49 protein-coding genes are annotated in these 51029 nt (G+C 53.7%); 22 read left to right on the top strand and 27 right to left on the bottom strand.

Going from position 1 to position 51029, the window contains the following annotated elements; translation table 11 throughout:
- The coding region (locus tag AC27K1_RS20320) for a glutaminase (protein ID WP_487152621.1) at positions 1-1310 on the top strand (1310 nt) is incomplete at its 5' end.
- A gap of 511 nt (positions 1311-1821) precedes the next feature.
- Here the strand turns inward: AC27K1_RS20320 and AC27K1_RS20325 are convergent.
- Positions 1822-2655, bottom strand: a complete 834-nt coding sequence (locus tag AC27K1_RS20325) for a S1 family peptidase (protein ID WP_487152622.1) — start codon at positions 2653-2655, stop codon at positions 1822-1824.
- Positions 2656-2879: 224 nt separating this feature from the next.
- Between AC27K1_RS20325 and AC27K1_RS20330 the strand changes: the two genes are divergently transcribed.
- The 7 genes from AC27K1_RS20330 to AC27K1_RS20360 all read left to right on the top strand — a co-directional run bounded on the left by AC27K1_RS20330 (position 2880) and on the right by AC27K1_RS20360 (position 8173).
- Positions 2880-3410 (top strand): chorismate--pyruvate lyase family protein, encoded by a 531-nt coding sequence (locus AC27K1_RS20330; protein WP_487152623.1) that lies wholly within the window; start codon positions 2880-2882, stop codon positions 3408-3410.
- A 66-nt stretch (positions 3411-3476) separates the two neighbouring features.
- Positions 3477-4358 (top strand): 4-hydroxybenzoate octaprenyltransferase, encoded by an 882-nt coding sequence (gene ubiA / locus AC27K1_RS20335; RefSeq protein WP_487152624.1) that lies wholly within the window; start codon positions 3477-3479, stop codon positions 4356-4358.
- Positions 4359-4485: 127 nt separating this feature from the next.
- Entirely contained in the window at positions 4486-5172 is a 687-nt protein-coding gene (gene phoB / locus AC27K1_RS20340; protein WP_487152625.1) for a phosphate regulon transcriptional regulator PhoB, read from the top strand.
- An 81-nt stretch (positions 5173-5253) separates the two neighbouring features.
- The gene (gene phoR, locus AC27K1_RS20345) at positions 5254-6567 is read left to right on the top strand and encodes a phosphate regulon sensor histidine kinase PhoR (RefSeq protein WP_487152626.1); all 1314 of its coding nucleotides are present in this window, start codon (positions 5254-5256) and stop codon (positions 6565-6567) included.
- Positions 6568-6869: 302 nt separating this feature from the next.
- Positions 6870-7067 carry a rubredoxin gene (locus tag AC27K1_RS20350; RefSeq protein ID WP_487152665.1) on the top strand — a complete coding sequence of 66 codons (198 nt, stop codon included), beginning with the start codon at positions 6870-6872 and terminating at the stop codon, positions 7065-7067.
- Positions 7068-7202: 135 nt separating this feature from the next.
- A complete protein-coding gene (locus tag AC27K1_RS20355; protein ID WP_487152627.1) occupies positions 7203-7613 on the top strand; it encodes an HU family DNA-binding protein in 411 nt (136 codons plus the stop codon).
- 155 nt (positions 7614-7768) lie between these two features.
- Positions 7769-8173 carry a helicase gene (locus tag AC27K1_RS20360; RefSeq protein WP_487152628.1) on the top strand — a complete coding sequence of 135 codons (405 nt, stop codon included), beginning with the start codon at positions 7769-7771 and terminating at the stop codon, positions 8171-8173.
- Between the two features lie 225 nt (positions 8174-8398).
- On the opposite strand, the gene recG is transcribed toward AC27K1_RS20360, so the two are convergent.
- Together recG and AC27K1_RS20370 are read right to left on the bottom strand one after the other, a co-directional pair.
- Entirely contained in the window at positions 8399-10477 is a 2079-nt protein-coding gene (gene recG / locus AC27K1_RS20365; RefSeq protein WP_487152629.1) for an ATP-dependent DNA helicase RecG, read from the bottom strand.
- A 9-nt stretch (positions 10478-10486) separates the two neighbouring features.
- On the bottom strand, positions 10487-11428 hold the full coding sequence (locus AC27K1_RS20370; protein ID WP_487152630.1) for a LysR substrate-binding domain-containing protein: 942 nt from the start codon (positions 11426-11428) through the stop codon (positions 10487-10489).
- Between the two features lie 111 nt (positions 11429-11539).
- On the opposite strand from AC27K1_RS20370, the gene AC27K1_RS20375 reads away from it, so the two are divergent.
- Complete coding sequence (locus AC27K1_RS20375; RefSeq protein ID WP_487152631.1) at positions 11540-12397, top strand: SDR family oxidoreductase; 858 nt, start codon at positions 11540-11542, stop codon at positions 12395-12397.
- On the opposite strand, the gene AC27K1_RS20380 is transcribed toward AC27K1_RS20375, so the two are convergent.
- From AC27K1_RS20380 to AC27K1_RS20410, 7 genes are all read right to left on the bottom strand, one after another.
- On the bottom strand, positions 12390-12776 hold the full coding sequence (locus tag AC27K1_RS20380; protein WP_487152632.1) for a RidA family protein: 387 nt from the start codon (positions 12774-12776) through the stop codon (positions 12390-12392). The two genes, AC27K1_RS20375 and AC27K1_RS20380, sit on opposite strands and share 8 nt — an antisense overlap.
- A 397-nt stretch (positions 12777-13173) precedes the next feature.
- Positions 13174-13533: a NirD/YgiW/YdeI family stress tolerance protein gene (locus AC27K1_RS20385; RefSeq protein ID WP_487152633.1), complete on the bottom strand. Its 360-nt coding sequence runs from the start codon at positions 13531-13533 to the stop codon at positions 13174-13176.
- A gap of 114 nt (positions 13534-13647) precedes the next feature.
- Positions 13648-13866, bottom strand: coding sequence for a hypothetical protein (locus AC27K1_RS20390; RefSeq protein WP_487152634.1), 219 nt, complete (start codon positions 13864-13866; stop codon positions 13648-13650).
- 103 nt (positions 13867-13969) lie between these two features.
- The gene (gene spoT, locus AC27K1_RS20395) at positions 13970-16093 is read right to left on the bottom strand and encodes a bifunctional GTP diphosphokinase/guanosine-3',5'-bis pyrophosphate 3'-pyrophosphohydrolase (protein WP_487152635.1); all 2124 of its coding nucleotides are present in this window, start codon (positions 16091-16093) and stop codon (positions 13970-13972) included.
- Positions 16094-16335: 242 nt separating this feature from the next.
- Positions 16336-16581: a DNA-directed RNA polymerase subunit omega gene (gene rpoZ / locus AC27K1_RS20400; protein WP_345197798.1), complete on the bottom strand. Its 246-nt coding sequence runs from the start codon at positions 16579-16581 to the stop codon at positions 16336-16338.
- Positions 16582-16662: 81 nt separating this feature from the next.
- Positions 16663-17277, bottom strand: coding sequence for a guanylate kinase (gene gmk, locus AC27K1_RS20405; protein ID WP_487152636.1), 615 nt, complete (start codon positions 17275-17277; stop codon positions 16663-16665).
- Positions 17278-17499: 222 nt separating this feature from the next.
- Positions 17500-18366, bottom strand: a complete 867-nt coding sequence (locus AC27K1_RS20410; RefSeq protein WP_487152637.1) for a YicC/YloC family endoribonuclease — start codon at positions 18364-18366, stop codon at positions 17500-17502.
- Positions 18367-18622: 256 nt separating this feature from the next.
- Here AC27K1_RS20410 and rph point away from each other — a divergent pair, with 256 nt between their 5' ends.
- Positions 18623-19342, top strand: coding sequence for a ribonuclease PH (gene rph / locus AC27K1_RS20415; RefSeq protein WP_487152638.1), 720 nt, complete (start codon positions 18623-18625; stop codon positions 19340-19342).
- Between the two features lie 57 nt (positions 19343-19399).
- Here the strand turns inward: rph and AC27K1_RS20420 are convergent, their stop codons facing one another.
- Positions 19400-20182 carry an exodeoxyribonuclease III gene (locus AC27K1_RS20420; RefSeq protein ID WP_487152639.1) on the bottom strand — a complete coding sequence of 261 codons (783 nt, stop codon included), beginning with the start codon at positions 20180-20182 and terminating at the stop codon, positions 19400-19402.
- 366 nt (positions 20183-20548) lie between these two features.
- On the opposite strand from AC27K1_RS20420, the gene AC27K1_RS20425 reads away from it, so the two are divergent.
- Positions 20549-22465 carry a hypothetical protein gene (locus AC27K1_RS20425; RefSeq protein WP_487152640.1) on the top strand — a complete coding sequence of 639 codons (1917 nt, stop codon included), beginning with the start codon at positions 20549-20551 and terminating at the stop codon, positions 22463-22465.
- A gap of 249 nt (positions 22466-22714) precedes the next feature.
- On the opposite strand, the gene AC27K1_RS20430 is transcribed toward AC27K1_RS20425, so the two are convergent.
- On the bottom strand, positions 22715-24205 hold the full coding sequence (locus AC27K1_RS20430) for a hypothetical protein (protein WP_487152641.1): 1491 nt from the start codon (positions 24203-24205) through the stop codon (positions 22715-22717).
- A gap of 263 nt (positions 24206-24468) precedes the next feature.
- Here AC27K1_RS20430 and pyrE point away from each other — a divergent pair, with 263 nt between their 5' ends.
- Both pyrE and AC27K1_RS20440 read left to right on the top strand, forming a co-directional pair.
- Positions 24469-25116 (top strand): orotate phosphoribosyltransferase, encoded by a 648-nt coding sequence (gene pyrE / locus AC27K1_RS20435; RefSeq protein WP_487152642.1) that lies wholly within the window; start codon positions 24469-24471, stop codon positions 25114-25116.
- A gap of 44 nt (positions 25117-25160) precedes the next feature.
- A complete protein-coding gene (locus AC27K1_RS20440) occupies positions 25161-26156 on the top strand; it encodes a hypothetical protein (RefSeq protein ID WP_487152643.1) in 996 nt (331 codons plus the stop codon).
- A gap of 60 nt (positions 26157-26216) precedes the next feature.
- Here AC27K1_RS20440 and slmA read toward each other — a convergent pair whose 3' ends face one another.
- The 12 genes from slmA to AC27K1_RS20500 all read right to left on the bottom strand — a co-directional run bounded on the left by slmA (position 26217) and on the right by AC27K1_RS20500 (position 39633).
- Positions 26217-26831, bottom strand: a complete 615-nt coding sequence (gene slmA, locus AC27K1_RS20445) for a nucleoid occlusion factor SlmA (protein ID WP_487152644.1) — start codon at positions 26829-26831, stop codon at positions 26217-26219.
- Positions 26832-26851: 20 nt separating this feature from the next.
- Positions 26852-27805 carry an acetylglutamate kinase gene (argB, locus tag AC27K1_RS20450; protein ID WP_487152645.1) on the bottom strand — a complete coding sequence of 318 codons (954 nt, stop codon included), beginning with the start codon at positions 27803-27805 and terminating at the stop codon, positions 26852-26854.
- Positions 27806-27999: 194 nt separating this feature from the next.
- Positions 28000-30726 carry a phosphomannomutase/phosphoglucomutase gene (locus AC27K1_RS20455; RefSeq protein WP_487152646.1) on the bottom strand — a complete coding sequence of 909 codons (2727 nt, stop codon included), beginning with the start codon at positions 30724-30726 and terminating at the stop codon, positions 28000-28002.
- Positions 30727-30800: 74 nt separating this feature from the next.
- The gene (gene dut, locus AC27K1_RS20460) at positions 30801-31256 is read right to left on the bottom strand and encodes a dUTP diphosphatase (RefSeq protein ID WP_487152647.1); all 456 of its coding nucleotides are present in this window, start codon (positions 31254-31256) and stop codon (positions 30801-30803) included.
- Positions 31228-32493 carry a bifunctional phosphopantothenoylcysteine decarboxylase/phosphopantothenate--cysteine ligase CoaBC gene (gene coaBC, locus AC27K1_RS20465; protein ID WP_487152648.1) on the bottom strand — a complete coding sequence of 422 codons (1266 nt, stop codon included), beginning with the start codon at positions 32491-32493 and terminating at the stop codon, positions 31228-31230. The genes dut and coaBC overlap by 29 nt, the downstream gene beginning before the upstream one ends.
- An 83-nt stretch (positions 32494-32576) precedes the next feature.
- Positions 32577-32981, bottom strand: a complete 405-nt coding sequence (locus AC27K1_RS20470; RefSeq protein WP_487152649.1) for a type IV pilin protein — start codon at positions 32979-32981, stop codon at positions 32577-32579.
- Positions 32962-36759: a pilus assembly protein gene (locus AC27K1_RS20475; protein WP_487152650.1), complete on the bottom strand. Its 3798-nt coding sequence runs from the start codon at positions 36757-36759 to the stop codon at positions 32962-32964. Before AC27K1_RS20475 ends, AC27K1_RS20470 begins: the two co-directional genes overlap by 20 nt.
- A gap of 11 nt (positions 36760-36770) precedes the next feature.
- On the bottom strand, positions 36771-37259 hold the full coding sequence (locus AC27K1_RS20480; RefSeq protein WP_487152651.1) for a pilus assembly PilX family protein: 489 nt from the start codon (positions 37257-37259) through the stop codon (positions 36771-36773).
- On the bottom strand, positions 37256-37924 hold the full coding sequence (locus AC27K1_RS20485) for a PilW family protein (protein WP_487152652.1): 669 nt from the start codon (positions 37922-37924) through the stop codon (positions 37256-37258). Before AC27K1_RS20485 ends, AC27K1_RS20480 begins: the two co-directional genes overlap by 4 nt.
- On the bottom strand, positions 37921-38412 hold the full coding sequence (pilV, locus tag AC27K1_RS20490) for a type IV pilus modification protein PilV (protein WP_487152653.1): 492 nt from the start codon (positions 38410-38412) through the stop codon (positions 37921-37923). Before pilV ends, AC27K1_RS20485 begins: the two co-directional genes overlap by 4 nt.
- Before the next feature lie 15 nt (positions 38413-38427).
- Complete coding sequence (locus AC27K1_RS20495) at positions 38428-38859, bottom strand: GspH/FimT family pseudopilin (protein WP_487152654.1); 432 nt, start codon at positions 38857-38859, stop codon at positions 38428-38430.
- A gap of 396 nt (positions 38860-39255) precedes the next feature.
- The gene (locus tag AC27K1_RS20500) at positions 39256-39633 is read right to left on the bottom strand and encodes a hypothetical protein (protein WP_487152655.1); all 378 of its coding nucleotides are present in this window, start codon (positions 39631-39633) and stop codon (positions 39256-39258) included.
- 503 nt (positions 39634-40136) lie between these two features.
- On the opposite strand from AC27K1_RS20500, the gene rpmB reads away from it, so the two are divergent.
- The 3 genes from rpmB (at position 40137) to trhP (ending at position 42067) form a co-directional block, all read left to right on the top strand.
- Positions 40137-40373: a 50S ribosomal protein L28 gene (gene rpmB / locus AC27K1_RS20505; RefSeq protein WP_345194542.1), complete on the top strand. Its 237-nt coding sequence runs from the start codon at positions 40137-40139 to the stop codon at positions 40371-40373.
- A gap of 25 nt (positions 40374-40398) precedes the next feature.
- On the top strand, positions 40399-40566 hold the full coding sequence (rpmG, locus tag AC27K1_RS20510; protein WP_345194541.1) for a 50S ribosomal protein L33: 168 nt from the start codon (positions 40399-40401) through the stop codon (positions 40564-40566).
- Positions 40567-40717: 151 nt separating this feature from the next.
- Complete coding sequence (trhP, locus tag AC27K1_RS20515) at positions 40718-42067, top strand: prephenate-dependent tRNA uridine(34) hydroxylase TrhP (protein ID WP_487152656.1); 1350 nt, start codon at positions 40718-40720, stop codon at positions 42065-42067.
- A gap of 100 nt (positions 42068-42167) precedes the next feature.
- Here the strand turns inward: trhP and AC27K1_RS20520 are convergent, their stop codons facing one another.
- Positions 42168-42587 (bottom strand): H-NS histone family protein, encoded by a 420-nt coding sequence (locus tag AC27K1_RS20520; RefSeq protein ID WP_395176562.1) that lies wholly within the window; start codon positions 42585-42587, stop codon positions 42168-42170.
- A gap of 380 nt (positions 42588-42967) precedes the next feature.
- Positions 42968-43159 carry a hypothetical protein gene (locus AC27K1_RS20525; protein WP_487152657.1) on the bottom strand — a complete coding sequence of 64 codons (192 nt, stop codon included), beginning with the start codon at positions 43157-43159 and terminating at the stop codon, positions 42968-42970.
- A 733-nt stretch (positions 43160-43892) separates the two neighbouring features.
- On the opposite strand from AC27K1_RS20525, the gene AC27K1_RS20530 reads away from it, so the two are divergent.
- The 5 genes from AC27K1_RS20530 to AC27K1_RS20550 are packed head-to-tail and all read left to right on the top strand — an operon-like array spanning position 43893 to position 48394.
- The gene (locus AC27K1_RS20530; protein ID WP_487152658.1) at positions 43893-44492 is read left to right on the top strand and encodes a DedA family protein; all 600 of its coding nucleotides are present in this window, start codon (positions 43893-43895) and stop codon (positions 44490-44492) included.
- Positions 44470-45615: a D-alanine--D-alanine ligase gene (locus AC27K1_RS20535; protein ID WP_487152659.1), complete on the top strand. Its 1146-nt coding sequence runs from the start codon at positions 44470-44472 to the stop codon at positions 45613-45615. The genes AC27K1_RS20530 and AC27K1_RS20535 overlap by 23 nt, the downstream gene beginning before the upstream one ends.
- Before the next feature lie 27 nt (positions 45616-45642).
- Positions 45643-46098, top strand: a complete 456-nt coding sequence (locus AC27K1_RS20540; RefSeq protein ID WP_487152660.1) for a YHS domain-containing (seleno)protein — start codon at positions 45643-45645, stop codon at positions 46096-46098.
- A gap of 16 nt (positions 46099-46114) precedes the next feature.
- Positions 46115-46591: a DoxX family protein gene (locus AC27K1_RS20545; protein ID WP_487152661.1), complete on the top strand. Its 477-nt coding sequence runs from the start codon at positions 46115-46117 to the stop codon at positions 46589-46591.
- Between the two features lie 30 nt (positions 46592-46621).
- Entirely contained in the window at positions 46622-48394 is a 1773-nt protein-coding gene (locus AC27K1_RS20550) for a bifunctional lysophospholipid acyltransferase family protein/GNAT family N-acetyltransferase (RefSeq protein WP_487152662.1), read from the top strand.
- 21 nt (positions 48395-48415) lie between these two features.
- Here the strand turns inward: AC27K1_RS20550 and AC27K1_RS20555 are convergent, their stop codons facing one another.
- Entirely contained in the window at positions 48416-48934 is a 519-nt protein-coding gene (locus tag AC27K1_RS20555) for a DinB family protein (protein ID WP_487152663.1), read from the bottom strand.
- Between the two features lie 486 nt (positions 48935-49420).
- Between AC27K1_RS20555 and AC27K1_RS20560 the strand changes: the two genes are divergently transcribed.
- The gene (locus AC27K1_RS20560) at positions 49421-50632 is read left to right on the top strand and encodes an aromatic amino acid transport family protein (RefSeq protein WP_487152664.1); all 1212 of its coding nucleotides are present in this window, start codon (positions 49421-49423) and stop codon (positions 50630-50632) included.
- The last annotated feature ends 397 nt before the right edge of the window (positions 50633-51029 follow it).

Consider the following 51029-nt stretch of genomic DNA (forward strand, 5'->3'; position numbering starts at 1 on the left):
CTCATAACCCGATGATTAATGCTGGCGCTATCGTTGCTGCGTCACTTATCAGAACGATGGACGATAATGTCGACCGGTTCCATTACGTTATGGATGCCTGGAAAGCCATGTGCGGTGGACATCCTCCCCGTTTCAATCAGTCTATTTATGAATCGGAACGGGAGACAGCTGACCGCAATTTTGCGCTAGGCTATTACCTCAAGGAACATGATGCCTTTCCTGAAGGCGCCGATCTCGTCAAGACGCTGGAGTTTTACTTCCGCTGCTGCTCCATTGAACTTAGCGCTGAGAATATGGCAGTGTTTGCCGCGACAATGGCTAATGGCGGCATTTGTCCCGTCAATGGGGAAAGGGTTTTACAGACACAGCATGTTCAGCACTGCCTTTCGCTGATGTGTACATGCGGGATGTATGATTTCTCCGGTGAGTTTGCTTTTGAGGTCGGGTTGCCGGCCAAAAGTGGCGTGGGTGGAGGGATCATTGTGTCGATTCCCAATGTGATGGGATTATGCATATGGTCGCCACGCCTGGATGTTCATGGCAACAGTGTACGCGGTGTTGAGTTTTGTCGGCGTCTTATTCAGCAATTCAAGCTACATAATTTCGATAGCCTGACCGTAGGTACAGGCAGGGTGGATCCCCGATTAAGCCTTAACCAGATCAAGGCCAGCAGAGTGTCAGAGTTGGTCTGGTCGGCCAGCAAAGGTGATCTTGGCTCTATTCACCGGCTACTGGTGAGTGGTTATGATCAAAACGTCGCCGATTATGATGGGCGTAGCCCCCTGCACCTGGCAGCCGCCAATGGTCAGTTAGCCGTCGTCCAGTATTTTGTTGACAATGGCTCTGAGGTGAACCCGAGAGATCGTTGGGGATATACCCCTCTTGATGATGCACGGCGTTATGACTATCTGGATATCGTTGAGTTTCTTGAAACCCATGGAGGTATAGGGCAAGAGGCTGAGTTGATACACCGTCAAAAAGAGCACGTGTGCAATAGTGATGATGATAAAGATTTTAACAAGCATGCAGAGCATACAGTGGAGTTGATTTACGCTGCCAGCAACGGCAACCTGGCGGCCATCGAGCAGATGATGGCAAGGGGGCTGGATATAGTTAACGTGGCAGATTACGACATGCGAACGCCGTTGCATCTGGCAGCCTCTGAAGGTCACGACCTGGTGGTCAAGTACCTGGTAATGCATGGTGCATCACCGACTGTTAAGGATCGCTGGGGGAATACCCCTCTCGACGATGCACGGCGTCAATATCATGAGGGAATTGTCGTGTTTCTCGAGACCTGCAGGGAGTAGGCGATGGCCACCGGCGCATTATCGGTAGATCAGTATCCAGCCATAAATAATCATCCATTGTCGCAATGATAAAATGCACCAGAAGACTTCCCTTGTTTGCTTATGCTATGACCTTACAGGTATCAGCTCCGGTTGTGATGAAATTGATTAAGCCTGTCTCTGACGTTGAAAGAGCCAACCTTGATGAACTGTAAAAAAACCATCCGAAATACCATGTCAGAAGAAAGACTCATGCTATTCTGAGCAGCTTCGAAGGTTTTGCGGTTAATGATATCAGTCGCATCTTCAACGTTATTGGGAGTTGAAGGGAATACCCGGTCTTCTTCAGCGCCGCAGACCGGTCATGAATCAGACCCGTTGATTACGTATACATAACAATCCGTAGCAAGACTGTCAGCTACTCCCGCCCAGAGGAGCTACACGACAACGTCATTGGAGAGTTCATCGCCAGAATGTCGTATCAACCGGTTGGAAACATGACCGTATAAAACAATAATGCGACTAAACAATTTCAGTCGCTATTGTTATGGATCGTGTTCCGTAGCCACTCGGAAAACGAAGCGACCCGGGAATAGACGCCGTACTTGTAAGGTTGTCCACAGCCACTACCCCAGGAAACGATACCCGCCTGAACCGGGCGACCATGATGTTTGATAATCAACGGACCACCGCTGTCGCCGTAACAGGCATCGTTGCCGCCATCGATATAGCCAGCGCAGATTTCATTTTCAGAGAGATCGCCATTCTCACTGTTGAACATGGCGCAGAAGAACCATGGTGCGATGGGGACATTGACCGTATGAAGCAGGGAGGGGAGGCCGCCTTCTCCTTCATTTTCATTGGTGATGCCCCAGCCTGAAACTCTGGCCATGGCGCCTTCGTAGCCAGATTCCCGCATGATGCGTTCGTCAGCTGGTGGCAGGTAGGGGATGTCTGTGATGGGTTCTTTCAGTTTGATCAGGGCGATATCGCCATCGCCTTCCCACCAGGCCGGCGTCATGATGGCGACCGCTTCGGCATAAATACCTTGTGACGAATCCGAGATGTCCGTGACGCCAACCCGAATGTCCAACCCTTCAAGATCCCCATTGTCGTTGTCATAGTCTTCCACGCAATGTGCTGCTGTCAGCACCCACTGGGGCGCAACCAGGGAGCCGCCACAGAAATGCTGTCCGAAATCCTGCAGGGAGACTTGCCAGGGCTGGCTTTCATCGGCAACCGGCTGCCCACCGATGATGTTGAAAGCTTGGGCATCATTGATGCTACCTGATGAAACAAAGGGGGAAAAAAGCATGCTGAGTGAGAGCAGGGCTGATAATGAATAGCGCTGAATAAATGTGTCCATAGGGTTTATTGAGCTCCATCTCCTGAAAGAAAAGGCTGCCAGCTGATGTCAGACAGGGACTGACTTCAGCCATTCAGCCAGCTATGAACATAAGACCACAAGAAATGAAGGGGGTTCACTTTGATTGGGGCCGGTGGCCTGTACTTGTTCCCAGCCTCTTTCTGGCTTGCATGATCCGGGGTGATAGCGCATGCTCCGCGCTAACACTGGGAATGATAAATACCATGTCTTCATGTTGTATCTCAGGCCAGGACTGGCGTCCGGCGCAGGCATTGACCACGCCGGAGGAATGGCGTCCCTGGCTGCTGCACAGGGGGTCGCTGACCCTGAAACTCCAGCAGGAATTTCCCGGCACTTTCGCTGTTGAGGTGCTTCGGCATGACTGGGGGATTCCGAAGCCTGCAGAGCGTCTGGCCCTGGATCTCCAGGACCGTACCCGGGCCAGCATCCGTGAAGTGCTGCTGATCTGTAATGGCCAGCCCAAGGTGTTTGCCCGCAGTATTCTGCCGGTCACTTCGTTGCAGGGTCGTAACCGCTGCCTGCTCCAGTTGAAAGAGCGTCCGCTCGGTGAGGTCTTGTTTGCAGACCCCAATCTCAAGCGGGGTGAAATCGAAGTCTCGTCACTGGCTGCCCGGATCTTTAATCCTTGCCTGTCTTATGAGTATTCTGATCAGCTCGCCTGGGGGCGACGTTCAGTTTTTTATCTGTCAGATAAACCGTTGCTGGTTAGCGAGTTTTTCCTGCCCGATCCCTAAACGGTTGCAGCCCGCCGTGAGGACTTTTAGACTGCGGCGGAAATAATGCACGAATTCAGGGGACCTATGAAGGCGACGCTCACCCGCTATTTTCCTCGCCTCGATGACTTTTTCCGGCTCATGCGCCTGGATAAGCCCATAGGCACGTTACTGTTGCTGTGGCCGACACTTTGGTCGCTCTGGCTGTCGGCAGAAGGTGTGCCGAATCCGGGAGTGCTGGCGATTTTTGTTGCAGGTGTTGTGCTCATGCGCAGTGCCGGCTGTGTTATCAATGATTATGCCGATCGACGTTTTGACGGGCACGTGAAGCGTACCTGCATGCGGCCGATCGTTACCGGAAAAATAACCGGGAAAGAAGTCCTTACCCTGTTCGCCGGACTGGTGTTTGTTTCCTTTATTCTGGTTCTGATGACCAATCCGCTGACGATTGGTCTGTCATTCGCCGCGCTGGCGCTGGCCGTCATCTATCCCTTTATGAAGCGGCATACGCACCTTCCCCAGGTCGTTTTGGGCGCTGCTTTCGGGTGGTCGATCCCGATGGCGTGGGCGGCCCAGACCGGTGAGCTGACAGTGATTACCTGGTTGCTTTTTACGGCCAATCTCCTCTGGACGGTGGCTTACGATACCCAGTACGCCATGGTGGATCGGGATGATGATCTGCGTATCGGCATTAAATCAACGGCCATCCTTTTTGGTGAGCTGGATACGCGGATTAATGCGGTACTGCAGATACTTGCACTGGTGGGACTACTCTTTGTCGGGGCGAAACTGTCACTGGGTTGGTTCTATTATCTTGGTCTTGTAGGCGCTGCCGGGTTGTTTGTTTATCAGTACCGTCTGACGCGTACCCGTGATCGGGACGGCTGTTTCAAGGCATTCCTGAATAACCACTGGGTGGGTATGACCATCTTTGCCGGTATTTTCGGTAACTATCTGATCAGTGGGTAATAGTGCCTCGTTTGAACTGGTTTCTACGTTTTCAGCTGGCTGTCATTTGTCTGTAACATTCAGTCGGTGTAATCCCTACTAAATAACGGGTGGTTTGGAGCCGGAAACAGGGAGACGGGACAGGGTAATGACAGGCAATAATATTCTGATCGTGGACGATGAAGCGCCCATTCGCGAAATGATTATGGTGGCGCTCGAGATGGCTGGCTACCACTGTCTGGAAGCGGAAAACTGCACCGAGGCCCACGGCATTATTGTCGATCAGCGGCCTGACCTGATCCTGCTGGACTGGATGCTGCCTGGTGGCAGCGGCATTGAATTTGCCCGTCGCCTGAAGCGGGATGAACTGACCGCTGATATTCCGGTCATCATGCTGACCGCGAAGTGCGAGGAAGACAACAAAATCCAGGGGCTGGAGACGGCGGATGATTACATCACCAAACCCTTTTCTCCCCGCGAACTGGTGGCACGCCTGAAAGCGGTGCTGCGCCGCGCCGGAACCGCTGAACAGAATGATCCGATTGTGGTGGAAGGGGTGACGATGGATCCTGTCAGTCACCGGGTCACCATTGATGGCGCACCCTCCGACATGGGGCCGACCGAATATCGCCTGCTCCAGTTCTTCATGACCCACCAGGAACGGGCCTATACCCGGGGCCAGTTGCTTGATCATGTCTGGGGCGGTAATGTCTACGTGGAAGAACGCACGGTTGACGTTCATATCCGCCGGTTGCGTAAGGCGCTGGGCAGTGAGTATGAGCGTCTGGTGCAGACTGTCAGGGGTACCGGGTACCGGTTTTCCACACGGGCCTGATCGTCTGAATCATAAGTCGAATTCCTGCATCCTGACTGGGGATGACCTGCAGGAGTTGTCATCGTAAAGGGTTGATCCAACGTGAATCGTAACTGGCAGTCTGCTGTTATCCGGCGGCTGGTGCTATTGCTGGGTGCCTGCCTGTTGCTGGGGCTGGTCACCGACCAGATTACTTTATGTTTATTGCTCGGTGTTTCCGGCTACCTGGTCTGGACTTTGATCCAGATGTTTCGCCTGGGTCGCTGGCTGGAAGCCAGTGAATTCTCGGAGCAGGAACCCCCTACCAGCCAAGGCCTTTGGGGCGCAATCTTCGATAATATCTACCGTCTTCAGCGTCGGCAGCAGAAATCCCGACGCCGGTTGCAGGCGGTGATTGATCGGGTGCAGGCGTCCACCGGTGCGCTCAGTGATGCGATTGTCATGGTGAACAGCCATGGCTGCATTGAATGGTGGAACCCGGCCGCGGAACAATTACTGGGTTTCCGTTCTCCCGACGATCAGGGACAACACATTACCAACCTCATTCGTGATCCCCGGTTTATTCGTTACTTCGAACAAAAATCCTATAACGAACCGTTGGAGTTACCTTCTCCGGTTATTGAGAACATTCGGCTGCAATATTCCATTACGCTTTACGGGACGAATAACCGACTGGTTGTCGTGCGGAATATCACCCGCCTGCATCAGCTTGAGGTGATGCGGAAAGATTTCGTCGCCAATGTGTCCCATGAATTGCGTACGCCACTGACGGTCATTACCGGTTACCTGGAAACCATGCAGGACGGACTGGAATTGATGCCGGATAAGGCACCGCCTGTCTGGAAGCGTGCTCTGACACAGATGCTGACTCAGGCCGAGCGGATGCAGAATATCATCAGTGATCTGCTGACCCTGTCCAGGCTTGAAACCTCTGATAATCAGTTAGACCAGAGTTCCGTCAATATTCATGAACTGCTGGACACGGTTGTGCATGATGCAATGGCATACAGTCATGGAAAGCACCAGGTGAAGCTGGATTGTCCTGACAATGCCTGTTTGACCGGAAACCGGGATGAGTTACGCAGCGCCTTTTCCAACCTGGTTTACAACGCGGTGAAATACACGCCAGAAGGCGGCGATATCAAGGTTCGCTGGCTGGAGAACAGTTATGGCGCCACGCTGCAGGTGAAGGACAACGGCATCGGTATTGATCCACAGCACCTGCCCAGGTTGACGGAACGGTTTTACCGGGTGGACAAGGGGCGTCATTCACAAACCGGTGGGACGGGCCTGGGGCTGGCCATCGTCAAGCATGTGTTGTTGCGCCACAATGCGGTACTGGATGTCAGCAGCAAGCCGGGTAAGGGCAGTACGTTCTCCTGTCGTTTTCCTGCTGCGAGGCGGGAATGTTGTTGATAACGGCTATCTAGCGTTAACTGTTTCTTAATCGATCGACTTGCCATATGACGATTATGTGCCATCTTCTTCTGGCAAATGTCGTTTATCTTGCAGTACTTCGTTGTCAGCTGTTTCCATCCTCTGTAAGGCCTGCCTGGCAACGGGGATTTTCCCTGTTATACCGCCCAGCCTGATGAGTATTATCATGAAAACGGAATGTTTAACGGGTCTCCTGTTAGGTGCGGTCGCGTTGTCATTACCGGCCTTTGCCCGTGGTCCGTAATGCACTGATACGTGGGTGGTTTGTTATGTCATCAAGCTTGCAGGCTGGCAGCACGCCACAGGAGGGGTGGCGCAAGTGGCAGTGTGTCGTCTGTGGATTTATTTATGATGAGGCAGAAGGATGGCCGGAAGATGGCATCGCGCCGGGCACACGCTGGGAAGATGTACCAGAGGACTGGCTGTGCCCGGATTGTGGTACCGGCAAGCAGGATTTTGAGATGATGCGGGTTTCGTAAAGAAAAAGTCAAAATCCCATATATCGAGTTTTGGGTTTGACCGACAAACTATCTGTTGTGCTTTTTCTGCCAATGTTTCGATAATTTGACAGTTTTTCCGGAGAATAGAGGGCTTCAGGGTATTGCCCTGCAGTAGTGGACTGTTTTAAGGTTGAGTTCTGCACCACAACACACGGTGTAAGACCGCTTTCTCTCCGGGTACAGGAACTGGCCCGGTATGGAAAACCCAAAAGAAGAAAAAAATACTCCAAGGAGTCGAGAGGGAAAACTATGCGCAAACCAGACCTTGTTGATGCTATCGCTGATCGTGCCGATCTCACCAAAGACAAAGCCACTGACGCACTGAACATTCTCCTTGATGAAATCACCAAGGCGCTTGAGCGTAAGGAATCAGTGAACCTGATCGGCTTTGGTTCTTTCGAATCCCGTGAGCGTGGTGCGCGCATGGGTAAAAACCCCCAGACTGGCGAACCGATCCAGATCAAGGCCAGCACCACCGTTGGCTTCAAGCCCGGCAAGGCGCTCAAGGAAGCAGTAAACGACTGATACCGGTTATCTGGCCGGCCATCAGCCGGCCAGTATGTCGTCTTGTTACTGACCCTTAATATTGACCCTCATACTATCCCTGCCACTGTACATCTCGTTGTCACCCGCTAGAATGCCTCGGCTGAATCAGGAAACACCCACGGGGGAGTCTTAGAATGAAATTTCGCTTGCTGCTTTGGGCGCTGGGCTTGTTGATGGCACGCGCCAGCCGCACTAACCCGGATTTCCGGAAAAAGCTGGAAGACAAAGACCTGGTATTCCAGATTACCAGTGATGATGGCGTTGCCCGCCATTACATTGTGAAGGATGAGCGTGTCCGCGCACGCAGTGGCGCCGTGGATTCTCCGGCGTTTGGTATTAATTTCACGTCTGCTGAGAAAGGGCTGAAAGCGCTGACGGCCAAGAATGCGCAGGTCGCCTTTATGCAGGGCATTCAGGATCGGGATATCGTTATCCAGGGTAATCCTGCGTTGGTCATGTGGTTCCAGTCGCTGACCAAGTACCTGAAACCCGGGAAAAAGAAAAAATCAAAAAGCGCAGAATCTAAAAAAGCCGCTTGATGGTTTGTTGTCTGCTGCGGTGAAAACCGAGGGTTTTACGCCTCCATCGTCGACTGACGATGGGGGGCGGCAATGACATAACAATGTTTTAGTAGCATATAGTTGATGAGGCACGGGAATAGAGATTCGCAGCGGCTGAGCCCAATACTTCAAAGTCCATTTTCAATACCTGAACTGAAAAACTGGGTATTTGACAACTTCTCTGACGGTTAAGTTCCGTAGGCGTCACGCTTCGGCGTAACGATCACCCTGGGGTAACCAGCGACGGATCAGTGGTTCTATGTTGTCCGGATGTTCGGTCATTAACAGGCTGGCGGCTTGTTTAACGGTGTCGAGCAGTTGCTCATCACGTTGCAGGTCAGCAACCCGGAAATCAATCATGCCGGTCTGGCGGGTGCCGAGTACTTCGCCGGGGCCGCGTAATTCCAGGTCCTTTTCAGCAATGACAAAGCCGTCTGTGGAATCGCGCATTACCTGCAGACGTTCTTTCCCCTGTTGCGACAGCGGGCCGTGATACATCAGGACGCAATGGCTGGCGATTTTCCCTCGTCCGACCCGACCGCGCAGCTGATGGAGTTGAGCAAGACCCAGGCGTTCCGGATTTTCTATGATCATCAAGCTGGCGTTGGGGACATCTACGCCGACCTCAATCACTGTCGTAGCCACCAGAAGGTGCAGGTGGCCTTCCTTGAACGCCTCCATGACCTCGGCCTTTTCAGCCGCTTTCATACGACCATGGATTAACCCGATGGACAGTTCAGGCAACAATTCCCGTAATTGCTCCGCCGTGACTTCAGCGGCCTGGCATTGCAGTGCTTCGGACTCTTCAATCAATGTGCAGACCCAGTAGGCCTGACGACCTTCAAGGCAGGCACTGCGAACCCGCTCAATAATCTGGTCACGACGGTCATCGCTGATCACAATGGTGTTGACCGGGGTTCGTCCGGGGGGAAGCTCATCAATGACAGAGCAGTCCAGATCTGAGTAGACGCTCATGGCCAGCGTGCGCGGAATGGGGGTTGCCGTCATAATCAATTGATGAGGCGTGGCGCCGTGACCTTTTTCTTTCAGCGCCAGTCGCTGATGCACACCAAAGCGATGTTGTTCATCAATAATGGCCAGCCCAAGTCGGTTAAAGATGACGTCTTCCTGGAACAGGGCATGGGTACCGATAATGACAGCCGCTTCACCGGTGCGGATCAGCTCCAGTTGTTGTTCACGTTTTTTGCCTTTGGTTTTTCCGGTCAGCCACGCAACGGTGATACCAAGTGGCCTCAGCCATTGGCTGAAATTCGTGTAATGCTGTTCCGCCAGGATTTCGGTAGGCGCCATCAAGGCAGCCTGGAAATCATTTTCGACAGCCTGTAAAGCGGCCAATGCCGCGACAACCGTTTTGCCTGAGCCAACATCGCCCTGCACGAGGCGAAGCATCGGTGCCGACTGACCGAGGTCTTCATCAATCTCTTTTGCAACGCGCTGCTGGGCTCCCGTTGGTTTGAACGGCAACTGTTCGAGGAATTGTGTCGTCAACTTATGCCGTGGAGGCATGGGGTGACCTTCTTGTCGCCGAATACGGTAACGTATTTTCTGCAGGCTGAGGTGGTGGGCCAGCAGTTCTTCAAAGGCCAGACGTTGCTGGGCAGGATGCTGGCCTTCGAGCATGGTCTGTACATCCGCATCTGGCGGCGGGTTATGCAGGTACCGTATGGCTTCCACCAGGGGCCACTGGTGATAGGCGCTGAGCAGGGAGGCGGGTAGCCATTCCTGCAGTGCATCCGGATGGCGCATAAAGCCCAGTGCCTGACTGCAGAGTGTGCGCAGACGCTGTTGAGTCAGTCCTTCCGTGCTGGGGTAAACAGGCGTCAGGGTATCTTCGACGGTTGTCGTTTGATCATCCGAGATAATGCGGTATTCCGGGTGATACATCTCCAGTCCGCTGGCGCCCCGGCGAGGTTCGCCAAAGCAGCGTATGATGGCACCCCGTTTCATGGCATTACGCTGGGCGCCACTGAAGTGGTAAAAACGGAGGCTGATGGAGCCGGTACCGTCCTGAACCCGGCAGAGCAGGCTGCGTCGGCGACCATTAATAATATCGGCGGCGACAACGGTGCCCTGGACAACCGCATCCATTCCAAACTGGAGTGCTCCGAGTGGTGTGATGCGGGTACGATCCTGATAACGAAGCGGCAGGTGAAACAGCAGATCCTGCAGGGTATGAATTCCGATCTTCGCGAGTTTGTCAGCCAGCGCAGCGCCTACGCCTTTCAGGCTGGTGACCGGGATTTCATGCAGTTTGTCCGCCATCGTCGAGCCCTATCGTTTAGCAGGCTTGCCTTTAACAGGTTGGGTCGAGCACAGTCGGATAGCCTGTTCCAGCACGTCGATGGCCTTGGTGCGTGGGAAGCTTGCTCGCCAGGCAAGGGCAACGGTTCTGGATGGCGCAGGCGACTTGAATGGCCGGGTTGTCAGCAATCCCTCGGCGTAATGCCGGTCATCGGCTGCGGACATTGGCAGTACGGTGATACCCATACCCGAAGCGACCATGTGACGGATCGTTTCCAGCGAGCTGGCTTCAATATCCATACGACTATTGTTGCCCTGGGTACTATCTTTTTTGTTCGTCAGGGCGGGGCAGGCCGCGAGAACCTGGTCACGGAAACAGTGACCTTCACCCAGCATCAAAACATCTTCAGCCTGCAGGCTGAGAGGATCAATCGTCTTTTGTTTTGTCCAGGTGTGGCTGCCAGGCATTAGTACAGTAAACGGTTCATCGTAAAGAGGCTTGGTGACGACATCCGGTTCGGTAAACGGCAGGGCAATGATAATGGCATCCAGCTCACCCATGCGCAGCTTCTGTCGTAAGACTGCGGTGAAGTTTTCCTCAATATAGAGCGGCATGGTCGGTGCCGTCTTGGTGAGCTGGGGAATCAGGTGTGGAAACAGGTAGGGGCCAATTGTGTAAATTGCGCCAACGCGCAGCGGGCTGGACAACTGGTCCTTGCCCATACTGGCAATTTCCTTGATAGCGCTGGTCTCTTCCAGCACTTTCTGCGCCTGCTCAATGACTTTTTCACCGAGCGGGGTGACGCGCACGGCGGTTTTGCTGCGTTCGAAGATCGCAATGCCCAGTTCATCTTCCAGCTTTTTCACGCCAACACTGAGCGTCGGCTGACTGACAAAGCAGCGCTCGGCGGCTTTGCCAAAATGCCGCTCCTGGGCGAGGGCTACGATGTATCGGAGTTCTGTCAGTGTCATGGTCAGTATTGTACTGTGAAAATAAACAGTATTGCTACGGGGCGGACTGCAGCCCATTGAAAATTTCTATTACAATCTCCTGTCATGGTAAACGACTTTGGCAGCAGTGCAATGGCAGAAAAGATAAGGGTTTTCATCGCGGGTTGCGGGGATGTGGGAGGTCGCCTGGCGGAGCGCTTGTTGGCGTCAGGTCAGTATGACGTGTGGGGGCTTCGCCGCAATACCGCTCAACTGCCTGCGGGAGTGAGCCCGGTGGCAGGTGATCTGGCGGCCGATGAGGAGAACCTGGGGGATTGGCCGGCAGAAATCGATTACTTGGTCTATTGCGCGGCGGCTGGTAGTCGCGATGAGTCGGTGTATCGTGCGGTCTATCTGCAGGGTATACGGCATGTACTGTCTAAAGTCGCTTCGATGAAGACGCTGCCCAAGCGGATTTTCTTTACATCCAGTACGGCGGTTTATCACCAGAATGCAGGGGAATGGGTCGATGAATTGTCGGAGACCTCACCGGCTGGTTTTTCAGGGCAGGTGATGCTGGAAGCGGAAGCACTGCTTCAGCAGGCAGATATTCCCGGAACCAGTATTCGTTTCGGAGGCATTTACGGTCCGGGGCGGGATTATCTTTTGAGGCGGGTTAAAAGTGGCCAGGGATATCGTGAGACACCGGTTGTCTATGGTAATCGCATTCATGCCGATGACTGTGCAGGGATGCTGCACTATTTAATCGAGAAAGACCGTCAGGGCGGCAAGTTGGAAACATTATACGTTGGTGTTGATAATGATCCGGCACCCATGCATGAAGTGACTGACTGGTTGGGGAAGCAACTGGGTATTACGGTAAAACCCGGCGACGATGTCCCTTCCCGTGGTTGTAAACGTTGTTCCAATGCCCGGATAAAGAAAGCAGGTTACCACTTCCTTTATCCTTCTTTCAGGGAGGGTTACCGGGCATTATTAGGTCTCAGTTGAGCTCCAGAATCGCTTCAATTTCCACGGGAACGCCTTTGGGTAATTCCTTCACGCCGACAGCTGCCCGTGCTGGATAAGGCTGTTCGAAATATTGTGCCATGACTTCGTTGACCAGTTGGAAGTTGCCAAGATCCGTCAGGAATATAGTGATCTTGGCGGCATCCTGCAGACTGCCGCCAGCGGCTTCAGCGACGGCCTGCAGGTTACGGAAAACCTGGTGGGTCTGTGTGGTGAAATCACCTTCCACCACTTCCATGGTTTCCGGTACCAGTGGGATCTGGCCAGACAGATAGACAGTGGTGCCGACCTTGACGGCTTGTGAATAAGTGCCGATAGCGGCTGGCGCCTTGTCTGTGTGGATAATCTGCTTGTTGCTCATAAGTAGAATCCTGGTTCACTGGTCTCTGTTTCTTGTCCGTAGGAAGACTATACCAGAGTTGAGTGTTATGGCGCTGATCCTGACTGAAGGCTGTGCGTTTGGTGATGCTCCAGAGTGCTGGTGTGCGAATAGTTCAAATCGAAGGGGATGAACAAGATAAATAGGCTTGTTTGGTGTGGGAAGAGTGAACCATCGATTGGTTTGTTGAGTATCATGAGGCAAGCGTGTACGAGATGTGAGGATGGAGAATGGCATTACTGAAGCGCGTAGCATGAAGATGACGTGTAATACTTAATTCCAAACAGGCGCGTTTCCTTGAATTGAAATCAAATTAGCTGAAAACGGTCAGGCAATTCCCTTTGCCGTTTGCTACAGGGATTGAGTGATGTGTTTGTTCTTACGGTTTGAGTACACGGATTTCTTTCACGTCAATTTCAGGTGTTTCCATCACACCGGCATCAACCTCACCACGAATCTCTACCAGACTGTTTTCGTTGATATTCTGGGCAGGCATCAGGTGGTCATCAATTTCAACGGGAATGTCTCCGGTACCATCGCTGAAGATATAGGTTTCATGTTTCTTTTTTCTTACTAGCTTCCCCTCAAGGACGACGTACATATCGTCTTTTGGCGCTTTGTTGATTGCAGCTACGCTGGTAGGTTCACCTCCGGCGCCGGGACCTGTGTAGTCGGCAAAAGACATGCTGGAAATGCACAGGGCCAGTGCAATCGCCAGGCTGTGGATAACGGTTTTCATGATCTGTCTCCAACGGCATAAGACGTTGAAGACAGCGTAGGTCAGTTTATCAGGTTGTTCATGTCGAGAATGACGGGGAGAGAGGGTGAAAGGCGCCGGGCGTTCCGGAACGTTTCAGGAGTTGTGCCTCAGTTCACGTTCTTTGAGAAACTGCCAGAGCTTATATAAGCCATCAGCTTCCAGGAAGTCGGGCATATCAATACTGTAGAGAGAGGTTTGCGGGATTAACTGGAGTGTTTGCCAGCCGCCTTCTGTGGGCAGGGCAAATCCATTGTTCAGGATAAAACAGTCGATGACTGCTGCAGTCAGCTGATCCATTGAATCTGTGTTCATGTCACTCTCCTTTCAGTCAGTTATTACTGTATTGGAGCGCCCGGAACCATGAAGGTTCCGGAGAGTGACTATTTAGTTGGAGGCAGGGGGTTGATTGGGGAAATCAGGCTTCTCGTCGGCGTGAGATGGAAGTAACCCCACGAATTGTGCGTAATCGCCGGATGACCTGGGCCAGATGCACCCGGTCTTTCACCTTGATCAGTAGCTGTGCAAGACTCAGGCGAGCGTCTTTCTCCTCGACGCTGATTTTCTCAATACTGGCAGCAGCGGCGGTTACCGTGGTGGCGAGGGAGGCAATCATGCCCTGTAACTGCTCGAAGGCGACTTCCAGGTCGACATAGAACTCGCCATGGACATTCTTGTCCCAATCCACTTCCAGTATTTTTTCCGGGTTGTGGCGAATTTCAGTGATATTTCGACAGGAATCGGTGTGAATAACCAGACCACGCCCGGAGCTGACATGGCCCACAACCGGATCCCCGGGAATGGGATGGCAGCATTTGGCAAAGCTGATCACCATGCCTTCTGTACCGCGGATGGTCAGGGGTTTCTCCGGATTGGACAGGTCCACCTGGTGTGCGATGGATTCGTGGGTGTCAGCCAGATGGCGAGCCACCAGGTAAGCCATACGGTTACCCAGGCCAATGTCTTCCAGCAGATCCTCCAGTTTGTCGAATCCGGTATGCTCCAGAGTTCGGCTGATATCGGCTTTCTCCAGCTCCTCCAGCCGGATACCCATGGGCGTGAGCACCTTGCTGAGCAGGCGGCGGCCCAAGGCAATGGATTCCGTGCGTTTCTGGTTTTTCAGATAATGACGGATATTGGAGCGGGCCTTGCTGGTGGTAACGAAATTCAGCCAGGCTGCATTGGGGCGGGCGCCCGGAGCCGTGATGATCTCCACCGTCTGGCCGCTTTCCAGCGGCTGGCTCAGGGAGGCCAGTTTGCGGTCGATCCGGCAAGCCACACAGCCACTGCCGATATCGGTGTGGACGGCATAGGCAAAATCGACCGGCGTAGCTCCCCTTGGAAGTTCTAAAATGTCGCCTTGTGGAGAGAAAACGTAGGTATCATCCGGGAACAGGTCGACTTTGACGTTTTCGATGAATTCGAGAGAGTCACCCGCCTTCTGCTGCAGTTCCAGCAGGTTCTGTAACCAGACACGGGTACGGTCTCGGGAGCCTAGCAGTGCTTCATCGCCGGTCTTGTAAAGCCAGTGCGCCGCAATGCCGTTGTTGGCCATGTCTTCCATTTCCTGGGTGCGGATCTGGACTTCGACGGGAATACCGTGCAAACCAAACAGCGTGGTGTGGAGCGACTGGTAACCGTTGGCTTTGGGGATGGCGATGTAATCCTTGAACCGTCCCGGGATCGGCTTGAACAGATTGTGCACCAGGCCAAGGCAGCGATAACAGCTGTCAATGCTGTCCACGATAATGCGGATGCCGAAGACATCCATGATCTCGCTGAAGGACTTACGCTGTACTTTCATCTTCTTGTAGATGCTGTACAGATGCTTTTCACGACCCATGACGCGGCCGTTCAATCCCTGCTTTTCGAGCCTGTTAGTTATCGATTCGACGACTTTCGTAACAATTTCAGATCGATTTCCCCGCGCGTTACGCACCGCGTGGGTGAGCATGTTCGAGCGCATGGGGTGCATGGCGGCAAAGCCGAGATCCTCGAACTCAATACGCATCTGGTGCATACCAAGACGCTGTGAGATCGGTGCGTAGATATCGAGGGTTTCCTTGGCGATACGGCGACGCTTTTCGGGGCGCAGTACACCCAGGGTGCGCATGTTATGCAGGCGATCCGCCAGCTTGACCAGGATGACGCGGATATCCCGGGCCATGGCAAGCGCCATTTTCTGGAAGTTTTCTGCCTGCGCCAACGTCTTGTCTTCAAACTGCATGTGGGTCAGTTTGCTGACACCGTCGACGATCTCGGCGACAACGTCGCCGAACTGGTCGCGAATGGCGCCTTTTCCAATTCCCGTGTCTTCAATGACATCATGCAGCATGGCGGCCATCAGGCTCTGATGATCCATGTGCATGTCAGCAAGGATGCCGGCCACTTCCAGGGGGTGGGTGACGTAAGGTTCGCCGGAGCGGCGTTTCTGTCCGTCGTGGGCCTGTTCCGCGTAGTAGTAAGCGCGTTTGACCAGGTTGATCTGGTCTGTATTCAGATAGGCTTTGAGACGATGGGCAAGACTATCGATGGTCGGCAATGCCCGCCTCCTTTGGCTACAGGCTTCAGGTTCGCTGAACGGTATACGCGGTACCGGTGACGGTTGCAGCAGACAAAACGTCTGTCGGGTACGGCGGCTGCATGTATCGGGTCGTTGGAGCCTTCCGCTCCCCGGTATCGTGGTTACTGCATGTTCAGCTGCTGACGGCACAACAGGCCGCCGTCAGTTTGGTTCAGTAGAAGCCTGATCAGGGAGCGGGCGAAGCCTCTGGTCGGGAGTGTTTACTCGAGACCCAGGAACAGTGCGGCTTCGTCGTCGTCCTGCTCTTCCTTGTCGAGCGCCTTGGGATCGATGACACCTTCAGCGATTTCACGCAGGGCCATGACGGTGGGCTTGTCGTTTTCCCAGGGCAGTTTGGGATCCTTGCCGCCGATGGTCAGCTGGCGGGCGCGCTTGGAAGCGGCCATCACAAGCTCAAAGCGGTTGTCGACGTTTTCGAGGCAGTCTTCTACGGTTACTCGGGCCACGTTATGCTCCGGTCTATATCAGGCTGGAACTAACCAGCATTAATGAGTGTGTAAAGAGTGATTTTACTGAAACACAGCAGATTATGACAATAGCTCACGCAGTAGTGCTTGCCGATATGTCTGCTGGAACGGCATGTTCAGACGCTGTGCCCGGACAATGGCTTTCAGGTCAAACAGTGCATCGTCGAACTGGTCGTTGATGATCAGGTAATCAAACTCGCCGTAATGTGACATTTCATTGACGGCAAGGTTCATCCGTTTTTCGATCACGCTGGCGTCATCGGTCTTGCGGCCGACCAGGCGCTCGTGCAGAGCCTGCTTTGAAGGCGGGATGATAAACAGGCTGACGGCGTCTGGCATCAGGCGGCGAACCTGCTGGGCACCCTGCCAGTCGATTTCCAGAATGACATCCTTGCCCTGGTTCAGCTGTTCCTCGACCCAGGCTTGAGAGGTGCCATAGTAGTTGCCAAAGACTTCGGCATGTTCAAGAAAGGCATTCTGCTCGATCATGGCCTTGAATTCGTCGACAGAGGTAAAGTGGTAGTTAACACCGTCAACTTCGCCGGGGCGCATCGCACGGGTGGTATGGGAAACGGATACGCAGATATGCGAGGTCGATTCCACCAGTGCCGCTACCAGGCTGGTTTTTCCCGCGCCGGAAGGGGCTGCGATTATATAAAGCGTGCCTTTGCTCATGCCTGTACAAAAAACCTGTTTACTATCTGTTTAAGGTTAGCTCCGTGATGCCGGCTCTGCCGACATCACGGAATATTTCTTGTCTGGTCTGCCCTGTTGATAACATGTTCGTATTTTGGCCTGAAGTCTCGCGAGAAGACGTTTCAGGTCTGTTGATAAGTTATTGGCAAACCTGTGGGTAATGTGTGCAACACTATTTTTTGTTCTTATAACCAACTGTTTTTATTCAATATTCTGGACTTGTTCACGCATCTGCTCGATGAGAACTTTCAGGTTCACCGCAGACTGCGTAGTGCCCGCGTCAATCGCTTTTGATGACAGGGTGTTGGCTTCCCGGTTCAGTTCCTGCATCAGGAAGTCCAGGCGACGACCGATAGCGCCGTTGTCGTTGTTGAGCACCCGGCGAACTTCGGTGACATGGGTGGTCAGGCGATCCAGTTCCTCGTCCACATCGGCTTTCTGTGCCAGGAAGACGAGTTCCTGCTCCAGCCGGTTCGGGTCGGTTTCAACCCGCGCATCTTCAAGACGCTGAATGATTTTATCCCGTTGTGCCTGGAGTAGTGCGGGCATTTGCTGGCGGACTTTGCCTGCTTCTGCTTCCACGCTGTCGATGCGCTGCAGAATAAATTGTTTGAGTTCTGCTCCTTCACGAGCCCGGGTTTCGCGGACCTGATCCAGTGCCTGCTCGAAAGCCTGCAATGCGTTCAGCTGGATTTCCTTGATGTCGGTTTCGTTCTGCTTGAGCACGCCGGGCCAGCGCAGGACATCCATCGGATTGGTTTTGGCAACGCGATCGATATGCTGCTTGATTTGCTCCAGGGCGGTATTCAGGTCAATCAGAACAGCGGTGTTCAGGCTCAGTGACTGGGAATTCTCCAGTGGCATCACCCTCAGGCTGCATTCAACCTTGCCGCGGTTCAGGTTGCGGCGCAGCATTTCCCTGAGGCGTGACTCGATTTCCCGCATGGTTTCCGGCAGCCGGAAATGGGGCTCCAGATAACGATGATTCACGGAGCGAATTTCCCATACGAGACTGCCCCAATCATGGCTGGTTTCAACCCGGGCGAAGGCGGTCATGCTTGCGGTCATTGGCCTGTATCTCATGCTATCCAGGAGGGAGTGCCTGCCGGTTCCGGCGAAACCGGTCAATCTTCAGTCGTTCTGAAGAGCTGCGGCAGTCGATGCCTGGCGGTGAATAAAACCATTAATTCTAAACTGGATGGCGTAACGGTGATAGTTGGGACATGCCGTGGCGTCGTAATGAACGGATTCTGCTTCGGGGTGGATGTTCGTTATAATCCGTCCACTGTATTTTTCATACGCTGTTTAAGCAGGTAGACAAGTTATGCGTCCAAGTGGAAGAGCGGCAGATCAGTTGCGCGATATTCGGATTACCCGGGGCTATACCAAGCATGCCGAGGGTTCCGTGCTGGTGGAGTTTGGGGATACCAAGGTGATCTGCACCGCCAGTCTTGAACGCAGTGTGCCGCGCTGGCTGAAAGGCATGGGGCAGGGCTGGGTGACGGCAGAGTATGGCATGCTGCCCAGGGCGACCGGCGATCGGACCGGACGCGAAGCGGCCCGTGGCCGTCAGGGCGGACGTACCCTGGAAATTCAGCGTCTGATTGGTCGTTCACTGCGTGCTGCGGTTGATCTGAAGATGCTGGGTGATAACACAATCACCATCGATTGTGACGTAATTCAGGCGGATGGCGGCACCCGTACAGCCTCTATTACCGGTGGTTGTGTCGCCCTGGTCGACTGCATTCGTCATATGCAGCGCAACAAGTTGATTCGCAATGATCCGTTCAAACAGCTGATTGGTTCAATTTCTGTTGGTATGTACAACGGCAATCCGGTGCTGGATCTGGATTACCCGGAAGATTCCAATGCCGAAACTGACATGAATGTTGTCATGACCGAAAAAGGTGGATTTATCGAAATCCAGGGAACGGCCGAAGGTGAGCCATTCGATCAGGCGCAGATGGACGCCATGATGCAACTGGCAAAGCAGGGGATTGACCAGATTCTGGCAATCCAGCGTCAGGCGCTGGAAGCCCCCTGATTCGCTGAGATTTATCCCACAATAAAAAAGCCCGGTTTAACCGGGCTTTTTTATTTATCAGAACGAGAGTTCCCACTCATAGTCAATGATGACGGGGGCGTGCCGGGAAAATGCTTCCCCAGTATAAATACCGCCATTCAGAACACGGTGACGCATGCCGGAAGTGGCCATCTGGTAATCGAACCGCCAGCCCATATTTTTGTCGCGCAGTCTGTCATCTTCCCACCAGGTGAACTTGCCACTTTCGCGGTCGACTTCACGATAGGTATCCACATAACCCAGCGGGCCGGTGATTTCATCCATCCATGCCTGCTCGGGTGGCAGGAAACCGGATGTAGTCTGGAAGTCTCGCCAGTTGGCCACGTCTATCTTGCGGTGGGCAACCTGCCAGGTGCCGCAGATCAGGAACTCCCGGCGCTTACGCTGCTGTTTGTCGAGATAATGGAGGTAATCCCCCATGAACTTGAACTTTACATTCTGGGAATCGTCATCCGCATTACCTTCCGGTACCAGCAGGCTGGCAATGCTGATCTTGTCGAAGTCTGCCTGGATACAGAGTCCCTGGCTGTCGGCGACCGGGAAACCGAGTCCGGTGATGATCGCCTTGGGCGGAACACGGGAATAAAGTGCGACACCGCCTTTTTCCTTCTCAGGATCATAGCCTTCAAAGAAATAGCTGAAATACTCATCCGGTGTGTAAACCGGGTCGGCCAGTTCGGACTCGCTGGCTCTGATGTCCTGCAGACAGATAACATCTGCATCCTGGGCCAGCGCCCAGTCGAAAAAGCCATTCCCGGCTGCGTTTTTTATACCTTCACAATTGAAGCTGATGATTCTCATAGCGGACCCTTTATGCAAGCGGCGCTATGATACCGTCGCCGTTACCTCTAAACCAATATGTTACGCAAAGTAACTGTGTGTTGTGGTGTGTGAGGTGTGCCGTTTCATCCATCAAATCTGTACAAACCATTAGCATTTATCTCCCGCCATGAGTTTTTGTGTATGCATATCAGCATGGCGCTGTCATGTTTTCGCGGGCCGGTGCGCAGAACCAATGGGTTATGGAACTTTCAGTTGATGAATGCTGTCAATCGGGCAAAAGGTCAGTGCGCGGGACTCGCCTGGCATTCCCGTGACGCCATGTCAGGTGACAATTTTTACTGACTGAACGTTATCCGTATCCACCACACAGGAGTTAATGCAGCAATGGAATCAAACAGTTTAGCGACATCATTATCGACTGTGAGACACCGGGGAGCGCAGCGCCATTCGCCAGACAGTGATCGGGAAACCGCTTTCGGGTTAACCGTGGATTCTGACACCGGCAGCATACAGGCGCCTGCCGTGCATCCGGTGTCCCGCACGGCAGACGGGGTGCTTGGCAATCGGCATGTGGCCGAGCGCACTGAGCAGGATCGGTTATTCTACGGTTTCATAGGCACGCTGGTAAAAAGCGCGGTGTCCCAGATTTCTCCCTGGATCGGTTGGGGAATGACGCTGTTTTCTGTGCTGCCAGTGGCCCAGGGCAGGAAGTTCATCAAGCTTTTCAGTCCTGGGAACATCGCCCGGATCGGCAAAGAGAAGGGGTTTCCGCGCAATGGCGATTATCAGCTGATGGCTGACGTGGATGGTCACGATATCCTGTCCATTGGTACGCCGGATAAACCGTTCGATGGCCGCTTTGAAGGCATGAATCACACGATCCAGAACACCAGAGCCTGTCTGTTTGAATCAGCGAGTATTGGTGCTGAAGTCAGTGGGGTCAAACTTGTCGGCGCCAATATTACCGTAGACAGTGATAATGGAGATGCAGGTGTTTTGATCTGTCAAGCCCGGGGGCTGGAAAATATTCACCATAACGCAGTGATAGGCGCTCATATCTATGGCAATGGCAGGGAGTCCAGTTTGGGCGGATTAGTGGGCGCCTCCGCCACTGCTGGTTATGGCGGTCAGTACCATTCAAACCGGGTATGCGATACCCATCTGCTGATGAACGCTGATAGTGGGCACGCAGGGTTGCTGTTGGGCAATAACCATATGGACGGCGCCACCATCAGGGAAAATATCATTTGTGACAGCACGGTCACGGCCCGTGAGTCGTACTCCAGTGCCGGCGGCCTGCTGGGGAGAAATTCGGGTGCGAATATTCAGGTCAGCAAAAACAGGGTTGTGGGGAACCGGTTTCTGGTAAAGGGGACCAGTTCCGGTTCAGCAGGCATTGGCTTGAATGCTGATTTTTCGGACAACCTCAAAATGGATCACAATATCATCAGTGGCAACGATATCAGGGGGCAGGGTAATGGCGTCTCTGTGGGCGGGCTGGTCGGGGATGACTCATCCGGTAGCGGCCTTCAGCTGGATCAGAATTTGCTGGGCTGTAATCGCTATGAGGCAAAAGGGACAGGCTCGGTGGCAGGCATCGTGACAGGCGCTGTTTACAGCGATAACGCCCGTATCAACAATACCCGTGTTTTACGCTGTACATTGGACGTACAGGGTGATTATTCGAACGCAGGCATTGAAGGTGTGATCTTTGGCGAAGGCGCACAGGTTACGAATCTCGATTACGACAACTGCACCAGTGTCCGCCTGAACGGAAAGGAAATCATGATCGACAGGGCAACGGATGCAGGCACGGTGGGTATGGCGGGATGTGAATCTGTCGCGGAAGAATGCGCTGACATTGCACGGGAAACCTGTGCGCCCTGCCGGGAGATGGCCGCAGTCACCGTCACCACTCCGACAACTGTCATTAACCCCGGGGTTGCCACCGACCCGACAATCGCTGATCCGACAACAACCCGGAAAATCCTCGCCGATAAGGTGGATGTCTTTCCTTCCGGTGTCGTCAGCCGGTTGTTTATGGGGTTGGGGATTGTATTCCTGGCAGGGGTGTTGGCTGATTATCTGTTCCACGTTGCAAGACGGATTCGTAAGAGTGAGCCTGTTCGCAAGGTGGTCTGCGGAGCGGTAGCCAATCTCGCGGAGGATGTATGGTCCTGCTGGTCCTGCCGTAAGAGAATGGGATTAACGCAGGCCCGGGAGCGGACAGCGACTGTTGGCAACACGCCGGAGGATTCACCGTTGCAGTCGACACAGGAACAGCAGGACTCTCCTGTTTAGACCAGCGCCAAATTAACCGATGCCAGAAACAAATGGGCAGTGAATTTTTTATGCTTTCAGAGCAAAACACGAAGGCATCATACGCGGCGATCAGGCTATAGTTGGGAAAAAAGATCAGCGCCTTGTTGCCAATGCCGTCCACGGATGCCTATTGCAGACACAGTGGTGCGCAGGTGTCATTGGGTTCGTGTCGTTCGGGGGGGTAATGGGTATGGGTATAACCCTCCTCTGTTGATCAGGTACACTTTTTTACAACTCTGTTGTTTTTGTCACTGAAAGAAGTTCGACTGCTGATTGAGTTTCTTCTGCAGATTGTTCGCTTGCGGTTGGTGTTGGTGTTTTTATCCGGTTTTCAGCTTTCATGGAGAATGCACCGCCAATTTTTCGTAGGCTGGACGGGGCTTTGTCGGCAGCCAGCAGTACCAGGAAGAGGTTGGAGAATGCCAGCACCAGGTTGGCCCAGCCGGTAACATTTGCATATTGCCTGCAGGTTCTATAGTTCGGGTCATTGGTTCCGGTGAGTATGGTGATGTTTCTAGCCTCTTGGCCCAGTGTATATTGGTAGTTGCCTACACCGTAGAGAGCCAGTCCCAACAGTACGCTGACTCCGATTAATAACAGGAAGTTAACAGTCAGTTTTAATTGCTCTCCACATTGTTTGATGGCCTCCAGGTTTCTTCCTCTGCATGCTTGAACGGCATGTTTCGCCTGGCGTGCTTTTTCGTTAACGCCTTCTGTTTCCAGGGCCCATTGGGTTAAACCATGTGCGGTCATTGCGACTTGTTTCACTCCGTGATCAGCAAGGCAATTCTTTCGTATCCATAATACCCTGTTGGTCCATTGCTCGACTTCCATGGGGAAAAACCAGGCTGAGGGAATGGTGAATACGGAGGGTGCGACTAAGGCAAGTTTTTTTAAGTATGTGGGGGCCTGCAGGATTTGTGTGATCAGTTTTTTCATCGATTTATAGCCAGCGCAGCCGACGGCAAAAACGGAAATAAACTCAAAAACGGCCAGCGTTGCCCATCCTTTTCCAAGTTCATTGTATGCCTCGAAGCCGGTTCTCATGCTATCGCTGGTTGAGGCTGCAAGAAGAGAGAGAATATAGGTGGCGCTAAGAATGATGCCCGTGATCGATGAATGTTTAAAAAAATCACCAATCGCTTTCTGGCTTTCGGGTATGTCGGCAATAGCATCTATCGCCAGTGTTGAGTATGCCATTGCGCTGGCAACGGTGATGATGATGTCCCATATATCACCAGGGTCGACAGTGAAGGCCAGGTAGCGACCCAGTGTAGAAAGCAGTATGCAAAATATCATGATGCGATGGAAATCTGTTGCAGGTCTTTCCGTCGCCATCGAAATTCGAAGGTCTTCCGTGAGCTTTCTTACTGACCTGAACATTTGTATTTCTTTTTGATTATTGGACTTGTCTGACATTTGCCGAAGCAGGGTATCTATGTTCGTCGTAAGTCCTTCCAGCTGAGATTTGAGGTTTTCAGGGCTGGTTTCTGTTGCCATTATTTCTTTAATGGATGAGAGAAGCTCTTCTAGATTGTTTGATTTTCCGGGGTCAATTCTAATGCCCCGTTCCTCAAGTTGTTTTGTAAACCGGGAGATTGATAATTGTACGGTTTCAACGTTTATTGGAGCTGGATTTTTGTTCTGTGTAACGATTTCTTCCAGCTCAAAACCGTTATTGGCTTTTTGGGGGGGGCGAGTTGCAGCTCCGGGTATCATGACAGATTTCTCCTATATGAAATGAAATAGGTTCTGGCATTGTTTTAGGGCAGTAGGGCATTGATATAGTTCCTTTGGGATAGTGACTAAATTTGTTTGTTGATGATGTTGTATTTGGTTGTGAGTATTGATCATCTTTAATGACATTAATTTATTCAATGTGGTCGAAAAATAGCGCTCCTGGTTAAATAAGGGGAGATGCAAAAAGCCTGTTCCGGGTGGTAGAATGCGCCGAATTTCAAAGGTTGTTTTTGGGATAAAGTATGAAAGATTACCAGCGTGAATTTATTCGCTTCGCCATTGAGCACAATGTGTTGCGTTTTGGTGAGTTCACCCTGAAATCCGGTCGTCAATCCCCCTATTTTTTCAATGCTGGCTTGTTTAAGACCGGTCTGGCGCTGGCCAGGTTGGGCCGCTTTTATGCCCAGGCACTGGTGGATGCGGGTGTTGAATTTGATGTCCTGTTCGGTCCGGCCTACAAGGGCATACCCCTTGCTTCGACCACAGCGGTAGCGCTGGCGGATCATCACGATAGAGATGTGCCCTGGTGCTTTAACCGTAAAGAAGCCAAGGATCATGGCGAGGGAGGCAACCTGGTTGGCGCGCCGCTGGAAGGTCGTATTGCCATTATTGATGATGTCATTACAGCGGGTACGGCTATTCGCGAAGTGATGGCAATTATTGATCAGGCAGGTGCGAAACCCGGTGTGGTCCTGATTGCGCTGGATCGTCAGGAGCGTGGGCAGGGTGAGTTGTCTGCCATCCAGCAGGTAGAGCAGGATTTCAATGTGCCGGTGGCCAGTATTGTGACGTTGCGCCAGGTGCTGGAATTTATTAAAGAAGACGACAAATTGCAGCAATATGCCGATGCGATCGAAGCGTATCGTAGCCAATACGGCATTGATGACTGAGTAAAAGGCTGACTATGGACGCAGGCAGGCAAGCAACACGAAAAATGAAAGCACGCTCTCTGTCCGGTGGATACCGGGCTTTGGGCTTAGGCTGTATTTTGTGCCTTTTCGTGTCTGCAGGTTTGTCTGCGGATATCCGGTTGTATCGCTATAACGATGAAAATGGCCAGCTGGTGATATCAACCCAGGTGCCCTTACGTTACGCCCGTTCAGGGTATGAGGTTATTGATAGTAAGGGAAAAGTGCTTGAGGTTATTGAGCCAGAGCTGACCGGTGATGCCTTGCACGCAAAAGTGCAGCAGCAGTCCCGTGAGCAACAGGCAAAAGTGGCTCGGGAGCGCAGTGAGCAGGAAGGGCGTGAACTGCTCAAAATGTATGGCAGTGTCGACGGTGTTGATCGTGTCGAAACCAGGCAGCTGGCTGAAATGGATGCACAGATTGCTATCGAGCAGGGCAGCATCCAGCGTCTGCATGTTCAGCGTGAAGGTAAGGAAACCCGTGCGGCGGCTATAGAGCGATCAGGCCGAAGTGTGCCGGAAGGTTTGCTGCAGGAGCTGGCGGGGATTGATGCGCAGGTTGCGCGTCATCAGGACAAGATTGCCAAACTTGAGCAGGAAAAACGCTTGCTGGCTGGGCGCTACAGCGAAAAGCGCGAACTTGTCCGGCAAATGCTGGGAGCAATGAGTGAGGTTGAGCGTAACCGTGAATTGATCCTGACAACCGGTGATCTGGTCGGGCGCTGGCAACCGGTGAACACGGGAGAAGCCGGGGTTGGTTACTGGCATGCCAGGGATGACGGCGCCTTCCTGCTGATGAAAGACCGGCTGGATCAGGAAGAACAGTTGTTGGGGCGCTGGTCGCTGGATAGGACGAACCGTATCGTGGTGGTTTACCATCGCCGGGAACGGCGGTTAGATGACGGTACCCGTCAGTCCTCTCCGATAGGGAGAGAGGAGCGTTACCAGGTGCTGGATCGGCTGGAGAATGATGATTTGCTGGTCAGGCTGGACGATCAGGTGGTTCAGCTGAGTCGTCAGTAATGTTGTGATTTAACGAGAAGGGGCAGTCAGGCCTGGGAAGCCTGGCTGCCCTTTTTGGTATTAGCGAAAAATCACCAGGCTCAGGCATTCCCACTGGTCATTCCAGCTGTCGGTTGGCTTACGCTTGAAGCCGCTACGGACATACTGGCTGATTCTTCCTTCCGCTGTTGCCAGTAGCAGGTTGGCCGTCTCCTGCTGGGTCATGCGGGTACGAAGGCCTTGATGAATTTCAGCATCACGCAGTACCTGCCGGAGCTGGGTTTCCAGGCGGTCGAACAGCTGAATAACGCGCAGTCGTAACCGTTCCGTTTCACCGGCCAGGGCGTCACCGTTCAGGATACGGGTCAGGCCCGGGTTCTTCTCGCAGAATGCCAGCAGCAGGGTCAGGAACTTCCGGCAGCAATCCTGCGCCGATTGCTCTTCCTTGATGATCAGCGTGATGCGAGTAAAGATCGCTTCCTCGATAAACTCGATCAAACCCTCAAACATCTTGGCCTTGCTCGGAAAGTGACGGTAAAGCGCCGCTTCCGAGACACCGACTTCCTGCGCCAGGCGAGACGTGGTGATACGCTCACCCGGACTGGTTTCCAGCATATGGGCAAGGGCCTGGAGTATCTGCTCCTTGCGGGATTCCTTGCGAGGCTCTTTACGGGTGGTATTGCGTGCCTTTTCCATTGGGTATGCGATCTTGAGCGTTATTCGACAGATACACAGCACTCATCAGCAAGCCGTGATGATTGCGGTATCTCCTCGTGGTGGTTGGTAATCAGGCTGCCGACGCCGCGTTCGGTAAAGATTTCCAGCAGTACGGCATGTTTGACGCGGCCATCAATGATATGTGCGCTGCGGGCGCCATTGTTGACGGCATCCAGGGCGCAGCGAATCTTGGGCAGCATGCCGCCATGGATGGTGCCATCGGCAATCAGGCTGTTAACCCGGCTAACGGTCAGTCCGGTCAGCAGTTCGCCCTGTTGATCCAGTACGCCGGGGGTGTTGGTCAGGAGAACCAGCTTTTCCGCATTCAGGACTTCAGCCACTTTGCCAGCAACGAGATCGGCGTTGATGTTATAGGATTTCCCTTCCTGATCAACGCCAATCGGTGCAATAACCGGAATAAAGTCTGAATTTTCCAGCATCTGGATAATATCGGTATTGATGGCTTCCACTTCGCCAACAAGGCCGATATCAATGATTTCCCGTGCCTGCATTTCCGGCGTCTGCCGATGGATCTTCAGTTGTCGGGCTTGGATGAAATTCCCATCCTTGCCCGTCAGGCCGATGGCTTTACCGCCATTACGGTTAATCAGGCTGACGATTTCCTTGTTGACCAGGCCGCCGAGCACCATCTGGACGACATCCATGGTTTCGCTGTCAGTCACGCGCATGCCGTCAACAAAGCGGGACTGGATGTTGAGTCGCTTGAGCAGATCACCGATCTGGGGCCCGCCGCCATGCACCACGACCGGGTTAATGCCAATGGCTTTCAAAAGGACAATATCCCGGGCGAAACCGTTTTGAAGGGATTCGTTCTCCATGGCGTTACCGCCATACTTGATCACAAAGGTCTTGCCGGCAAAGCGCTGCAGGTAGGGCAGGGCTTCCGTCAGTACGCTGGCGATCTGGATAGTGTTGTCCTCGGTGTGGCTCATAAGGTCTTCCCGGTGGTCATGACTGTTAGTTGCGCGTTCAACGCGGCTGGCTGGCAGCTCCAGCGTGAACTATAGCGCTTGTTTTATGTGCATCCCTGCAGGTGCATCAGAAAACAGACCATGCCTGTAGTCGGCTATTTATAGCCTTTTTTGGCGCTGCTTTTGATACGGAATTGTCGCTCTCATAAAGCCGGTCAGAAATTGACCGGCAGGGTATTGTCCACGGCTTTCAGTTGTTCGCGGAACAGGGTTTTGATCTGCTCCAGGTGCTGGTTGTCATCGGCCTCGAACCGCAATACCAGCAGGGGCGTGGTATTGGAGGCGCGCACCAGCCCCCAGCCCCAGGGAAACTCGACCCGGACGCCGTCGATGGTAATCACATTACCTTCCCTGAACTGCCCCTTGCTGGCGAACTGCTCGATCAGTGAGAATTTGTTCTCGTCCGTCACCGGGATGCTGATCTCGGGTGTATTGACGCTGTCCGGGAACCGATTGAAAACGTCGTCGGCGCTCAGCTTCTGGGCTGACAGGATTTCGACCAGGCGTGCAGCACTGTAGATGCCGTCATCAAAACCATACCAGCGTTCTTTCAGGAAAATGTGGCCGCTCATTTCACCCGCCAGCAGGGCGCCGGTTTCCTTCATCTTGGCCTTGATCAGTGAGTGGCCGGTTTTCCACATCATGGGGCGGCCACCGTAGCTGCTGATCAGGCTGTTGAGCCGACGGGTGCATTTAACGTCGTAGATGACATCACAGCCCGGGTTGCGGGTCACAATATCTTTTGCCAGCAGCATCAGCAGGCGATCCGGGATAATGATACGGCCCTTATTGGTAACCAGTCCGACCCGATCGCCATCGCCATCGAAGGCCAGGCCGAGATCAGCGCCCGTTTCGGCGATTTTGGCGACAACATCCTGCAGGTTGTCCGGATTTCCCGGGTCAGGGTGATGGTTGGGAAAGTTTCCGTCAACATCGCAGTAGAGCGGAATCACTTCGCAGCCCAGTGCTTCAAAGAGCTCTGGTGCTATGACACCGGCTACACCGTTACCGCAGTCAATCACGACCTTCAGTGGCCGCTGGATGATGATGTCATCCAGAATGCGCTGGTGATAGTCGCCCAGGATGTCGCGTTCAGTGACCTGTCCTTCACCGCTATTCAGAGCCTGCCTGGTGATGCGCTGGTAAAGCCCCTGGATCGCTTCATTGGCCAGGGTTTCCCCGGCCAGAACAATCTTGAAGCCATTGTATTGGGGGGGATTATGGCTGCCGGTAATCATGACGCCGGAGCGAGCCCCCAGCTCATGGGTGGCGTAATAGAGAACCGGTGTTGGCACCGTGCCAATGGTAATGACATCGCAGCCACTCCCTGTGATACCGGCAACCAGTTGATCGCGCAGAGCTGGACTCGACAGGCGACCGTCCATGCCAACAATGAGGGTTGTTTCGCCCCGGGCCCGGGCTTCTGTGCCGATGGCGCGGCCCAGCAGTTCCACCGTATCGGGTGTCAACTCGTCGCCGACTACGCCACGAATGTCATAGGCGCGGAATATGGATGCAGGAACAGTGGCAGCAGGACGGGGTGTTGGAGCGGTCACGGTATCAGGTTGCTCAGTGTTGCTAACGGGAGAAGGTGCTTCGCCGGTTGTCATGCCATCGGTTGGAGTGGTGAGTGTATCCGGTGATTCATGCTCTGCAAGGCTCAGTTCCAGCAAATCATTGTCCTGAAACAGGGGCGCTGCAAACGGATCGTCAGATACATCGGTAATATCCTCTTTGGGCGGCAGTGGCTGCGTGCTGGCCGGTTGCTCGACAGTAACCGTTGTCTGGTATGCCTGAGGTTCAGCCAGCGGGTCATAGTAGACTTCAGGAGTGGGGGGCGATGCAAGCGGTGTTGTGGATGCCTGCCGGTATTGGTCGATTTTGGATGCTGTGGCTGTATTTAGTATGTTTTGTGCAATTTCGCGGAAAATCGCCACTTTATAGCCGCCAATTTGCGGATTTCTGCCGTCACTGATATCGCTGATCAGGGTTTTCAGAAGATGTTTGTCTCCCATCAGGCGGTGATTCTGGCTGCGCCAGAAGCGATCCAGCAACACGGGTACTGTGATAATGGCGCCTAGTGCGATCAGCAAGAAAACCAAAGAGGGCTGACGCGATGCTGTCCAGTGTGCCGATGGTTGAAAGGTCAGTTTCCAACCTGTTTGCGTCAGTGAATATTCAAGAATGGAACTATCTGACGCTGGTTCGGTGCCGGCTCGGACTAATTCCCGTGCCGGTCCGTCGACCGTTTGCAGCAGTCGCCACTGCCCCAGGGTTGCATCGCTGATCTTCAGAACGTTTTGCAGGCGTTGCAAGTCGTAGGCAACCAGCAGCGTACCAAGTCTTTCATTATTGACGATAACCGGACTGACGGTATTGATGACCCATTGCTGCTGGGTGCGGGCAGCCTCCGGTGTCGCTGTCTGTCCGCGCTGGGAGCGGCGAATCATCTCTCGGGCGGCAAAGCTGGTGTCTTGTCCGATAGGTTGATTGGCTGGATTCAATTGCAGGTCGATGGCATCAGGCAGGTTGCCGAGCAGCAGCTTGCCGAGATCGGCTAACCGGGCTGTATCCTGTGACGGCAGTGCTTTTGCAACGGGCGGCAGTGTGGCCAGGTGATCTGTACTGTTTTGCATCAACCGGAGTTCCCGGCTGAGGACATCGGCCATATGTTGCCCAAACTGGTTGGCGTGTTGTTCTGCTGTGGCACGTGATTCGACGTGCATTTGCCAGACGTAAAGCACTGAAAACAATCCAAGCAAGAGCAGGACGCCGATCGCCATCAGCGTGGAGGGATAGCTGAGCGGCTGGGATTCCGGTGTGTCGGAGGCGGAGTGAGAACGTCGATTGCTGGCGCGCGCTTTCCCAAAGAGGCCTTTCACTGCATTGTCCCGGTATCGGTTTTTATTATTGAAAATGCCCGCCCCCACCATCCAGATGGCGGGGGCGTTTGGCGTCAGTGGCGACCAGAGTGGCCGAAACCGCCTTCGCCGCGATCGCTTTCCTCGAAAGAGTCTACGATCTCAAAATCCGCTTGCACCACGGGAACCAGCACCAGCTGGGCAATCCGCTCGCCGGGTTGCACGGTGAAAGTGGTATTGCCGCGGTTCCAGCAGGAAACCATCAGCTGACCCTGGTAGTCAGAGTCAATCAGGCCGACCAGGTTACCCAGGACAATGCCGTGCTTATGGCCCAGGCCGGAGCGAGGCAGGATCATGGCTGCCAGGGTGGGATCGCCAATATGAATGGCCAGACCAGTGGGTAGCAATTCAGTTTGTCCGGGCTCCAGCGTCAGGGGCTCGTCCAGGCAGGCGCGCAGGTCGATGCCGGCGGAGCCGTCGGTCGCATAGGCCGGCAGCGGAAACTCACTGCCGAGGCGGGAATCAAGAATTCGGGCTTTCAGTCTGTGCATGGTGCTCTCGTGTGCTGTTGTTCTCTGACCAGTCGTGATAGCGCTGGGCCAGGATATCCAGAAGCTGTCGGGCGACCTGGCGCTTCGATGTCCGTGGTAGCGTATCCTCGAAGTCCGGACCGATGACGGTGACGGCGTTGTCATCGCTGTTGAAACCGATGCTGCTGTCGCTGACATCGTTGGCGACAATCAGGTCCAGCTTTTTCCGGTGCAGTTTGTCGGTAGCGTAACTGATCACGTCGCAGGTTTCTGCGGCAAAGCCCACAACAAAGGGTTTCTGTTCCAGGGCGGCGACAGAGGCGACGATGTCAGGATTACGAACCAGTGTCAGCTGCAGGGTTTCGTCTGCGGCGTCGGGGTCTTTCTTGATCTTGTTGTTGGCTTCGGTATCGGGCCGGTAATCGGCGACAGCTGCGGTACTGATGAAAATATCGCAACCCTCGATGGATTCATGGACCGTACGGTGCATATCGCGGGCGCTGGTGACATCAATCCGGGTGACGCGATCCGGTGTTTCCCGGTTAACGGGGCCGCTGATCAGTGTGACATCCGCACCGGCTTCCACGGCTGCTTCAGCCAGGGCGTACCCCATTTTTCCGGAACTGTGGTTGGAAATGTAGCGAACGGGGTCGATCGCCTCACGGGTTGGGCCGGCTGTGATGATGACGCGACGGCCAGTCAGTGTTTCCTGTTTGAACATCCCGGCAAGATGCTCAATCAATTCCATGGGTTCCAGCATCCGGCCGGGACCGGTTTCTCCACAGGCCTGTGAACCTTCGGCAGGACCAAACTGGATAATGCCCCGGTCTTCCAGAATCTGGCGGTTGTTGCGCGTGGCACTGTCATTCCACATACCCTGATTCATCGCCGGTGCAAGGCACAATGGTGCGTTGGTAGCCAGGCAAAGGGTGGTGAGCAGGTCGTCACCATGGCCATTGGCAAGACGCGCCATGAAATCGGCCGTAGCCGGGGCCACCAGGATGACATCTGCCCAGCGGGCCAGCTCGATGTGCCCCATGCCGGCTTCCGCTTTCGGGTCCAGCAGGTCGGTATGCACTGCATTGCCGGACAGCGCCTGCAGTGTCAGGGGAGTGATGAATTCACAGGCCGCGCGGGTCATGACCACGTGGACCTCGGCACCCAGCTTGCGCAGGTGTCTGACCAGTTCCGCCGTCTTGTAGGCGGCGATGCCGCCGGTGATACCGACGAGGATTCGCTTCTTGTTCAGCCGCTGCATTCGTGTAACTGCTTGGTTTGAGTCAAACGGCCATTATAAGCATGCCGGCTTCGTTAAACCATGCACGGTATGGGGGAAGGTGTTCAGTTCCAGTTGCCTGTTCGGGTACCGTTGCTGTCCAGGATCAGGTTTCCGTCGGCTACCTGGGCGCCTTGTGCCGTTGCCGTCAGCCTGACGCAGGCAGTGATGGCACCGCCGCCGGGGCAGGCGCCGGCCGCGACAATGTAAAAGCCATTTTCACTGGCTTGCTGGGCGGCATAACCAAGATTGGTAAGATCGTTGGTGTATGTTGCCTGATCAATGTAAAACCGCTCCTGTGCCTGGAGAATTTCCATCAACAGGGCCTGACCATCACCGCGTCGCCCCTGGCGCACCTGATCCTGGTAGCTGGGCCAGGCAACGGCCGCCAGAATGCCGATGATGGCGACAACGATCATCAGCTCAATCAGCGTGAAACCCCGCTGCCGGTCAGGGTGACTGGGTGCCATTGTCTGCTCCGGTTGTGTTGTCTGCGCCATTGTTTCCGGTGGTTTCGCCGGTTGTGTTTTCTTCCTCGGCCTTCCGGGCTTCTTCAACCGCTTTTTCTGCAGCCGTGATGGCACTCTTGACGGTTGACGTCCAGTTATCCCGCCAGAAGATGGTGCTGACGCCGCTGTCCAGCGGCGTTTGCGCCAGTTCGGTGCCATAGGGAACGACATTGCCTTGTGGCGTCCGGATTTCCGCGCCGGGTGTGGCGATGCCGCTGATATTGCTGTTAATGAAGCGCCTGTAACCGCCGTCAACAAGGGCGGCGGCCTGGCCATTTTTCTGGCTGACCATGTAAAGTCGTGAACGACCGGGGTCGGTACAGTCAAGCGTCTCATCAGGCGCCAGCCGGAATGTTGTGAAGAAAATCACCCCGCCTGCCGTGCGTGCGGGCGCCAGTACTTTTTCATGACTGCCGGTGTCGAGTCTCAGCATCCAGCCCTGTTTGGCGTTAAAGGCGCTCTGTTTGATCTGGCGGGGGGACTGGGTTTCTCCCTCGGCCACCACATCGGACGCGGTATAAAGCGTTTCATCCGTCACATCGTAGAGACTGGTTTCCGTGATCGTGCTCCATGACAGGGCGGCGTTGTTTTCATCATCCCACATGGCGGTACCGACATAGCCGTTGCGCACCATGTAGAAACGATCACTGATGGTCTTGCTTAACGGACGGGCGTGGTAACCGGAACCGATGGCGATGGTGTATTTCACTTCACCGGCGTGAATCTCCCGCGCCACGCTGGGGCCGTGGTAGAAGCGGCGGGTATCGTCGGTGTCGGAGGCGTCGGCGCCGGACAGGCGGGCAAGGTGTACGCCGGTGATCCGGGTTTCGCCGGCGTTGTCCGGTTTGTCACGCAGATCGATACGCCACAGGTTGCCGCCAATGTCAGAAGCAAACAGGGTTTCCACCAGGCCGTCGCCATTGCCGTCGGCGGTAAAAATATTGCCGGTGATGCTGTAGTCCATGCCGGTCAGGTTCAGGTCGCTGTCGGCATTGCTGGCCCACCAGAGGCGCTCGCCGGTCATGGCGTCGACAATGTAGATGGCGTTGCCGGTATCGTCTGTCACCCGGTTCGTTGCGGTGTCCTGGTCCCGGTCATAGCCGCCGCCAAAGATCAGGACATTGCGGTTTTGTCCGTTGAAACGAATGGTCGCCGGTTGCAGGCGCGACCAGGTCTGGCCGAGCTGTTCAAAATCCCCTTCGCCGCCCTTGATCACCCAGAGCAGTTCTGGCGCTTCGCGATCGGTGTAGTCAATGGCGTAGTAGTTGCCGTGGGCGGGCTGGCGGTCATCGACCAGTACACCGCCGCGACGCATGCCGACGAACAGGAGAACCCTGTCGTTTTCGTCGCTGGAGGTTTTCTGCAGCACATTGTTGCTGTCGTAGATCAGGCCGTCGTTGTTGTAGTCCATGACGGTGACGGTGATGGCGCCGTCCAGCCCGTAAGGACGCGGGACAATCCCCGGCGTGTCACGGTAATAGTCAAACAGGTTGGGCAGTAGTTCTTTCGGGATAAAGGCGGACAGTTCCCGACCGGTGGCGGCGTCAATGGCGTGGAGATAGCCGTCGTTGGTGCCGACGAAGACGACGCTGTCAGTCAACTGTTCGTTGTCCGCGTTGGTATAGGCCCGGTAGTTCACCACCACCGGCTGGCTGTGAATGGCGTCGCCGAACTGGTGGTGGGCATTGCCTTCGCTGTCCTGCCCCTTGATCCACTTGAAGAAGTTGCCGCGGTCGGCGTCGCTGATGTCGTCGGGCAGGTTGAACAGGCTGTTGTCAAAGCCGCTGTCGCGGGTAAACGTCGCTTCCTCGACAGCAGACATCGTGGCGGTTTCCCCGCCCAGGTCGGCGTAGTCCCCGGCGTAGGTGAAGACCTTGCGGTTAGTGCCCAGCTGTGCGGCGGCGCCGCCGAGTTCGACATTCTTGCCGTCATTCACGGCGGTATCCCTGATGACCTGGGGCCAGAAGCTGGCGGAATCTGCCTTGAAAAAGCCGGTGTCGGGATCAACCGCCGTTTTGCCGTTACGATCCATGATGGCCGGCTGGCCATTTTCATCGACCCCCAGGCGGTAACGCTTCAGGTTGCCGGCCCAGCGTCGGCTTTCCGAGGGGCGGAAGATGGCGTAATACAGCTCATCCCGGTGTTCCAGCCGGTTGAAGGCGTTGACCGCGACCGCCGGTGAGACAAAGGTGGACTCGTTCAGGTACACATCAATCAGGATGGATGAGAGGGCGTTTTGCAGTTCCTGGGCGCTCTCGACCGCGTAAAACCGACCGCCCCCGAAGCGTGCCGTGTCTTCCAGCAGTACCTTGCCGACAATGTTGCGGTAGCCGATGGTATGGGTCGTAACGCTTTGCCGTCCTGTCAGCAGGTCGTTCAGGTCCAGGTTGTTCATGGCGTAAGCCAGTGTGGGCATGCAGCTGCGACGGGCGCTGCCGGCCCGGTTGGTGCCGCAGCCATCCCGGAGTTCGTTGGGCACGCTGGCCTGGTCAAACGGCGGGTCCAGAAGTTTGTCGATGGCGCGGTCCTTGCCCGTGTCAAAGCTGGGCTCGCCATCACTGAACAGAACGGCGTAGTTTCTCTGGCATTGATCCGTGATGGGGCTTTCGTAGCGTGTGTCGGCGGGTAACCGGTTGGCGGCACCGGTGTTGTTGGCGAGGGCGTCCGTATCGCTCCTGTCGGCGGTTGACCACTTTGACTCGTCGAATACATCCAGGAAGTTGTCGGGCATCGTGTAATGGCCGCGGCCATACTCCACGGTGCTGCCCTTGTAATAAAGTTGCGCCTCCCAGAAGGCTTCCGTCAGTGAGGTGCCCTGCAGGAGATAGGCGTTGCTAATGTCCGCCACGCTGTTGTTCATTGCGTTCTTGTTATCGGTGTCGCTCAGGTCTTTTATGGCCTGCCTGACGTGTCCGCCGTCAGCCCAGCGGTTGGTGACAACCAGGCCGGCGTTGACGCTGTCGGTGCTGTTCACCAGGTTCGTGGTGGCGTCCCGCAGGATTTCCAGGCGGGATTGTCTTTCCGCGCTGGTGGTTTCACGAAAAAAGCGGTACCAGCGCATGTATTTGGCTGAATAAAAGCCGTAGGGCTGGGATATGGTGTCGTTCCAGTTCAGGGCATCGTCAGGATTGCTGGTGTAATTGTCGCAGAGACTCGGGATTTTTCCGCCGAAACGGCCACAGTTTATGTTGGCCCGGGGATAGGGGCGGGTGGTTGTGTTATCACTGTTGTGGCCGTGTTTGCCAGCGTCGCCCTTGCATTCAATCATGCCGGGCAGGCCGCCGGCGATGATGGTGCGGGTCCACATGCCGGTATCCTGGGACATCTGGTCGATGTAATAACCGGTTTTGTTAAAGGCGTCGCGGGCGGCCTGGCAGTGGTTCAGGCCGTTCCTGAGTCGTTCGGCCAGTGCGTCGTCAGGATCGCCGCCAAGGTCACCGGCTATGGAGAAGAAATACTCGTCGCTGTAATAGTTCTTGTTGGCGTTGGAAAGCCCCTCGGTATAGTTCTCAGCCGGATCAAAAGGATTTCGGACATTGTCTTCCAGCTCCTTCATGCTTGATGACAGGTCGTAAACCAGCAGCAGGTTGGAATTGACGTCAGCTGACCGTGGGGTGGTGACATAAATATCTGTGTCGTCCGCCAACACCGATGCAGGCAGCGCCATGAACAGCAAGCTGGCGATGGCTGCCAGCAAGCGGTAGAACGGGTTTGCGTTTTTTATTGTTCTTGTTTTCATCGCTGAGCCGCCTAGGGGGCAAAATTGGTCACGGCATTGTGATCAATCCGGTAAAAGATGCCCTGTGTCTGGTTGGAGGTAGCGCCGCTGGCAAGGGTTGCCGTGCTGTGGATACTGAAAAAATAACCGTTGCCGCCATTCGCTTCTTCACCGAGGGGAAGGGTGCCGGTTGCCTGGTGATCCACTGTGATCGCCTGGGTGATGGGCGGTGTCTGCCCATTCAGGGCCAGTGCAGCCGCCGACACGGCGCTGCCATTGGTGATGGCATTGTTGAAACTGCTATTGCTTTGTATGCCGGCGACCTGCGCGGACAGTTCGCTGCGCGCCCCCTGGAATACCAGCCCCTGGTGATGGCTGTGGCCGGCCATGGCGGTCATCAGGTTGGCGTTGTAGGCGGCGATCAGCGCGAGGATCGACAGCATCATCAGGATGACCAGCGCCACCATCAGGGTGATGCCCTGCTGGCGCTGTGGCGTCCGGTCAGTGTTCTGCTGCCTCATCGGGTATTCGCCAGGTAAATGGTGGTGGTGAAAATGCGTCGCAGGGTGGTGTCCGCATTATGGGTAAGGGTTGCGTCAAGCACGTTGTAACTGCGGTCCCGTGATGCCAGTGCTGCATTGGGGCCCGCGTTGGCCAGCAGGCCAAGGCGGATGCTCAGGGCGTTCCCTGCGGGCGCTGCCTGGTAGCTGTCTATGCGACCGTCACTGTCCAGGTCAACGCCGTATTGCACCTGAAGGCTCTCAATGCCGGTCGCCAGCGTCTCTGTGTTGCCATCGCCATCCCGACAGCGGAGTTCATTGTCTTGTACGAAAAAAATATTGGTTACGGCATCTGATGAGGTGCCGGTACAGTGCTGTTCGTCGACCGGTATAAACCTGATGGCGAGGGTGTCTGGTGCTGATGCCACCGCGTTATTGCTCAGGGCGTCATCAACCGGCGTCGATGACGGCTGGTCAGGATCAAATCCCGCCATACGGATATAACGTGCCATCAGGCTCAGGCCGAGGTCTCCTGCCTCCTGCGCCCGACCCATGGCAGCGGACAGGGTGTAGCCGGTGTGGTGGTTGAGGTACAGGGTCAGCAGGCCGGCCATCATCAACAGGCCGATGGCCATGGCGACCATCAGTTCAACCAGTGACAGACCTTGCTGTTTTCGTCCTGTCACGGCGTCACCTCGTAGCGCAGGCTGGAGCTTACCGCGGCGTCGCTGCCCACAGAAGAGTTGGCCTGGGCGGCAGTCCAGCTCAGGGTTACCTGGTGGCTTGCACCGGTGGCGCAGTTGACCAGGGCGTTGGCGCAGAGGCCGACGGTGAGCTGCCGGGCGGGCAGCGTATTGCCGTCGCCGCGGTCGGCGCACATGATGTTCTCAATATCCCAGGCTGCCATTTCCGCGGGAGTGCAGGTGTTGTTCAGACAGCTTTTTACCGGATTTTCGCAGTCTGCTGTGCCGCTGTAGGCGCTGGCTCCATCAGGGTTGGCGCGCATGCGTTCTACCAGGTCCTGGATCATCCAGCCGCCCACGGCCTTCTGGGCGGCCAGCTGGTTCGCCTGTAACGCACTGAGCTGCAGGGATACCAGGCCGATAATGCCGATGGCGGTGATCACTGTCGTAATCAGCACTTCTACCAGGGTGATACCCTGTTCCCGAATCATGGCGCGCTCCCGTCTTCACAAAACCAGAACCTGGCCGGCCAGGCTGACACTCACCTGCCGTGACTCGCCGTCAGAGGTGACTGTGAAGGTTTCGCCGCTGGTGGTGGTGCCGTCAGGCAGGAAGAAGAGAAACTGCGTGGTGGCATTGGTGGTAGACAGTTGCGTGCTGTTGTCAGGCACAAATTGTTTTAAAACCTGGCCGCCGGATAGCACCGCCCAGCCATTGTTCCAGTCGTTGTTGATCTGGGCGACAGATATCAGTGCGTTGCGCTTGATGGCTTCACTGCGGGCATACTGCAGTGAGTGCTGAAGCGAGGTGGAATGCGTGCGCACCCGGTTTTCTGCCATGAAATCCTGAAAACTGGGAATGCCGATGCCCAGCAGGATGCCTGCGATCGCCAGGGTGATCATCAGTTCAACGAGGGTGAAACCTTTATGGTATAGCATGGCGGCATTTTTTATTGTTGTTATGTTGCACTATCGTACAGCTTAATCGGTTTTGGTTTCAGCGTATTGGCTGGAATGCCATCGGCTCCTGGTGCTGAGGGTCAATCGGGGCTGTTGATAAAGGCTGGTAGGCGCAGGTGCATTCTTCAGAGCTTTGGTTTGTGAGCTTACGTTCATAATAAAGAGATGTTTAAGATCAAGATTGTCTGTCTTTATGTAGGGAGCATTCCGGCTCCCCTGTTGTGCACTGGAATCAATCAAGGAACAGCGAGTATTGAGTAGCACTTATATAAAGGCTTTATGTAGAGATATCTCTGCAGCGATTCTCATCAATACCTGCTGTGTCAGTTAAATAGCGTTTCAGGGATGATCTTTCATTTAGCCGGTCGGGCTGGGTTAGTGGGTTTGTTGGGTTGCTGCTGTTACAGGCTCGCTTTCTAATTCCATTGCAGGTGGTTTGCCATCGTAGACAGGGTTGCCCTGGCCCCTGGCCTTGCAATAGGTAGGCATGGTGTCCTGGGAGACATATTTGGCGTCATTGTCCCAGAGATGTGTATTCACGCCGCAATTGGAGCGTAGCTGGTACGTGCAATGCCAGTCTGGTCCGGGAGTGGAAGCCCAGATGGAATGCTCTGAAGCGCCGGGTTGGGAGCAGCAGAGATGATGGGAAGGCCAATCTTTAGCACTGCCACAGTTGGCATTTATAAACGCGGAGGCACCGGAGGACGCTCCGGCTACCAGTAGAGACAAGCCAAACAGTCGGTAAAACTTCATGTTGGAAACCTCTCTGCATCTGCGGTTGAATGATGCAGGGGCAGTATAGATAGGAAATCTGTAGCACGAGTGGCGGCTATTAGGCTGGCAGTATGATAGGTGCGATGCACCCTGATTAACTGTCAATGACGATTACTTTGCTCTCAGCAGTATCAGAATGCTGTTGAAAGGCTCAAGATGACTGGAATGCCGTATTGTCATTGCCTTGAGAGTCCATTAAAGTTCACCGCCAAAATGGGCAGCCTATTGCTGCTGTAACCCACTGCCTGAAACCCGAAACAGCGGGCGTTTTGTTCACGTTGTTCATCGTTCAGCGTTTGTGCAAGAAGTAATCAATTATTGTAAGCAGGATTACTTTCTGGTATAAAGCCCGGTCTTTGAGTACCGGCTCTCGGCTGAACGCATTTGGGCGGGCCGGCTACTGCCTGACCGGGTAGTTCCGGTATGTATGAATAAAGAATCCAGCTTTCGGGTTGGGTAAACGCTTAGAGAGAGGCTCAAATATGTCCAGAGTTTGCCAGGTGACCGGCAAGCGTCCCGCTGTCGGTAACAACGTATCTCACGCTAACAACAAGACTCGTCGTCGTTTCCTGCCGAACCTGCACCATCACCGTTTCTGGGTTGAGTCCGAGAAGCGTTTTGTGAGACTGCGTGTTTCTTCCAAGGGCATGCGCATCATCGACAAGAAGGGCATCGATGCCGTTCTGGCTGAGCTCCGCGCCCGCGGCGAGCGTTTCTAAGGTTCGATAAGAGAGGATTACGACGATGGCTAAGGCTGTTCGCGAGAAAATCAAGCTGGTATCCACTGCTGGTACCGGTTACTTCTACACCACCACCAAGAACAAGCGTAACACCCCGGACAAGTTCGTCTTCAAGAAGTACGATCCCAAAGTCCGCAAGCACGTTGAGTTCAAGGAAGCCAAGATCAAGTAAGATCGGCTTTCCGCAGCCCTGTTATCGGGGACTGTGGTGGACGTGTTAAAGAAACCCGCATTCCGCGGGTTTTTTTATAGCTGTAAGTGACTATTTTCTGAACAATTATAAAGCGCCTACAATGCGCCTTCGCCTGAGTCAGTGAGATGTTATGAGCAAACCGGAACTCCTGTCGCCCGCCGGCACCCTGAGAAACATGCGTTATGCCTTCGCCTACGGCGCGGATGCGGTCTATGCCGGCCAGCCCCGCTACAGCCTGCGGGTAAGGAATAACGACTTCAAGTTGGAAAACCTGGAAAACGGGATCAACGAGGCGCATGCCCGGGGCAAGCAGTTCTACCTGGCGAGTAACATTGCGCCCCATAACTCGAAGGTGAAGACCTATCTGCGGGATATGGAGCCGGTCATTGCCATGAAGCCGGACGCGTTGATTATGTCCGATCCCGGTTTGATCATGATGGTGCGTGACCGTTGGCCTGATATGCCGGTGCATATGTCGGTACAGGCAAACGTCGTTAATTTCGCCACAGTGAAGTTTTGGGCACGTCAGGGCGTCAGCCGGATTATTCTCTCCCGCGAACTGTCGCTGGATGAGATTGCCGAGATCCGTGAAGAATGCCCGGACATGGAGCTGGAAGTGTTTGTGCACGGCTCGCTCTGCATCGCCTATTCCGGTCGTTGCCTGCTGTCCGGCTATATCAACCACCGTGATCCTAACCAGGGCACCTGCACCAATGCCTGCCGCTGGAAATATCAGGCCCATGAGGCCACTGAAACGGCCAGTGGTGATGTCATCGCGACAACCTTTGATCCTTCAGAGGTCGCAAATGAGCCAACGCTGGGTAGCGGCGAACCGACAGACAAGATTTACCTGCTACAGGAAGAAAACCGTCCCGGACAATATATGCCCGCTTATGAAGATGAGCATGGCACCTATATTATGAATTCCCGCGATCTGCGTGCGGTTCAGCATGTCCATCGCCTGCACGGCATGGGGGTTCACTCGCTGAAGATCGAGGGGCGAACCAAGTCCCACTACTATGTGGCGCGTACTGCCCAGGTTTATCGTAAGGCCATTGATGATGCCGCCGCTGGCAAATCATTCGATATGGCGCTCATGGATACACTGGAGAATCTGGCCAGCCGTGGGTATACCGAAGGCTTCTACCGTCGCCATGTCCATGACGAATACCAGAATTACGAACAGGGTGCTTCCAAGGGCAGTCTGCAGCAGTTCGTCGGCGAGATTCTGGATGCCGGCACGGAATTCATCACTGTGGATGTCAAAAACCGGTTTGAGCAGGGCGATACACTGGAGCTGCTGACCCCTTCCGGCAACCATACATTCCGTCTGGATCACATGGAAAACCAGCGTGGCGAGAAAGTCTCTGTGGCACCGGGCTCCGGGCACAAGATTCGTCTGCCGGTGACTGAAGGCATGAAAGTCGATGAGTTCTCACTGCTGGTGAGACACCTGCCCCAGGCTGAAACAGCTGCCTGATCAGGCAAATTGCAGGTAAATAAAAAGGGAGGTATTGCCTCCCTTTTCTTTTTGATGGATGACCGGCTTATGCATTAACCGGTATTCGCATCAGAGCAGCTTAGTCTTCGATCACGCAGTCCAGGCGCTTCTTGCCGGTACGATCCAGGTAAGTCTGGAAGTCTTTCGGCAGACGGCCAGTGGTGGAACCGTGCCAGGTAACGGTGTCGCCGCTGGTGGTTTCATACTGAAAAGTGAACTTCTGAACATTGCGACGCTTTTTGGGCGCTGCTTCTTCGGCAGGGTCCAGGTCGTCCAGAGACAGGCCGCGCTCCGCCAGCAGGCGACGCACTTCATCAATGTTTTCCTGCTTGGCCTGACGCTTGGCTTCATCAGCGGCAACGGCGTCTTTCTTTTCTTCCAGAATGCCTTCCAGGCGGCTGATGATGCGCTCGATATCCTCAATGTGGACATCTTTGAACAGGGCGCGGATACGAGTCTTGCTTGCCAGACGATGCTGAATTTCGTCAAAAATATTCATTTAAATTAACCCCTAGGTTGTATGCGGAACGATTTTAAGTGAATAAAAAGCAATCAGCAATCTTAAAAGTTGATAATGCCCCGTGAAATTAACGGGCGGAACTTAATTATTAACAATATTTGCCTTTATTAATACCCGAAATGCCTTGTTGTTTCCAGAAGAATCCCATTTTGTCTTTCAAGGGGAAAGGAACGCATCATTTGGCTATAAGCACTGGCGCGACAGGAAAATGGGCGCGTCATGGCATGAAAGAGGGTGGTTTGATTCGAGAGAAGCAAGAATCTGAAACGCTGTATCAATAAGAACGGAGTCTGCCAGCAGGTTCCGGCCTAATGGGGTTTTGCACCATCAAAAGGCCGGCTCTTACATCATGCTGTTAATCAGTGCAGCCTTGTCTCTTCCGGTTGTGTTTCTGGCTGTGGTAGCTCCATGCAGGGAATCAGGTCTTTCTGCTGGTACTCACGGATTTCCCCCCAGGCCATCTTTACACGTATCCAGCCATTACTGAGGTATTCCTTGATGTGGCCTTCTTCGTAAGTGATGCGATCCTTGACGCGTGTAACGTTTTCCATTGTGCGCTCCTTCCCTAAGTCATGCACTGCTGATTTCTGCGGTTACAATAGCGAGTCGTCCGGTGCCTGTGATGGCTGTGAGTACTTGACGCAGGCACAAATCCCTGTGATTGCTCAGACTCCCCCTTCCTGATCATGCAGGTTGTATACCACCTGCCTGCAGGAATGGACGGTTGATCCTGTGATTACCGGGGGCTGGCTGCCGTCTGGGCTCACAGATCACCGTCACTGTCAGTGAGTCTGGCCGAACGTTCAGAAACAGTGTAGAAGAAATTCTGTGAAGTTACGTTGACATTCTTGTTGCATTTTTGCGTTGCATTGATTGCTGAAAAACATTCTGGATCACAACCAAAGACAGTCATTAATAATGAACCGCAATGCCTTGCTGGTACTGTGTTAAAGGGGCAAAACTTTACTCCATTTAATCGCTTTGTTTATATAGATGCATGAATCTTGAGGATAAGTTCCAGCGAGGTTGTTCTGTCGAAGTATTGGGAACTGTTGCTCAGCAGGGCAACAACTTGATATGTCCTGTTTCAACAGGATTCTCCGTTCAGGGAAAGCCGTTCCCTTTGAGAAGCATGATTGTCGGATGCAGAATTTGTTTCACCGGAAGTGGTTGAATCTAATCGGCGATGTCATGCGTAATAACAAGAAAACAGGGATCAGGATGTCATGATGATCCTTATTGCCTGGGCCATGGTTTTGACAGGCGATGCAGGAAGCAAATCAGATGATGGAACCGCTGTTGCTATTACTCTCGGATCATCCGCTTGGGGTGTTGGTTTCAATCGTTGTTGCCACCTATATCCTGGAAGATGCCGCGATTGTCGGAGCCGCTATTCTCGCTGCTGAAGGGGTGGTTCCGCCTGTCAGTGCCTTTGTCGCCTTATTTATTGGCATCTTTACCGGGGATTTATGGCTGTATGGTATGGGGGCCTTGACCCGGCGGTATCCGCGATTCCGGCGGTTCGCTGAAAAACCGACGTTGGAGCGAGCACGGAAATGGCTGGCCCGAAATATGATCATGACGGTTTTTGTTGTCAGGCTGATACCGGGCATGCGGTTACCCTGTTATCTGGCCTGTGGTGCCTTTGCCCTGTCACTGCGACGCTTTTTCGGCACCGTGCTGGTGGCATCGCTATTGTGGACAGGTGCGCTGTTCAGTGGTCTGTACCTGCTGGGTAATCAGTTCTGGATGGCATTGGGCGAATGGAAGTGGTTGTTGGTGCCAGGCCTGGTTGTACTGATCTACCTGGGGCAGGGATGGATGAGCCGGTCGCTGGGCCGTTATATGGATATTCAGAATAATGACAGAGAATACGTTAGTTGAGCAGGCGGTATTACCCACGTTTTCAGAGAAGCAAGCCCATGTTGGTATGCCGCCTCTGACATCTACCCGGCGTGCCATTGCGTTCTTTGAGTTCTGGCCCACGCCGTTGGTCTATCTGCCTGTGGCCATTCTGTGGTTGTTCCGGGCTATTCAGCATCGGAGCCTGACACTTCCCCTGTGTGCCAATCCCGGGTTTTACCTGGGGGGAATGGTGGGGGAATCGAAGGCCGCTAATTTCAATCGTGCCGGTGATAAGGCTCGTCAACACATTGCATGTTGGTGTCGTGTCCTGAATGATCAGTCCCAGTCTGAACAGACACTGAAAAGCGCGTTGGAAGCAATCAATGCATCCGATCTTCATTTTCCCTTGATTGCAAAGCCGGATATGGGCTGCCGTGGACAGGGGGTACGTATCGTGCGTGATGCCGTCGAAGTGGCGGCGTACTTACAGGTTTTTCCTGATGGTGGGCAGGTCCTGTTCCAGCAACTGGTGCCTTATGAGGCCGAAGCCGGTATTTTCTATATTCGGATGCCTGGTGAAGAGAAAGGACAGATCTTTTCCATAACCCTGAAATACCAGCCTTATGTCTACGGCAATGGTATTGATACCTTGAGAACTCTAATCCAACAGGATTCCAGGGCCGGGCAGCTCACGCATCTGTATTTCAAGCGCCACGAGGCCTTTCTGGACCAGGTGATTCCCGAAGGGCAGCCATTTAGACTGGCCTTTGCGGGAAGTCATAGCCGGGGCGCTATTTTCAGGGATGGACGCCATTTGATCACCGATACGCTCACGACAGCCTTTGATCAGATTTGTAAGGATATTGATGGGTTCTACTACGGGCGCTTTGATGTGCGCTTTCGCGATACCCGGTCTCTGCAGGAAGGAAAAGATTTCACTATTCTGGAAATAAACGGCGTCAGCAGTGAAGCGGCACATATCTGGGATGCTGATTCTTCCCTGCGTGAGGTTTATAGAACGCTGTTTCATCAGTACAACACGCTGTTTCGTATCGGAGCCATTAACCGGCGCCGGGGCTCAAGACCTGATGGGCTTCTTGAACTCATCAAGGGTTGGCAGAAGGAAAAGCGTCTTGGGCGACATTATCCGGATACCGAATAAAACTCGTCATGGAATGAGGACATAAAAATGCAACGTATCCTGTTTAGTCTTGCTGTGTTGATGCCATTGTTGCTGGGAGGTCCTGCTACTGTTTCGGCAGATACCATCTATACCGGCTACTTCAGTAACAAGGCGGTAGGCGGGTATGACACCGTGGCTTATTTTACCGAGGGGAAGCCTGTCGAAGGCAGCAGCAAATTCAAGCATCGCTGGCAGGGCGCAGACTGGTATTTCAGTAGCGCCGAAAACCTCGAAACCTTCAGGGAACTGCCTGAACGCTATGCACCGCAATACGGTGGACACTGTGCCTGGGCCGTGGCGGCGAGGAACGACCTTTACAAGGGAGACCCGGAGCACTGGAAAGTTGTGGATGGAAAGCTTTATCTTAATTATGACAAGTCAGTGCAGGATCGCTGGTTGAAGGATATTCCCGGGTTCATTACCAAGGGGGATGAAAACTGGCCTGCACTGAACAATAACTAAACGCCAGGGAGGCAACATGTCCCGGAAGATAAAGTGGATTCTGTCCGCATATATTGCATTTATCTTTGTCCAGTCACTGTTCTTCAAGTTTTCGGATGCACCTGAAACCCAGTTTATTTTCGGGACACTGGGGGAATGGTCAGGACTGGACTGGTTTGGACAGTATGGTGCCTACGGTGTAGGGATTGCTGAACTGATTGCCTCGATTCTGTTGTTTACACCCTTGAGGTTATACGGCGCAGCCATGGCATCGTGCATCATGATTGGCGCGATATTTTTTCATCTGTTTACGCCGCTGGGCATCCCTATGCCTGAGTTCAACGAGGCCGGTGAAATCATTGGGGATGATGGCGGGTTGTTGTTTATTAATGCCTGTATCGTTTGTGCCAGTGCTATTGCTGTTACGGTGATGGATCTGATCCAGACCAATCATCCGTTCAGGCATTTGTTTGCAAAGCGCAGTATTTTCCGGGAAGACGATATTCCGGACTGAATAAGAACATAAAAAAGTCAGGAAGACGCCATGCTTGCGATGTCACCATTTCGGCTGCCAATGCCATCACGGCTGAAATTTCTGCAACCGCTGCTGGAGCGGTTGCTCGGTCTCAGCTATCTGGATCGTCTTTACCGGCAGCGGGTACATACGGAAACACCTGGGGATTTTGTCAGGGTCGCATTAAGACTACTTGGGCTTCGCTATACCGTCACCAGCGATATTGTTGACAGCGTGCCTGCAGAGGGGCCGCTGGTGGTGGTCGCCAATCACCCGTTTGGTGGCGCGGAAGGCCTCGCAATCATTGATATGTTGCTGAAAGTCCGGCCGGATACGCGTGTGCTGGCAAACCAGGTCCTGAACGGCATACCGGAGCTGCGGGAACTCTTCATCGGCGTGGATATTCTGGGTGTGCAGAATCGTCGCCAGGCGAACCGTAAAGCCGTTGACCGTGCCCGTGAATGGGTCAGGGGTGGTGGTGTTTTACTGATTTTTCCGGCGGGTGAAGTGGCCAGCTGGAGCTGGAAAAAACGACGGGTGACAGAAGCGTCATGGCGTACAACTGCCGCCAGTATTATCCGGGATACCGGGGCCAACGCACTACCTGTTTATGTTGCCGGAAGTAATAGCCGGTTGTTTCACATACTAGGTGTCGTACATCCTGTACTGAGAACATTGCGACTGATCAGAGAGCTGATTAACAAACGAGACCAGGTGATCCAACTGTCGCCGGGTAAGCTGATCACACCGTCCGACAGACGTCAGCTGGATAATGACAAGGCTCTGACCAACTTTCTACGCCTTAATACCCTCCTGCTACGCGAGCATGCTACAGACTCTGGGTTCGACAATACGTCACCACAGGGTAGAACGTTCCAACCCTTGATTGAGCCAATGCCAAGGGAATTGCTGGTAGAAGATGTCAGCCAGCTGGCACCTGAGCGACGTTTGCTGGCAAAAAATGAGATGGAGATATGGTGCGCGCCGGCTGCCGAGTTGCCCCATGTCCTCCAGGAGATTGGCCGGTTGCGTGAGCTGACGTTCAGGGCTGTCGGAGAGGGAACCGGGTATGAAGTGGATGTTGATCAGTATGATCGTGACTACCTGCATCTGTTTCTATGGCACAAAAGTCGACAGGAAATTGTGGGAGCCTACCGTCTGGGGCTTGTTGACCGTCTTTATGAACAGCAGGGGCTTGAGGGCATTTATTCCCGCAGCCTGTTTCAATACGACAATACATTTCTGAAAAAACTGGGCGGCTGCCTTGAAATGGGGCGGTCTTTTGTACGGCCTGAGTACCAGAAAAGTATTACGGCATTGATGTTCCTGTGGAAAGGCATCGGTGCATTTGTGGTCAGGAACCCCCGTTACCGGATACTGTTTGGTCCGGTCAGTATCAGTAGTGATTACAGCCAGCTTTCACGACAGCTGATGGCCAATTGCCTGCAGGCGAATAATTACGACAAGACACTGGCAGACCTGGTGCGACCCACATCACCGCTGGCCGATGAGCCGACCGCATTGTGGGATCCCGATCATCTGGAAGGATTAAGCCATGTGGAGGGATTGTCGCTACTGATACAAACCATTGAAAAAGATAAAGGTGTTCCCATTCTTATCAAGCATTACCTGAAGCTGCAGGGTGAGTTTGCCGGTTTTAATGTCGACAAGAATTTCAACAATGCACTGGATGGCTTGATTGTTGTTGATCTGAAAAAAGTTGATGATCGTATGCTGGGGAAATACCTGGGCAATGACGGTGTGACGCAGTTTCGGGAACTGCATGGTTATGTGGCGGCATAAACCGCCACATACTGAGTGAGATTAGAGTGTCTGCCGATGACGTAATGTCGCAGGAGCCATGCCCAGCGAGAATTGAACGGGGATATCCAGGTAGTTCAACACTATCGAGATCATTGCGCTGTGGTGAATCGTATGGCTCTGGAGAAACAGCAGTTCACGAATCACTGTCGTGGTGGTAACAATCGGATCATCTGCATCATCATCTGAGGCAAACGCTGTGATGGACATAATATGGCATTCACAGCCTTTCTCCTGTAACCGTTTCAACCGGTGAACGATGCCATCGATACGAGTGATTGCAAGTTCTCGAATGGTTTCCAGTGAAGGATCCCTGGGGCGTTGATCATAGTTGACCTCCCGCTCACCAAGGCTGATAAAAAAACGCTCGTAATGTTCAAGTACATGACGGACATGCTGCCCGATGCTACTGACACTGATATCGGCTCTATAGGTGAACGTATCGTCACCAATCGCCTGAAGCTGATCGCGTAAATCCTTGAGGCACCGAATATTTGCCTCCACAGTCCTTTGCAACGGCATACTGATTTTCCTGTTGGTTCAACTAAGTCGCCTTAGATAGCTTAGTCATTGTTACGTATTTTGAAAGGGGTTGTGAATGGTTACTTGAGGCTATGCGTACACAGCGTGGAAGTCGATGCGTCACAGTGCCGTGAAAAGGAAAAATAAGGACTATGGTCTGAGTCGTATTTGTACGTATGTGTAAGAAAGGTGTAGCCTGTTACGGTAACCAGCAGTAAAGCAAATTCAGGTTTTTGGAACCACAACGACATGTTCCATACAGCGTATTACTACGCCGACTATCGCCAGCCTCAATGGCGTCGTTGAGCGTAACCGTTTAACTGCGTCATTGAGGCGTTTTGATCGACCGAACACGGGTTCGAAGGTCAAATCGCAAGTGGCGCAGTCGATGGAACCAACCCCGCCTGCCTCCTTCCGAGATTCCCCCCCAGAGCCCGAACCTGTTTATCACATCCATTAGGAATCATCTGTTTGCAAGGGGGCAGTATGCGAAACAGACTCATAGGCAGCGCGCTGATTATCGCGGGGACTTCACTTGGCGCCGGAATGATCGCCATGCCTTTGGCGACCGCCGTGATCGGCTTCTGGCCAGCATTAATCTTGATGTTATTGAACTGGGCTCTGGCAACCTATTCTGGTCTGCTGGTGGCGGAAACCTGTCGTGCCTGCCCGGGTACGACCTCCTTGTACGGTGTCGCCGGCCAGCTGCTTGGGCGACCCGGACAACTGGTTGCGTCGCTGGCCACCCTGTTTCTTCCTTATGCGTTGTGCGCCGCCTACATCACCGGAGCGGCAGGGCACCTTAATGGTAGCCTGAACCACTGGTTCAATATTGTTTTACCGGAAGGGGGCGCAGCTATCGGTGTGACAGTCCTGTTTGCCGGGATCATTGTCATCAGTACCAGCAGTGTGGATCTGGTGACACGCGGACTGTTCATGTTGAAGGTGATGATGCTGGTGTTGCTGATAGGTTTGCTGCTGCCGAAGGTCGAAACCTCATACCTGAATACAGTGCCAGTGTCTGATGGTGTAGTCTGGGCGGCACTGCCATTATTTTTTACGTCTTTTGGCTTTCAGGCGACAGTGCCCAGCATTGTTCGCTATCTGGAAGATAAACCGGCCAACATTCGTCCGGCAGTGGTTATCGGCAGCACTTTGCCTCTCATTGTCTACCTGCTCTGGGTCATTAGCACGAATGGCGTGTTGCCCCAGGGGCTTTTGGTTACCATGCAGAATGGACAGGATCCCGTCAGCGCACTGGTGATTGGATTGACCCGGCATGGCGACTCCCTTTGGATTTCAACAGCGGTCAATCTGTTTGCGATTCTTGCACTGGCAACATCGTTTCTGGGTGTCGCGCTTGGTTTATTCGATTACCTTTCCGAGGCATTCCAGCGTAACAGTACATTCGGTGGTCGTCTGCAGACGGCCGTGATCACATTTATACCACCGCTGCTGGTATCACTGTATTTCCCTGATAGCTTTATCACGGCGTTAGGTTTTGCTGCAATTGCGCTGGTAGTTCTTGCGATTGCCCTGCCTGTTGTTATGACATGGAAGTTGGCAGGAAGTCACCGTGAAGGGGGGGATCAGTTTTATGGTGGAAAGTGGGCGCTGGGTTTGATGATGTCTACAGGTGTGCTGATTATCCTGGCACAACTTGCTATAGCCTCAGGGGTGTTGCCCAGTATCGGTTAAATAAAATGCATGAAGGTGATGGACTACCTTCATGCATGCTTATAGCTTTATTCGGCACACTGTAAATTAATAGGCTTCTTTTGGCATTCTTTCTCAGTACATGAAAAAATAGTATGAATGTCGTTTTTATAAACGACATATGACACTAGCATGATTGCTATAAATAGAGTTAGTCGTCAATATCAGATGTCACCATAGGTCTTTTCATTAAAATTATTGCCAACGGGTTTCGTCGCCAATTATTTTTAGGGTAAAGGTTGGTGTCACTCTGATGCTTATTGCTATTATTTGTTTCAGGTTTTGTTGCATTGTTGTAATCCTTCCTTGCTCTGGGTCGGTTTTGGGTTGTATGGGGTCGTGTTGTTTTTAGGGCATATTTTTAATATGTATATTTCTT

The organism is Kistimonas ophiarachnellae, assembly GCF_057552235.1.

What these genes read in the sequence shown, in the direction of transcription:
- rpmB (WP_345194542.1), top strand. Translation starts at nt 40,137, where the DNA reads ATGTCCAGAGTTTGCCAGGTGACCGGCAAGCGTCCCGCTGTCGGTAAC.
- AC27K1_RS20495 (WP_487152654.1), bottom strand. Translation starts at nt 38,859, where the DNA reads ATGCTATACCATAAAGGTTTCACCCTCGTTGAACTGATGATCACCCTG.
- AC27K1_RS20555 (WP_487152663.1), bottom strand. Translation starts at nt 48,934, where the DNA reads ATGCCGTTGCAAAGGACTGTGGAGGCAAATATTCGGTGCCTCAAGGAT.
- AC27K1_RS20430 (WP_487152641.1), bottom strand. Translation starts at nt 24,205, where the DNA reads ATGATACCCGGAGCTGCAACTCGCCCCCCCCAAAAAGCCAATAACGGT.
- AC27K1_RS20425 (WP_487152640.1), top strand. Translation starts at nt 20,549, where the DNA reads ATGGAATCAAACAGTTTAGCGACATCATTATCGACTGTGAGACACCGG.
- AC27K1_RS20535 (WP_487152659.1), top strand. Translation starts at nt 44,470, where the DNA reads ATGACAGAGAATACGTTAGTTGAGCAGGCGGTATTACCCACGTTTTCA.
- AC27K1_RS20540 (WP_487152660.1), top strand. Translation starts at nt 45,643, where the DNA reads ATGCAACGTATCCTGTTTAGTCTTGCTGTGTTGATGCCATTGTTGCTG.
- AC27K1_RS20480 (WP_487152651.1), bottom strand. Translation starts at nt 37,259, where the DNA reads ATGAGGCAGCAGAACACTGACCGGACGCCACAGCGCCAGCAGGGCATC.
- rph (WP_487152638.1), top strand. Translation starts at nt 18,623, where the DNA reads ATGCGTCCAAGTGGAAGAGCGGCAGATCAGTTGCGCGATATTCGGATT.
- AC27K1_RS20330 (WP_487152623.1), top strand. Translation starts at nt 2,880, where the DNA reads ATGTCTTCATGTTGTATCTCAGGCCAGGACTGGCGTCCGGCGCAGGCA.
- AC27K1_RS20475 (WP_487152650.1), bottom strand. Translation starts at nt 36,759, where the DNA reads ATGAAAACAAGAACAATAAAAAACGCAAACCCGTTCTACCGCTTGCTG.
- AC27K1_RS20390 (WP_487152634.1), bottom strand. Translation starts at nt 13,866, where the DNA reads ATGAACACAGATTCAATGGATCAGCTGACTGCAGCAGTCATCGACTGT.
- phoB (WP_487152625.1), top strand. Translation starts at nt 4,486, where the DNA reads ATGACAGGCAATAATATTCTGATCGTGGACGATGAAGCGCCCATTCGC.
- AC27K1_RS20530 (WP_487152658.1), top strand. Translation starts at nt 43,893, where the DNA reads ATGATGGAACCGCTGTTGCTATTACTCTCGGATCATCCGCTTGGGGTG.
- AC27K1_RS20500 (WP_487152655.1), bottom strand. Translation starts at nt 39,633, where the DNA reads ATGAAGTTTTACCGACTGTTTGGCTTGTCTCTACTGGTAGCCGGAGCG.
- AC27K1_RS20420 (WP_487152639.1), bottom strand. Translation starts at nt 20,182, where the DNA reads ATGAGAATCATCAGCTTCAATTGTGAAGGTATAAAAAACGCAGCCGGG.
- AC27K1_RS20520 (WP_395176562.1), bottom strand. Translation starts at nt 42,587, where the DNA reads ATGAATATTTTTGACGAAATTCAGCATCGTCTGGCAAGCAAGACTCGT.
- AC27K1_RS20560 (WP_487152664.1), top strand. Translation starts at nt 49,421, where the DNA reads ATGCGAAACAGACTCATAGGCAGCGCGCTGATTATCGCGGGGACTTCA.
- recG (WP_487152629.1), bottom strand. Translation starts at nt 10,477, where the DNA reads ATGGCGGACAAACTGCATGAAATCCCGGTCACCAGCCTGAAAGGCGTA.
- AC27K1_RS20470 (WP_487152649.1), bottom strand. Translation starts at nt 32,981, where the DNA reads ATGGCACCCAGTCACCCTGACCGGCAGCGGGGTTTCACGCTGATTGAG.
- AC27K1_RS20550 (WP_487152662.1), top strand. Translation starts at nt 46,622, where the DNA reads ATGCTTGCGATGTCACCATTTCGGCTGCCAATGCCATCACGGCTGAAA.
- AC27K1_RS20380 (WP_487152632.1), bottom strand. Translation starts at nt 12,776, where the DNA reads ATGAGCAACAAGCAGATTATCCACACAGACAAGGCGCCAGCCGCTATC.
- AC27K1_RS20525 (WP_487152657.1), bottom strand. Translation starts at nt 43,159, where the DNA reads ATGGAAAACGTTACACGCGTCAAGGATCGCATCACTTACGAAGAAGGC.
- AC27K1_RS20545 (WP_487152661.1), top strand. Translation starts at nt 46,115, where the DNA reads ATGTCCCGGAAGATAAAGTGGATTCTGTCCGCATATATTGCATTTATC.
- argB (WP_487152645.1), bottom strand. Translation starts at nt 27,805, where the DNA reads ATGAGCCACACCGAGGACAACACTATCCAGATCGCCAGCGTACTGACG.
- AC27K1_RS20360 (WP_487152628.1), top strand. Translation starts at nt 7,769, where the DNA reads ATGAAATTTCGCTTGCTGCTTTGGGCGCTGGGCTTGTTGATGGCACGC.
- coaBC (WP_487152648.1), bottom strand. Translation starts at nt 32,493, where the DNA reads ATGCAGCGGCTGAACAAGAAGCGAATCCTCGTCGGTATCACCGGCGGC.
- rpmG (WP_345194541.1), top strand. Translation starts at nt 40,399, where the DNA reads ATGGCTAAGGCTGTTCGCGAGAAAATCAAGCTGGTATCCACTGCTGGT.
- pilV (WP_487152653.1), bottom strand. Translation starts at nt 38,412, where the DNA reads ATGATTCGGGAACAGGGTATCACCCTGGTAGAAGTGCTGATTACGACA.
- pyrE (WP_487152642.1), top strand. Translation starts at nt 24,469, where the DNA reads ATGAAAGATTACCAGCGTGAATTTATTCGCTTCGCCATTGAGCACAAT.
- AC27K1_RS20375 (WP_487152631.1), top strand. Translation starts at nt 11,540, where the DNA reads ATGGCAGAAAAGATAAGGGTTTTCATCGCGGGTTGCGGGGATGTGGGA.
- gmk (WP_487152636.1), bottom strand. Translation starts at nt 17,277, where the DNA reads ATGAGCAAAGGCACGCTTTATATAATCGCAGCCCCTTCCGGCGCGGGA.
- dut (WP_487152647.1), bottom strand. Translation starts at nt 31,256, where the DNA reads ATGCACAGACTGAAAGCCCGAATTCTTGATTCCCGCCTCGGCAGTGAG.
- AC27K1_RS20385 (WP_487152633.1), bottom strand. Translation starts at nt 13,533, where the DNA reads ATGAAAACCGTTATCCACAGCCTGGCGATTGCACTGGCCCTGTGCATT.
- AC27K1_RS20410 (WP_487152637.1), bottom strand. Translation starts at nt 18,366, where the DNA reads ATGACCGCAAGCATGACCGCCTTCGCCCGGGTTGAAACCAGCCATGAT.
- trhP (WP_487152656.1), top strand. Translation starts at nt 40,718, where the DNA reads ATGAGCAAACCGGAACTCCTGTCGCCCGCCGGCACCCTGAGAAACATG.
- AC27K1_RS20325 (WP_487152622.1), bottom strand. Translation starts at nt 2,655, where the DNA reads ATGGACACATTTATTCAGCGCTATTCATTATCAGCCCTGCTCTCACTC.
- AC27K1_RS20440 (WP_487152643.1), top strand. Translation starts at nt 25,161, where the DNA reads ATGAAAGCACGCTCTCTGTCCGGTGGATACCGGGCTTTGGGCTTAGGC.
- AC27K1_RS20370 (WP_487152630.1), bottom strand. Translation starts at nt 11,428, where the DNA reads ATGACACTGACAGAACTCCGATACATCGTAGCCCTCGCCCAGGAGCGG.
- slmA (WP_487152644.1), bottom strand. Translation starts at nt 26,831, where the DNA reads ATGGAAAAGGCACGCAATACCACCCGTAAAGAGCCTCGCAAGGAATCC.
- ubiA (WP_487152624.1), top strand. Translation starts at nt 3,477, where the DNA reads ATGAAGGCGACGCTCACCCGCTATTTTCCTCGCCTCGATGACTTTTTC.